The sequence below is a fragment of the Lachnospira hominis (ex Liu et al. 2021) genome, assembly GCF_014287955.1.
Taxonomy (GTDB): domain Bacteria; phylum Bacillota; class Clostridia; order Lachnospirales; family Lachnospiraceae; genus Lachnospira; species Lachnospira hominis.
Map to the genome: position 1 here is coordinate 173015 of NZ_JACOPD010000004.1, position 57671 is coordinate 230685.

Below are 57671 nucleotides of genomic sequence, written 5' to 3' on the forward strand. Positions count from 1 at the left end.
AACAAATGTTAAAAAACTATAAATCAACAGCACGCTATTGACAGCGTGCTGTTATTTTTGTAATATATTAGAAAATCTAGAAGAAACTATTTATCAAATTTTATGAAAAGGAAAGAGCATATGTTTGGAGAAACATTGCATTGTGGTGAACTTATAAAGAGACTTAACGATGCACTTGGAAGAAAGGCTAATAATACGTTGATGTGCGATGATGTCACCCTTTCGCAGATTAAGGTCCTCGCAACTATCAGCGAGGCAGCCGATGAGACGATAACGCTAAAAGAACTTGAAAAGCATTTTGAAGTTAAACAGGCAACGATGGCAGGAATTGCTGCACGTCTGGAAAAAAAGGGGATGATAGAGGGGTTTTATGATTCAAATGATAAAAGAATCAAACATGTAAAGCTCACGGCAAAAGGTGAGGAGATATGCAAGACGGCAAGAGCTTCAATGGATGAAAATGAGAGGGAACTTTTAAAGACACTTAATGATGATGAAAAAGGACAGCTTAGAAATCTTTTGCAGAAAGTATATGACAGTATCAAGTCATGCTGACTGTAGACTTATAAGGTGAATTTAATCGAAGGGAGAATGATAAAAATATGATAAAAACATTAGCAAAATGTATTGGCAAATATAAAAAAGAATCAATTATAACGCCAATATTTACTGCAGTTGAAGTTTTTTTGGAAATTCTTATTCCATTTATAACAGCCTCAATAATTGATAAAGGAATACAGGCCGGAGATATGAGAAAGGTTGGTATTTATGGTGGAATAATGCTTATTATAGCATTTTTGAGCCTTTTTTGTGGTATACAGGCAGGAAAGTATGCGGCGGCAGCATCAACAGGATTTGCGTGTAATCTGAGAGAGAAAATGTATGAAAATATACAGACATTTTCATTTTCTAATATTGATAAATTCAGTACAGCAGGTCTTGTAACACGTATGACAACTGATGTAACTAATGTACAGAATGCTTATCAGATGATAATAAGGATTGCTGTGAGAGCACCTCTCATGATGATTTGCAGTATTACAATGTGTGTAATAATAAGTCCGAGATTAAGTATTATATTTCTTGTTGCACTTATATTTTTGGGATTTGTACTTTTCTTTATTATATATAAAGTAACACCGGTTTTTACATCAGGTTTTGAAAAATATGATGAACTCAATGCGAGCGTTCAGGAGAATATTTCAGGAATCCGTGTTGTTAAGGCATTTGTACGTGAGGACCATGAAAAGAAAAAGTTTAATAAAGCGGCAGATAATCTTTATAAAACATTTGTTAAAGCCGAGTCATTTCTTGCATTTAACAATCCGACTATGATGCTTGTTGTATATGGATGTATTGTTGCATTGTCATGGTTTGCTTCACATTTTATTGTGTCGGGTTCAATTACAACTGGTAATCTTACATCAATGTTCAGTTACGTAATGAGCATGCTTATGGCACTTATGATGCTTTCAATGATATTTGTAATGGTTTCAATGAGTGCGGCAAGTGCAAGGCGTATTTCAGAAGTTCTTAATGAAAAAGCGGACCTTGCCAATCCGGAAAAACCTTATGAAGAAGTGGAAGACGGAAGAATCGATTTTAATCATGTTAATTTTTCATACAGAAAAAACAGTACAGAGGATACTTTACATGATATTGATATTCATATTAATGCAGGTGAGACAATTGGTATTATTGGTGGTACAGGATGCGGAAAATCAAGTTTTGTGAGCCTTATAAGCCGTCTTTATGATGTTACTGAAGGTTCTGTATGTGTTGGCGGAAAAGATGTAAGAACTTATGATATGGATGCACTCCGTAATCAGGTGGCTGTAGTATTACAGAAAAATGTCCTTTTTTCAGGAACAATACTTGACAATCTCAGATGGGGTGATGACAATGCTTCATATGAAGATTGTGTTGAGGCATGTAAACAGGCATGTGCTGATGAATTTATCGAGAGAATGCCTAAGAAGTATGATACATGGATAGAACAGGGCGGTACTAATGTTTCAGGTGGTCAGAGACAGAGACTCTGTATTGCGAGAGCATTGCTTAAAAAACCAAAGGTTCTTATTCTTGATGATTCGACAAGTGCTGTAGATACTGCAACAGACGCAAAAATCAAACAGGCATTTGCCCAGAAAATTCCGGGAACAACAAAGCTTATAGTTTCGCAGAGAATTTCAAGTATTCAGGATGCCGACAGAATTATTGTTCTTGAAGATGGAAAAGTCAGTGGCTTTGATACACATGAAAATCTTATGGAAAATAACAAAGTTTACCGCGAAATCTGTGAAGTCCAGATGCAGGGCGGCGGTGATTTCGATGAATCGGCAGAATAGTGAGAATAGGAGGAAGACATGAAAAATAAAAATGAGAACAAAGAGAAGAATCCGCTTTTATTATTAAAAAGACTTCTTTCTTATATAATAAAAAATTACAAATTGGCATGTTTCATGGTGGTCGTTTGCATATTGGTTTCGGCACTTACGACATTGTGTGGAACTTTATTTATACAGAAACTTATTGATAATTATATTGTGCCGCTTACACAGATGGCAGTTCCTGATTATTCACCGCTTGCACAGGCTCTTTTAAAACTTGTAGCAATATTTGCAGTGGGTGTTTTATGTTCCTACGGATATAACAGAATTATGGTAAATGTTGGTCAGGGTACTATGAAAAAGCTCCGTACAGAGATGTTTACTAACATGGAATCACTTCCAATCAGATACTTTGATACACATGCACATGGAGATATCATGTCGGTATACACAAATGATATTGATACATTAAGACAGCTTATAAGCCAGAGTATTCCACAGGTTCTTAATTCACTTATAACACTTGTATCAACATTTGTAAGTATGATAGTTCTTGATATACCACTTACAATTGTATCTGTTATTATGGTTGCAATTATGCTTTTTGTGACATCAAAGCTTTCCGCTGCATCCGGCAGATATTTCGTTGAACAGCAGAAAGATATCGGTAAAGTAAATGCTTATATTGAGGAAATGATGGAAGGGCAGAAGGTTGTTAAGGTATTCTGTCATGAGCAGGAAAGTCTTGAACAGTTTAAGCAGATTAATAACAAGTTAAGAGAAAGTGCCAACAATGCTAATAGGATTGCAAATATTACAATGCCTATCAATGGAAATATAGGAAATATAAGTTATGTTTTGTGTGCACTTGTAGGTGGTGTGCTTGCATTAAGCGGCTTTTCAGGACTTACAATTGGTACACTTGTAGCATTTCTTTCATTAAACAAGAGTTTCACACAGCCTGTAACACAGATAAGCCAGCAGGTAAGCAGTATTGTAATGGCTATGGCAGGTGCCGGCAGGGTATTTGACCTTTGTGATGAAGTACCGGAGACAGATGAAGGTGATGTTGAACTTGTAAATATATGTTATGATTCAAATGGTGAAATCCATGAAACTGAAGAACAGACAGAGATGTGGGCATGGAAAAAACCAAATGCTGCAAGTAAAGATGAAATGTATACAAGACTTCAGGGTGATGTTACATTTGATGGAGTTGATTTTGGATATAATCCTGATAAAATCGTGCTTCACGATATAAAAATGTTCGCAAAACCGGGTCAGAAGCTTGCGTTTGTAGGTTCTACCGGTGCCGGAAAGACAACAATTACCAACCTTATTAACAGGTTTTATGATATACAGGATGGTAAAATCCGTTATGATGGAATTAATATTAATCATATTAAAAAAGACGATTTACGCCGAAGCCTGGGCATTGTTTTGCAGGATACTAACCTTTTTACAGGCACGATTATGGACAATATCAGATATGGAAGACTTAATGCAACTGATGAAGAATGTATGGCTGCCGCAAAGCTTGCTAATGCTGACGGATTTATAAAAAGACTTCCTGATGGTTATAACACAGTGCTTACCGGCGGTGGTGCGAACCTTAGTCAGGGACAGCGTCAGCTTCTTGCAATAGCGAGAGCAGCAGTTGCAGATCCTCCTGTTCTTATTCTTGATGAGGCGACTTCTTCTATTGATACACGTACAGAAAAACTTGTACAGCGTGGTATGGATGCACTTATGACAGGAAGAACTTCATTTGTTATCGCTCATCGTCTTTCTACGGTACGGAATGCAGACTGTATTATGGTTATGGAACAGGGAAGAATTATTGAGCGTGGTACACATGACCAGCTTATGGAAGAAAAAGGCAGATATTATCAGCTTTACACAGGAAAGTCAATCAGTGCGTAAGATTTTGCTTAATTGGTATTAAATAAAAATCTCAAAAACAGGGAGTATAAAAATATGAAATATGCTTATATTAACGGAAAAATACTTGACGGAACCAAAGATATGCAGGTAAAAGAGGGCTTCGTCATACTTACGGACAATGATAAAATTGAGGATATTGTCAAGGCAGGCACGGACTTGAATGGATATGAAAAAGTTGATTTAAAAGGCAGATATATTATGCCTGGTCTTATAAATATGCATGTTCACCTTGCAGGTAATGGCAAGCCGCAGAAAAAACAGCGTGATAATGAGAAACTTGTAAAAATACTTATGGGAAATGCACTTATGCGTTCAATTGCATACGGTATGGTTGCCGGATTTGCAAAAACAGAGCTTATGAGCGGTGTGACAACAATAAGAACGGTTGGCGGACTTGGAAGTTTTGATACAAAATTAAGAGATGAGATTAATGCGGGAACAAAGATGGGACCGAGAATACTTGCCGCTAATGAAGGGATTTCCGTGCCTGGCGGACATATGGCTGGCTCTGTTGCTGTTGCAGCGGACAGTATAGATACAGCATTAAAACATCTGGAGCAATCGGAAAAAGAAAAGGTTGATTTGATAAAGCTTATGATTACAGGCGGCGTAATGGACGCAAAAGAAAAAGGTGTTCCGGGTGAACTGAAAATGTCTCCGGAAATGGTAAAGGCAGTCTGTGACAAGGCACATGAAAATGGATATTTAGTTTCTGCACATGTCGAATCTCCGCAGGGGGTGCGTGTTGCTCTTGAAAATGGAGTTGACTCAATTGAACACGGTGCAAAAATTGATGATGATACAATTAAGTTATTCAAGGAAAGAAAAGCATTTCTTTGCACAACAATTTCGCCTGCACTTCCGTATGCATTGTTTGATCGTTCGATTACCAACGCAACTGAAGTTGAACAGTTTAACGGAAATGTTGTGTTTGAGGGAATAATTGCATGTGCGAAAGCGGCACTTGAAAATGATATACCTGTCGTTCTTGGCAATGATGTCGGATGTCCATGGATTACACAGTATGATTTTTGGAGAGAATTGTATTATTTCCACAAATATACGGGCGTTTCCAATGCGTTTGCACTGCATACGGCAACTGCAAGAGCCGCCGAAATGGTGGGAATCGGTGATATTACCGGTACGCTCGAAAAAGATAAATGTGCAGATATGATTGTAACCGAGGAAAATCCGCTCGATGACCTCAGAGCATTACGCCATGTAAAAATGGTTGTCGCAAGAGGAACGATTACGGAAAATCCTAAGGTTAAAATCAATAAGCGTGTTGAGACTGAACTTGATAAATTCTTATAAAATAGTGTGTTTTTTTACAAATGAAATAAATTTATCGGTACTGTCGGTTGTGTAACTGCCTTTTTTCCATACGAGACCGATGCTTTGGTGTATTGTGGGAGTAATTGGAATTCCGACAACACCGGGAAGCTTTTTTAAAAGCGACGAATACAAAAATGCTCCGGCACATTCCTCGCAGATAAAGCTTTTTATTGTGTAGAGCTGGCTTGCGTGCAGTATGACATTTGGCTTTATCGCCGAATTTTTAAATATTGCATCAAGAGTTTCGTTCTGTACAGAATCGGTGTTATACATAATAAGTGGCATGTCTTTAATCATGTCAAAAGTCACCTCTTTCTTTTTGGCAAAGGGGTGATTTTTTGATACACAAAAAACGATTTTATCCTGCATAATCTGTATGGAATTAAGCTTATCTATTTCATAAAAGTGCATATTTACCAATGCTGCGTCAAGTATGCCTTCATGCACGAGATTGGCAGCACGGATTGAACCATATTCAAATAATTCAAAAGGAATGTCGGGATATTCCCTGTGAAAATCATTAATCATTTCAGGAAAAAATATTGTGCTCAAAAGAGGTGGGATTCCTATTTTTACCGCTGAAATAGTTCTGCCTATGTCGTGAAGCTGGTTAAGCGTTTGTTTGTACTCGGCGAGAAGCTTTTGAGCTTTCTGGTAAAATAATTCACCCTCTTTTGTAAGCGTCAGATGATTTTTTGAACGGTTAAACAGACTGACGTTAAATTCTTTTTCAAGTTCCTTAATTGCACTTGAAACAGCGGGCTGTGTAACATAAAGCTCGGCTGCAGCCTGCGTTATGCTGTGCAGTCTTGCAACCGCACAAAAATATTCTAATTGTACAATCTTCATAAAAACCTCATTTTGTAAAAATCCGTAGGAGTGCTTTATTGCACTGTTCAGCGGATAATGTTTTTTAATATTGTATTCAGTATACCATATTTTTGGTGAAAATGAATAAATTTATATAAAAGGCATAAAAAAAACTTATAAAACCATTAGTTTTTATAAATTTACAACAACATAAGTTATTAATATAATGCAATCAAGCAAAGGGAAATAAACAAACGGCCGTGTTATTTCACTAAAGATATGATGTAAATAATAAGGAGGGTTGCTAATGAGTCATGCAGCAATAACATTAGTATTTTTGCTGTTTGCAATCATAATGTTCATATGGGAAAAACTTCCGCTTGGTGTTACATCAATGATTGTCTGTATCGGACTTATCATAACGGGAGTGCTTGATTGGAAAACAGCTTTTTCAGGATTTATTGACAGCAATGTAATTTTATTCGTAGCCATGTTCATTGTCGGAGGAGCATTGTTTGAGACAGGAATGGCAAACAAAATCGGAGGAGTGGTTACACATTTTGCTAAGTCGGAAAGACAGCTTATCATCGCAATTATGGTGATTGTGGGATTGATGAGTGGGGTGCTTTCAAATACGGGAACAGCGGCGGTTCTTATTCCGGTTGTTATAGGAATTGCGGCAAAATCAGGATATTCAAGGTCAAAACTTCTTATGCCGCTTGTATTTGCGGCGGCTATGGGCGGAAATCTTTCGCTTATAGGTGCACCGGGAAATCTGATTGCCCAATCGGCAATGCAGGAAATCGGAAAATCGTTCGGATTTTTTGAATATACAAAAATCGGTTTACCGATTCTTATAACGGGAATTTTATTTTTCGCATTGATAGGATACAAGCTTCTGCCTGACACAAAGCCGTCGGGAGATTCGGTGTACGGCGAACAGAAAGATTATTCAGATGTTCCTAAGTGGAAACAGTGGCTGTCTCTTATAATTTTGATTTTAACTCTTATCGGAATGATTTTTGAAGAAAAAATCGGAATTAAGCTTTGCGTTGTGGGCTGTATCGGAGCACTGCTTCTCGTAGTTACGGGTGTAATTTCTGAAAAGCAGGCATTAAAATCAATAGATTTAAAAACAATATTTTTGTTTGGCGGTACACTTTCGCTTGCGTCAGCACTTCAGAAATCAGGTGCGGGAGAGCTTCTTGCAAATAAAGTCATCAGCTTTCTTGGAGATAACCCGTCACCGTATTTACTTACATTTGTAGTATTTATTCTTTGTTGTGTGCTCACTAATTTTATGAGTAACACAGCAACGACAGCACTTATGGTTCCGATATGCTTGTCAATATCGGAAGCAATCGGGGCTGACCCGAGTGCCGTACTTATGGCTTGCGTAATTGGTGGCTCATGTGCTTATGCTACACCGATAGGAATGCCTGCAAACACAATGGTAATAGGAGCGGGCGGATATACATTTAAGGATTATGCAAAATCGGGAATTCCGTTGATTATAGTTTCAACGATAGTGAGTATGATACTTTTACCGATTTTATATCCGTTTTTTCCGTAAAAACAAATGCTTTTTGCGGATTAAGTAAAAAAGTATCAATATAAAAGTCGAAAATGTAACTTTTACTTCGTAAAAACAAGGAGGTTAAAATCCTCTCCTCACATTGGAGCTCGGATTTTTACTTCATAAAAACAAGGAGGATTTATTATGTCAAAGGAAGAACAGGTAAAACAGCTTACAGATTACATGGCTAAGTTTATTGCTTATACGGCAAAGAAACTGCCTGATGATGTAATCGCAAAACTTCAGGAGTTGAGAGATAAGGAGGACAGTCCTTTATCAAAGACAATTTATAACACAATGTTTGAAAATCAGAAACTTGCGGTTGAACTTAACAGACCTAGCTGTCAGGATACAGGTGTGCTTCAGTTCTGGGTAAAATGCGGAACAAAATTTCCATTGATTGGAGAACTTGAGACACTTCTTAAAGAAGCGGTTGTGCAGGCAACATTTGAAGCACCTTTAAGACACAACAGCGTTGAAACATTTGACGAGTATAATACCGGAAAAAATGTCGGAAAAGGAACTCCTACAGTATTCTGGGATATTGTACCAGATAGTGATTCATGCGAAATATATACATATATGGCAGGTGGCGGATGTACGCTTCCAGGAAAAGCAATGGTTCTTATGCCGGGCGAAGGCTACGAGGGCGTAACAAAATTTGTCCTTGATGTAATGACAAGCTACGGTCTTAACGCATGTCCTCCGCTTCTTGTGGGCGTCGGCGTTGCAACATCTGTGGAGACAGCGGCACTTCTTTCAAAGAAGGCACTCATGAGACCTATCGGTTCACATAATGAAAATGAAAGAGCCGCAAAAATGGAGAGACTTCTTGAAGATGGTATTAATTCAATCGGTTTAGGACCACAGGGCATGGGCGGTAAATATTCGGTAATGGGCGTAAACATTGAAAATACGGCACGTCATCCTTCTGCAATCGGTGTGGCTGTAAATGTCGGATGCTGGAGCCACAGAAGAGGACACATTATTTTTGATAAAGACCTTAATTATACAATTACAACACATTCGGAGGTGACTTTATAATGGTAGAAATCAGAGACGGAAAAAAGGTACTTATAACACCTGTTACGGCACAGGATTTGGAAGATATTAAAGTCGGAGATATTATTTATCTTGACGGAAGCATGACAACATGCCGTGACGTTGCCCACAGAAGACTTGTTGAAGAGGGAAGAGAACTTCCGGTAGATGTAAGAAATAATGCGATTTTCCATGCGGGTCCTATTATCAGACCTCTTGAAAACGATAAATTCCAAATGGTATCGGTTGGTCCGACAACAAGCATGCGTATGGAAAAATTTGAGTATGAATTCGTAAAGCTCACAGGTGTACGCGTTATCATCGGAAAAGGCGGAATGAAAGAAAATACAGAGCGTGCATGTAAAGAATTCGGTGCCATTCACTGTGTATTTCCTGCCGGAAATGCTGTAGTTGCAGCAACAGAGGTTGAGGAAATCGTAAGAGCCGAGTGGAGAGATTTGGGGATGCCTGAGACACTTTGGAACTGCCGCGTTAAGGAGTTCGGTCCTCTTATCGTATCAATCGACACAAAGGGAAATAACATGTTTGAGGAAAATAAAGTTATTTTCAATGAACGCAAAGATGCCGCGTATGAAAAAATTGCAAAAGAAGTCGGTTTCATAAAATAAAAATATTGCATATAAGATTCATAGATAGTATTAAAACAGGTTGCATTCATAAAAATTTCCTAATAAAAAAAAGCCCCGCCGCAGCGGCGGGGCTTTTTTATTCATATACTTCTCAATATTCAAATTTTTACTTAATCCGGATATTTGCTTGTGATTCCAAAATATTCTTCAAGTGAAATCCAATTGCCATTGTTGTAAAGCTTTTCAGCAAGATCTTTGCCGACATATCTTAAATGCCATGATTCATACTGATAGCCTGTGTATGCATCCTTACCCTTAGGAAAACGTATGCAGAAGCCGTATTTATAACAGTTGTCATTGACCCATCTGCCCTCTGCGGTATCGCCGAAGCTGTCATCTATAGAATTGAGGTCAAAACAGAGCCCTGTCTGATGTTCTGAATTACCGGGTCTTGATGAATATGTATCTGCGGCAGCTTTTCCATCTCTTGCTACATAGGAATTATATAGATTTACCTGATAACTGTATGAACGGTAAGCACTTGCAATATAGATATTAAGTCCCTGTGAAGAAGCGTCAGCCTGCATCGTACGCCATGCACTCATAAGTGTTCTGTCAAGACTTGTTGTGCTTCGCTGGCTTGTTACAGGAACCTCAGGGTCCTGAGGAATAAAATCACTTGGAAGAGAGTAAGTTTTATTGGCGATAAGCACACCATCAACATATGTTATTCCATTGATAGTCTGGATTGAAAATCCTTTGGATGAGACAGACTGCGAATCAGCATACTGGCTTCCTGAATAATCAGAGCTGTTATTATCATTACCTGAATTGTTATCAGAGCCTCCATCAGAATTATTATCAGCATTGTTATCTGATGATGTGGAAGCATCATGGGCCTCCTCAGATTTTATGTTTTCGCTGTTGTTTTCTGTTGTTGTTTTATTGTCATCAGTAGTAGTCTCAGTATTAGCCGGGACTGTTTTGTCGTTATTCTTTTTTTTACTGTTACAGCCTTTAAATGCTAGTACGAATATAATTACTAAAATTAAAACCGCAATGCCTGCGGCAAGTGTGATTTTTTGTCGTCTGACTACAGCTGCACGCTGTTTTCTTGTTAATTGGTTGTTTGTCATAGTTAATCTCCATTCTGATTTTGCCGTTGTAGTGTGGCAGTTCATAAAACAAACCCATTATTGCATTTACAAAAGAAAATATCAAGTGTTGACGTTTCAATTAAAATAAATATATTGAAATGTTATGTTTTGAGTGGTATATTATTAATACATTTAAAAGAGCGAAAAATTACAATTATTTTAAATATGAATGGAGAAATATAATGCATATATCAAAAAATGCTGCGATGCAGATAGTTGATGAAATATCGCAGCTTGTAAAACAAAATATTAATCTTATGGATGAGACGGGGCATATAATTGCAAGCTGTGATAAATCAAGAATAGGCGATTTTCACTATGGAGCATACAAAATCATTACGGAATGTCTTGATGAATATTATCTTAAGAAAGATGATAAGGAAAGGGGAATGAAACAGGGAATTAACCTTCCGCTTGAACTTGATGGTGAAATCGTTGGTGTTGTTGGAATTACCGGAAGTCACGATGAGGTAATAACAGCCGGACGTCTGATAAAAAAGATGACCGAAATTCTGCTTATGGAACGCCGTGTCAGTTATCATCAGCTCATGGATAAGCGTGTAAAAAATGCTTTTTTTGAAGAATGGCTCATAAATGACGGATATAAAAACTTTGATGACCTGAGAGAACGAGGGAAATCTCTTGGGATAGATATAGACAAGCCGGGAAGAATTATTATTGTAAGTATTGATGAACTTGATGAGTATAAAGATAATCAGGAAGGTCAGTCTGTAATTGCCAAATTTGAAAATAATGTTGCAGCATTTCTTAACAGAAATGGTTACAAGGCACATTTCAGAAATGCGTCAAGACAGATAATTCTTATAGATGATATGACAACAGAAAAGGTAATAGAATTTTCAAATGAACTTGCAGATTACATATATGAAAAGCAGAAACTGAATCTTAATATAGGGATTGCAGGGAAAAGTGATGATATGCATGAGGCATACATCCAGGCACATAGGGCGTGGAATGCAGCAGCAGCTGAACATGAAAAGATTATCTGCTATGAGGATATGAGTCTGGAACTGCTTGTTAACTGTATTCCTGCCAAAATTAAGCTTGAATATATTACCAAGCTTTTCAAGAATTCATCTGTTGATGAAGTAAAAGAATATATGTCACTCCTGAAGGCTTATTATAAAGAGCAGGGCTCTATTCAGGCGGTATCTGATAGTCTTTATATACATAAGAATACATTGCAGTACAGGATTGGCAAATTGAAGGAACTGACCGGATATGATGTCAGAAAACCATCCGAAAATCCGGCATTATATATGGCATATCTTATTATGCAGGATATAGAAATGGAAAAAAGTGAAACATATGCTTTGTTACATGAAACAAAATAATTTTAATAATTATGTTACGTGTAACATGTGAAAAGATTTGCTTCCGTGATATGATTGCACCATAGACAGTACGAGCTATTGTACAAATCGTATAAAAAATAACGAAAAGGGGTGTTTATTATGTCAGGAATAGCATTAATTATTGTCTTTATTTTAGCTATCATAGTCATGATAGTAGCAATTTCAAAGTTTAAGGTTCATCCTTTCCTTGCTATCATGGCTGTATCACTTATTCTTGCTATAATTGCAGGAATTCCATTTGTTGATACAGTCACGGCAGACGGAAAGAAGATTTCCGGAATTCCAACAGTAATCGGAGCAGGATTTTCGGGAACATTCAGCAGCATCGGTATTGTAATTATTCTTGGTGCACTTATCGGTTCAGTTCTCGAAAAAACAGGTGCAGCATTAAAGCTTGCCGATATGGTAATTAAAGTTGTTGGTAAGAAGAGACCTGAACTTGCTATTGAACTTATGGGATGGGTTGTTTCAATCCCTGTTTTCTGTGATAGCGGTTTTGTTATTTTGAATCCAATCAGAAAGGCTCTTGTAAAGAGAACAGCAGTATCAAGTGTAGCTATGACAGTTGCTTTGTCAGCAGGTCTTTATATTTCACATGTATTTATTCCACCAACACCTGGTCCGATTGCAGCAGCAAGTACACTTGGTGTAGGTGATAATCTTTTACTTGTAATGGGACTTGGTGTTGTATGTTCTATATTCCCTCTTATTGCAGGTCTTATTTATGCAAAGTTTATCGGCAAGAAAGTAAAGAGTGCAGACGAGACAGGCGATAATGCAGAAGCAGCAAAAACATATGAAGAACTTGTTGCAGAATATGGCAAACTTCCTAATGGATTTAATGCACTTGCTCCAATTCTTGTTCCAATTATACTTATGGCACTTGGCTCAATTTCATCTATGGCCGGCTGGACAGGAGCACTTGATATCGCCTGCCAGTTCTTAGGAAAGCCAATTATTGCCCTTGCAGTTGGTACAATATTTGCAGTAATCCAGCTTGCAACTGCTCATAAGATGAGTGATTTTTATAACATTACTAATGAGACATTAAAAACTGTTGGTCCTATTCTTTTTGTAACAGCAGCAGGTGGTGTTCTTGGTAAAGTTATTTCTTCAACATCAATGGTAAGCTACATAACACAGCATGCAGAAGTGCTTTCGGCAGTAGGTATATTCTTCCCGTTCATACTTGCAGCAATATTAAAGAGTGCACAGGGTTCATCAACAGTTGCTATTACAACAACAGCAGGTATACTTGCTCCGCTTCTTCCTGTACTCGGACTTGCAACACCTGTAAAGTCAGTACTTTGTGTAATGGCTATTGGTGCCGGTGCCATGACAGTATCACATGCTAACGATTCATATTTCTGGGTTGTTACTAACTTTGGTGATATGACACCTGAACAGGGATATAAGACGCAGACAGTATGTACATTAATCATGGGTATTGCATCTATGGTTGAGATATTCATACTTTCATTATTCTTATAATTAAAATGCTGTTAAAATGATATAAAATCAGGAGGATTTATATGGTTATTGGGTTTATCGGACTTGGAATAATGGGGAAACCAATGGCGAAGAATCTTTGTAAAGCAGGATATTCATTAATTGTTAATGACCATCATATAGAAAATATTAATGAACTTGAAAAATGTGGTGCAGAAAGCGGAACATTAGAATATATTGCGAAAAACAGTGATGTTGTTATTACAATGCTTCCAAACAGCCCTCAGGTAAAAGAAGTAATTCTTGGTGAAAATGGTGTAGCCCGGTATATGAAATCAGGTACATGTTTTATAGATATGAGTTCAATAAATCCGGTTGACAGCAGATATATTGGAAAAATTTTGAAAGAGAAAGAAATTGAAATGCTTGATGCTCCCGTATCCGGTGGAGAACCAAAAGCCATAGATGGAACAGTTGCATTTATGGTTGGCGGAGATGAGAATACATTTGAAAAATATAAAGAAATACTTTTTAAAATGGGTTCATCTGTAACCAGATGCGGTGAGCTTGGAGCAGGAAATACAACTAAACTTGCTAATCAGATAATTGTAGCAGGTAATATACAGGCAGTGTCAGAAGCATTTATTCTGGCAAAAAAGGCCGGTGTTAATCCTGAGTGTGTCTTTGAGGCAATAAAAGGCGGACTTGCTGGTTCTACAGTAATGAATGCAAAAGTGCCTATGATGATTAATGATGATGTAAAGCCGGGATTCAGGGTTGATTTACACATCAAAGATTTGAATAATGCTTTGGAATGTGCACACAGTGTTGGTGCTGTTGTTCCAATGACATCACAGATTCAGGAGATAATGCAATATCTTCATAATAATGGAGACGGAAGCAGTGACCACAGTGCAATAATTCATTATTATGAGAAACTGGCAGATATCAAACTTTAATATTTGTATTTCGATAAAAACCAGAAAAGTCTGGTATATAATAGAAGATCAGACGGAAAGGGGAAACATATGAATTATGAATTAAAAAAGGTTGCAGATAATATAATAGATGCAGCTATAAAAGCTGTTCTGCCGGATAAAGCAGTAATAAGAGCACTTGAGAATAAAGAATTTCCCGGCAGGGTAGTTCTTGTTTCAGTAGGAAAAGCAGCATGGCAGATGGCAAATGCTGCATCAGAATATTTGGGCGATAGAATAGATAAAGGTATTGTTATAACAAAATATGGACATGTCAAAGGTGAGATAGAAAATGTGACATGTTTTGAAGCAGGACATCCTGTGCCTGATGACAATTCCTTTAAGGCAACACAGAAAGTCCTTGATATGGTTTCTGATTTAAAAAGTAATGATACAGTTCTTTTTCTCCTTTCAGGAGGTGGAAGTGCATTGTTTGAAAAACCACAGATTTCAGGTGATGAGCTCTCAGACATAACTAACCAGCTTCTTTCCTGTGGTGCAGACATTGTGGAGATAAATACTATAAGAAAACGTTTATCTATGGTAAAAGGCGGAAGATTTGCAAAAATATGCGAACCGGCACATGTATATTCAATTGTGCTTTCAGACATACTTGGAGATCCTCTTGATATGATTGCTTCCGGACCGGCTTGTCCTGATTCTACTACATGTGAGGATGCAAAAAAAATTGTAAATAAATATAACCTGAAGCTTTCACCGGATGCTGAAAAGCTTATGGAGGTTGAAACACCAAAAAAACTGGATAATGTTACGACATTGATTAATGGTAGTGTAAGAGAACTTTGCAATGCAGCGGCAAAAGAATGTGAAAAACATGGTTTTGAGTCAGTAATTCTTACAGACCAGCTTTGCTGTCAGGCGAAGGAAGCAGGAAGTTTTCTTGCCTCTATAGCAAAAACACATTGCCATGGTAATAAAAAGACAGCCTATATTGCCGGTGGCGAGACAGTTGTTAATCTCACCGGACATGGCAAAGGCGGAAGAAATCAGGAGATTGCACTGTCAGCAGCCAGTGGAATTGATGGTATTAAAAATGCTGCCATATTCAGTATCGGAAGCGACGGAACTGATGGTCCGACAGATGCCGCTGGAGGATATGCTGATGCTGATACTGCGGGAGAACTCAGAAAGAAAGGCATTAATATATTTGATGTTCTCAGACAAAATGATGCATATAATGCGTTAAAAGAAACAGGCGGACTTATTATAACTGGTCCGACCGGAACAAATGTTAATGATGTTGCTGTGCTTCTTATTGATTGCGATTGATAGTTAATAAGAAGAAGCCGGTAATATTCATATAAAAGTACCTTCCATCCTATTTGCAGGACTGCCACACTAAGTGATTGGTTTGGCAGTCCTTTTTATTTACGCGTGTAACGAGCCAAAGTCCGTGCTTGCACGAGACCTTGGCGAGTGCCGCGATAACTTGAGAAACCCGCGGAGCGTGTTTCTCATAGTTTATTAGGACTGAAGTATATAATTGAATTTAATATGTGTAAAAATGCCAACATGATTTGCTTTTAAAAAATAATCGGGATATAATTAAATAAAATTAACGTGAATATAAATATTGATTTATAGAGGAGGTACAATTTTATGGTGAAAAATTTTGGACAGTTATCATCAGGGGAAACAGCACATCTTTACAGTTTAATGACAGATATGTTAAGGATTTGTGTCACTGATTTTGGCGGAACACTTGTGAGTGTGGAAGTTAAGGATAAATCAGGCGAATTTGTTGACATAACGCTTGGTTATGATGATGTTGCAGGTTATGAAAATGACAATGACTGTTTTGGGTTTAATATCGGAAGAAATGCAAACAGAATTTCCAATGCACAATTTACCTTAAATAATATTAAATATGTACTTGCAAAAAATGATGGGGAAAATAATCTGCATAGCGGACCACATCTTTTTTCAAAAAGAATGTGGCATGTAACAGAATACAGGGATGATTCAATTGTATTTGAAATTGAGAGCCTGCATCTTGACCAGGGATTTCCCGGAAATGCAAAGTTTTATATTATATACAGAATAACAGGTAGTAATTCATTTGAGATTGAGTATAATGCAGTTTCTGATATGGATACAGTAATTAATATGACAAATCACAGTTATTTTAATCTTAATGGAGAGGGAAGTGGAAGTATTGTTAATCATAAGACCGTTATACATGCAGTTTCTTTTACACCATTAAGAGCCGGTGCAATTCCTACAGGAGAAGTTCGTGCAGTTGAGAAAACACCTATGGATTTTAGAAAAATAAAAAGAATAGGTAATGATATTAATTCAGAATATGAGCAGATTAAGATTGCAGGAGGTTACGACCATAACTGGGTGATTGACCACCATGATTCACAGAATCTGGCTGAATGTGTGGAAGTTTACGGAGACAAAACCGGTATTGCTATGAAGATAAGCTCGGATTATCCGGGAATTCAGATGTATACAGGCAATTATATTGGAAATGTAAAAGGAAAACACGGACATATATACGCACCCCGTGATGGGGTATGTTTTGAGCCGCAGTATTTTCCGGATGCAGTCAACAGACCAGAGTTTGAAAGTTCTGTATGTAAGGCGGGTCAGAAATTTGATAAAAAAATAAAGTATGTTTTTTTTAATGATAAATATTGCTAATATTTGTATTTTGAATTATATTGTTCATTGAAAGATTTATTAATAAATGGAGGATTTATGAAAAAAATTAGCGAACTTATGCCGGAGGCATATGATTTTAATGGAAAGCTTCCATTGAAACAGGCAATACCACTTGGACTTCAGCATGTTATGGCGATGTTTGTTGGTAATCTTACACCGCTTCTTATTATAACCGGTGCATGCGGGATTGGTGCAGGAAGTGAATATGCATCTGTTCAGGTTGCACTTTTACAGAATGCGATGATTATAGCCGGTATTGTAACACTTATTCAGTTATTTGCAATTGGACCAATAGGTGGAAAAGTACCTATTATTATGGGTACAAGTTCCGGATTTATAGGAGTATTCAGCAGTGTGACTAAAATTATGGGCGGTGGAGTATTAGCTTATGGAGCACTGATGGGGGCATCTATTATAGGAGGCTTGTTTGAGACTGTACTTGGAGCATTTATTAAACCTTTGAGAAGATTTTTTCCATCAGTAGTGACAGGAACTGTAGTTTTATCTATAGGTTTGTCACTTATATCAGTTGGTATTAATTCTTTTGGAGGTGGAAATTCAGCTAAAGATTTTGGCTCTTTGGAAAATCTTTTTCTGGCTTTTGTTGTCCTTGTAGTGATATTGTTTTTTAAACATTGGACGAAAGGATATATTAGTTCATCAGCTATACTTATTGGAATTATAGTTGGTTATATTGTTGCATTTATTATGGGATTAGTTCTTCCACATACAGCAGTTTCTGCTGATGGAGTAGAATATACAAAGTCATGGGTGCTTAACTGGAACAAAGTTGCAGAGGCAAAATGGATTGCAATTCCAAAGTTTATGCCGATAAAACCTGTATTTGACCTGAGAGCAATTTTGCCGGTGCTTGTTATGTTTGTTGTTACAGCGGTAGAAACAGTTGGTGATATTTCGGGTGTTATGGAAGGTGGAATGCAAAGAGAAGCAACAGACAAGGAACTTTCAGGCGGTGTTATGTGTGATGGTATCGGTTCAACATTGGCAGCATTGTTTGGCGTTCTTCCTAATACATCATTTAGCCAGAATGTTGGTCTTGTTGCAATGACAAAGGTTGTTAACAGAATAGCACTTGCTTCAGGAGCTGTTTTTCTTATACTCTGTGGACTTATTCCAAAACTAGGTGCATTAATTTCAATTATGCCTCAGTCTGTACTTGGAGGTGCTGCAGTTATGATGTTCTCATCAATTATAGTAAGCGGTATTCAGCTTATAACTAAAGAACCTCTAAATGCAAGAAGACTTTCTATAGTTTCAGTTGCACTTGGAGTAGGTTATGGTATGGGAGTCAGTCCGGCAATTCTTTCACATACACCACAGGCAGTCCAGCTTATATTTGGTGAATCTGGTATTGTTCCGGCAGCAGTTGTTGCAATAATACTTAATGTGATATTGCCGAAAGACGAATAATATCATCCGGTGTGTCAATATCATATAATTCATATTTATCCTGTGCAGGAACAGCAATGACCTGTGCAGGATATTTTTTAATAAGAAATCCGCCACCTTTGTGTTCTGGGAGATTTAAAAGTTCGTTAAAATAATGAGATGGAAATATACATGGAGAGCCGGCATTTCCGTTAAAACTAAGTCTGCATATTTTATTATTATGGTAAACAAATAAAAGACAAAGAAGTTGTAGGGTTGTTCTTTTTATTAATGGTTGATCTGCTGGCAGAAATAAAATTCCATCAGAGTATGAATTATTAATAATATGTGTCACGCCGATACGTATCATATCGTTTCTGTATGGCATATCATGTTTTATAAAATGTATATTTTCATGTCTGCATATTTCGGCTACATCGTTGTGGCGTGTTACAACAATACGGTCTTTAAAATTTACAAAGCGGCTTTCTGATATAGCATTTTCAATAAGCGTTTTTCCATTAAAGTCAGCAGTCAGCTTATTATGACCAAATCTTTTTGACATGCCTGAGGCCATGATAATGCATGAGAGGTTATTGAATATAGTGTCTATATCTATAAGAAGTACATCTTTTCGTGAACGTATTTTGTCAAGAAAAGATGTTGACTGTTTCCTTATTACAGCTAATACATGTGAACTGTTCAGAAGTTCAAATATAGAAGTCTGGAATTGAATGCAGGAACTTTCAAGATATCCGAGTTCATCAATAACAAAAAATCTATTATTTGAATTGTCAATGTGTGAACGGATAGCCGGTATGGCACATTTAAGAAAACCTTCTTGTACGGCTTTCATGTTATTGCCTTTTGATAAAGAATCAGGGTTTGTGGTTAGTGGAGTGCCTATTGTATATTCACGTGCATTTTCAATAAGATTAGATTTTATAACTACTTCAGGTTTCATGGTTTTGTAACTTCGCAAAAAATCAAAATTTTCATTTAAAAGTACGCATAAATTATTTAAAAGAGTTGATTTGCCACTGCCCTTGCAACCTGTAATAAAAAGATGTTTCTTGCCGGTTATATTGTAAAAATTAAGGACCGCTGAAGCATCCATATAAAAATTATTCATAATAATCCCATCCTTTATAATGAAAGAACTGTTTTGTGTAATCTACCGTTAGCATCGGCACATTCAACTACATTAATATTACTATACAAAAATGACATTTTTTCATTGATTTCTGTAATATCTGCTGTATGTACATCGATATCGGATATGATTTTTCCGTTTTTCATAAGAAATATTACATCGCTGTACTCAAGTGCCAGTTCAGGACTGTGGATACACATTATTACACATTTATTATTTCTTGAAATATGAGTTATATGCTTCATAAGCATATGTCGATTTGCAAAATCAAGAGCACTGTCGGGTTCATCAAGAAGCAGAAGAGGAGTATCTTCTATAAGCGTTCTTGCAAGTATGCATAACTGTTTCTGCCCTTCACTTAAAGTTAAAAAATCAGTGTTGTATAAACCGGCAAGCCCTACAGAATCGATAGCTTTATCAACCTGCTGTCTCATATTACTGCTGTATGATTCAAATATACGAAGATGTGGATTAAATCCTAAAAGACATACTTCTCTTACTGTCATACTTATATTTATTCCGGTTTTCTGCGGTATATAGCTTATTAACCGGGCTCTTTTTTTTACTGACATTTTTTCCAGTGTTTTTCCGTTAAGTCTGCATATGCCATTGTGACCGGTAAGATTCATAACAGCTTTCATAAGGGAAGTTTTGCCACATCCATTATTTCCGATAATAGCATAAATATGTCCGGAATGTGCATTAAAGCTTACATTTTTAACAGCACATTTATGACCATAGTATACAGATACATCTGATATATCAAGTGTTGGAACGATTAAATCAGGCATTACAAATCCTCCTTTTTGTTTGATTTTATAAGAAGAATTATAAGCAGTGGTGCCCCAATAACAGATGTAAATATACTTACAGGAAGTTCGGATGATGATAAACTTCTTGCAAAAATATCTGAAAGAGTCATTATAATAGTGCCGGCAAAACCGCTTGAAATGTATGTGAAACGGTCATTTCTTCCAGTGAGCAGTCTGGCAATATGTGGGGCTATAAGACCGATAAAACTTATGAGACCGGTTACACATATTATTGATGAAACTATTAACGTCGCTGTAATCAGTATAATGAATCTGAATATTGTGACATTTACACCTAAAGAAGCTGCTTCATCTTCATTGATAGATAGTATTAGAATTTGCCTGTATAGTAAAAGTATAATAAAGAAACCAATAAATGTTATAAAAAAGGGAATAGCAATACTGTCGATGGATATACCATTGAGACTTCCCATAATCCAGTATTCTATGGATGCAAGCTGTTTTTCCGGGTCAGCAGCAAGTTTTAAAAACATAAGAATTGTCTGTGCAACAGAGTGGATTGCAATACCTGTAAGTATTATGGTGTATTTGTTTTTTCCCGGAACTGCATATGCTGTAAGAAGTGTAATTGAAAGTGCAATTAGACCTCCTGCAAATGCACATATTGAAATAAATGGTGCTGAAGCTGAAACTGCAACGATAGCAAATGCTGCACCGGCACTTGCCCCGGATGAAACACCTGCAATATCAGGCGATGCAAGAGGATTTTTAAATACCAGCTGGTAAACATAACCGGCAATTGAGAGACCAAATCCACCAATAATTCCCATAATTACACGTGGTAAGCGGAGACGGAAAAACACCATAAGCATCATTTTATCGCCGTCCAGTAATCCTTTTATTGTAAGTGGATATTGTCCTGTAAAAACTGACCATATGGATACTGCAATAAGAAGCAGTATCCATATAACAGATAAAAATATAATTTTGTTTTTGTAGTTAGTGATTTTTAACATAAATCATTCCCATATTATTTTGAAGGTGTAAATCCATAGAAATTTTTATAAAATTCTGTTACGCATGATTCGTAGAAATCTTTTGTTATTTTATCAGGATGAAGGATATGTGCAATATAAATACTGCCGAGAAAACTTCCTGGTACCGGAGAGTCCCATGCTTCAGTATCATTTGGAAGCTTTACAACATTTTTATTTTTAATTGCTGTGCAGTTTGCAAGATTGGCATCATTTAATACATCGTCAACAGAGTATGATGCATCAGCAGCTATAATAATATATTCAGGATTCCATGTAAGAATCTGTTCGTAAGAAACATTTGCCCAATAAGTATCTGTAAGTTCAGATGCAACATTCTTCCCGCCGGCATTTGTAAGAAGCGTATCCTGATACATATGACTGCCTGCTGTTGACAGAACAGAGCTGTTACCGGCAAGATATACAGATGGAGCTTTTTCATCTGCAACATCGTTTTTTGTACTTGTTAAAAATGTATCTATTGAATTATTAAGAGCAGTAGCTCTTCCATATGTGTTAGTTATTTTTCCTGCTAAAGTTATGCATTCCTTTAAAAGCGACTGATCTTCAGGATTTACAACAACTGCTTTTATACCAAGTTCATCAAGTGTATCGGCAGCTTTTTTTAATTTCATCGGAAGAAATACTACATCAGGAGCAGCTGCAACGCATGCTTCTGTATTAAATTCTTTTGCAGTTCCCATATTAGGCAGATTTACTGCTGAAGGAGCAGCAAGTTTATATATATTTCGTGTGTTTGCTTTTGCTTCAATACCAACGAGCTTATCTGTTAATCCCAGTGCGATAAGAAGACTTGTTGAAATATAGTATGAAGAAGCAATTTTTTCAGGAGCTTTATCAAATGTTACAGTTCTTCCAGCCTGGTCAGTAACAGTGAGTGGGTAACTTACGCCGATTTCGTTGAAATAAGACATGATTTCAAAAGCAGATGTAGTGTTTTCTGTTGTGTTTTTATTATTGCTGTCAGAATGTGAAGAGTTGCACGCAGTGACAGAGATGAGCATAATCATCGATAAGGCGACAGCTGATATTTTTTTGAAAAGTTTCATTATCAAAATCCTTTCATTAATTTAATTTAGCAAATAGAGTTTATCAGATTGACAATATTTTTACAAGCCGTTATATTTATAGCAGTTAGATGCAGAGTTTTGCAAAATTAAAAGATTGGAGTTTTTATGCTTAATATACAGAATTATATTAAAGTTGAAAGTCTTGATGAAGCTTATGAGCTTAACCAGAAAAAGAATAACAAAATTATTGGCGGTATGATGTGGATGCGTATGGGCGATAGCAGAATAAATACAGCAATTGATTTGTCAGGACTTGGACTTGATAAAATTGAAGAAAATGATGATGAATTTAGAATTGGATGTATGGTAACATTAAGACAGTTGGAAGTTCATGATGGATTTAATCAATATACCGGTGGGTGTGTAAAAGAAGCTTTAAGACATATTGTCGGGGTTCAGTTCAGGAATCTTGCGACAGTTGGGGGAAGCATATTTGGAAGATATGGTTTCTCTGATGTGCTTACACTTCTGATTGGGCTAGATTCTTATGTTGAATTATATAAGGAAGGTATTGTCAGGCTTGAAGACTATGCAGGTCGAAGCTATGACAATGATATTATTGTAAATATTATTGTAAAGAAAAGACCGGTGCATATGTTTTATGAAGCGGTGAGAATTACTGAAACTGATCTGCCTGTATTGACGTGTGCAGGAGTAAAGTTTGCAGATACAGGTTTATGCAATATTTGTATAGGTGCACGACCTGGGAAGGCTGTTATTGTTAAAGATACTTATGACATACTTTCATCTGGAATTAGTGAAGAATCAATAGAAAAATTTGCTGATTTTGTTGAAAAAAATCTGCCAACACAGGGAAATATGCGTGGAAGTGCCGGTTATAGAAGCCATCTTGCAGGTGTTCTTACAAAAAGAGCTTTAATAAATATTAATAAATAATTGAGATTCAGATGGGAGAATATATGTTAGTTAACATTAAATTAAATGGAAAATCTGTCGTGTCTGATATAGCCGCTGATATGACACTTTATGATTTTGTGAGAAAACACGGATGCTATAGTGTAAAATGCGGCTGTGAAACTTCTAATTGTGGTCTGTGCACAGTGTTTCTTGATGAAAAGCCTGTTCTTTCATGTTCAGTTCTTGCAGTAAGAGCGGATAAATGCAGTGTAACAACGCTCGAAGGTATTCAGGAAGAGGCTTCTGAATTTGTAACTTTTATAGCAGACCAGGGAGCTGAACAGTGTGGTTTTTGCAATCCGGGATTTGTTATGAATGCAATTGCACTTTTCAGAGAAAATCCATATCCGGATGAAAATGAAATTAGAGAATTTCTGTCAGGAAATCTCTGCAGGTGTTCAGGTTACGAAGGGCAGCTCAGAGGAATTCTTAATTATATTAAAGCTAAAAAAGAAAAGGAGTTACAGTAATGAAAGCAGTTAATAAAGCTATACGAAAAAAAGATGCGATGCAGCTTCTGCTTGGAAAGCCTGTGTATACAGATGATATTGCACCAGATGACTGTCTTATTGTGAAGTTGTTGCGTTCTCCTTATGCTAATGCTGTCATTAAGGATATTAATGCGGATATAGCAATGAAAGTACCAGGAATAGAGGCAGTTTTTACATATAAAGATATTGACCAGAATATGAAACGTTTTACATGTGCCGGACAGACATATCCTGAGCCAAGTCCGTATGACAGGCTCATACTTGACAGACATGTAAGATTTATAGGGGATCCTGTTGCTATTGTTGCCGGGGTTGATGAAAAGTGTGTTGATAAGGCAATGAAGCTTATAAAAGTAGAATATGAAGTACTTGAACCTGTACTTGATTTTACTAAAGCGAAAGATAATAAAATTCTCGTTCATCCTGAAGATACCTGGGAATCACTTTGTCCTGTCGGAGCTGACAACAAAAGAAATCTTTGTGCACATGATGAGAGTGGTAATGGAGATATAGATAAAGTCCTGAATGAGTGTGATGTTGTTATTGACAGAACATATCATACAAAAGCATGCCAGCAGAGTATGATGGAGACTTTCAGGACGTTTTGCACAATAGATACATATGGCAGACTTCATGTTGTAAGCTCAACACAGATTGTATTCCACTGCAGAAGAATCATATCTCACGCACTTGGAATTTCGCCATCAATGATAAGGGTTACAAAGCCTAGGATTGGTGGTGGCTTTGGAGCAAAGCAGACGTCTGTTTCAGAGATATATCCTGCATTTGTAACTTGGATGACAAAAAAGCCTTCAAAGATTATTTTTTCTAGAAAAGAATCATTGTCAGCATCATCACCAAGACATGAAATGCAGATGCATGTAAGACTTGGTGCAACAAAAGATGGCATAGTAAAAGGGATAGATTTGTACACATTGTCAAATACTGGGGCATATGGTGAGCATGGACCAACTACAGTCGGACTTTCAGGGCATAAATCAATTCCACTTTATGGAAAGGCAGAAGCATTCCGTTTTGTAAGTGATGTTGTATATACTAATGTTATGTCAGCTGGTGCATATAGAGGGTATGGTGCAACGCAGGGACTTTTTGCTGTAGAATCTGCAGTAAATGAACTGGCAGATATTCTTCATATGGATCCATTTGAAATAAGATTTAAGAATATAGTAAAAGAGGGGGATGTAATGCCAGCTTATTATGGACAGGTAAATACAAGCTGTGCATTGGATAAATGTCTTTTAAAAGTTAAAGAAATGATAAAGTGGGATGAAAAATACCCTATGCGTAAAATTTCCGATACAAAAGCCCGTTATGTTGGAATGGGAATGGCAATGCAGGGTTCTGGTATTTCCGGCGTAGATGTAGGAAGTGCAACTTTAAAGCTGAATGATGAAGGCGTCTATACAATGAACATAGGTGCAGCTGATATGGGTACAGGTTGTGATACCATACTTGCACAGATTGCAGCAGAAGTTCTTGAATGTAATACCGATGATATAAGCGTATTTGGTGCAGATACTGATATTTCACCTTATGATTCCGGTTCATATGCATCAAGTACAACTTATATAACCGGTAAGGCTGTTGAAAAATGTGCATTAGAATTACGTGACAGAATTGAAACGCTCGGTGCAAAAATACTTGGATGCAATAAATGTGATGTTAAATTCGATGGCAGCAAAGTGATATGTGAATCAGGCAATAATAAAGATAAGAGTGTAACACTTGCAGATATTGCCACAGCATCAATGTGCGGAAATGATATATCACTTTCTGTTACTAATACTCATTCATCACCAATCTCGCCGCCACCATTTATGGTTGGTGCAGCGGAAGTTGAAGTTGATCTGCTTACAGGTGAGAGCCATATTGTTGAATATGATGCATGTGTAGATTGTGGAACTCCGGTCAATCCAAATCTTGCAAGAGTACAGGCAGAAGGTGGCATTTTGCAGGGAATTGGAATGGCAATGTCAGAAAATATCACATATTCAGATAAAGGAAAACTATATGAAAACTCTTTCTTACAATATAAAATACCATCTAGAATGGATATTGGACATATTAATGTTGAGTTTGAGAGCAGTTATGAAAACGCAGGTCCATTTGGTGCAAAATCGATAGGTGAAGTAGTAATTAATACACCGCTTCCTGCAATTACAGATGCGTTAAGCCATGCAGCAGGGAAACGTTTTTATGAACTGCCTATAACTCCTGAGCAGATTGCAATGTCTAATTCATTGTAAGCATTTTTTTATAACTGCTTGGCGACATTCCCATATTTTTCTTAAAGACATCACCGAAAAAGTTGCTGCTGTTGTAACCACACAGCACAGCGATTTCTGTGATGTTTTTTTCTGAAGAAATAAGCAGGGATTTGGCGGCTTCAATCCTTGTTTTTGTCAGATATTCCTTAAATGTCATGTTTGTGAATGCTTTTATTTTCTTTGACAGCCCTGATTCACTGAGTCCGAATTTCTTTGCAAGTCCAGGAAGGGTCAGGTCATTTCCGTAATTGTCATCTATATAATGAAGAATCTCGCCGGTAGTGATATTGGACAGGTCAGTTTTCTTAATGATTTCATCATTGTATCGGTGGCATCTTATAATGTAAATAATCATTTCAAAAAAATAAGCCTTTGTGAGAGGGGCAGAAAGATTATCAATATTATACTTTTCAAACTGGATTTTTTCAAATAATGAAGAAAGATTAGAAAAACTCTTTCTTGACAACTTTATATGGCGGTTTATGAAAAGATTGTCGATTTCTTCATTAAAATTATCGTCAAAATACCAATTGAGCTGTTCTGTTGATATGTATAAGACTGTTCTTTTTACATCCACTGTATCATAATATACAAATGTATGCTCTTTAAAAGCAGGAATAAACAGAACACTTCCGTCTTCAAGGGTATATTTTTCATTTTCTATATAAACATGGCATTTACCTGACTGCAAAAAGTATATTTCATTAAACTGATGTGAATGTGAAAGAGGAGGCAATCCTTCAACATGTCGGGTTCTATGGTCAATTACAAAGTCTTTACTGATTTTTTCTAACATATATATAATCCTCACTTTTTAATCTTTAGAATTTTTAATCAGGACTTATAATGGTATTTTTTATAAAAGTCCTTATTTTATGTAAATTATAATTTATTTTGCAGATAATTGGTAGTCTGTTTTTGGTCACAAATTTATAATAAAGCCATAAAATATTCACAAAAAACTCATAAGGAGGCAGTAAAAAATGCGAAAAGTTACTAAGTCATTGGTTACGCTTGGATTATGCACAACAATGCTGGCGGGAGCGTTTATTAGTGTTCCTACAGCTGGTGCACTTTCAGGTCTTTCCAAAGTTGATACTGTATATGCAGCAGACGGTGAACAGGTTGAATTAGGAGATCTTGTTTTGCGATTCCTTGCCATAGGAGAGTACGAGCCTAACCGTTATACAAAAAAGGATGGCAATAAGTGGGGACCAGAGGAGATTGAAAAAGGACTTCTTATCAAGGCTGATATGGTTCTCGGAGAAGGCAATGCCGAGGGAATGATGGCACCTATGAAGTGTTCGCTCGAAGATATTACAGGTCATGTTGATGCAGATGTTTCCACGGGAAATATTGTTATTACATATAACGGACTTACACTTACAATGAAAGCAGGCAGTACAACTGCTGAGCTTAAAAACGGAACAGATACGAAGACACTTAATATGAGAAGCGAAGTTGCTCCTTATTTTAAAAAGATTGATGGAGAGAAAAATGCAGACGGAAGCGATTACTACGCATGCTATCTTCCTGTAAAATTTACTGCTGAAGCACTTGGTGGCAATGTTGTATGGAATGATGCAATGCACAGGCTTGAAATGGCATTTGCTTTTTACGCATCGGATGCAGCAGCATCTCCTGTAGTTAATTCAAAATCTGATTACACAACAAGGAAGATGGAGTTAAATTCTAATACATACAGCAAGATGAAAGAAAGACTTGATACTACAAAGCTTACTTCTGAGCAGGTTAAGACCAATGTTGCCAATATGATTAAGGCAGGTCTTAATGTTGTAGACCCTGTATATCAGAATGATGACGGTGGATGGGCAAAGACAAATACAGAATATGATTTGCTTGAAGATTCATTTGCAAGATTGTATACAAAGGGATATTCGACAGTTGATAATGGTGCAACACATGGACACATGAAATTCTTATCAAGAATTATACGTCTTTCAAAAGAAAATCCTACATTATTTGCGGGATATTCGACAGAGCTTTCAACTATTGAAAAAGGTTTCTGGAAAGCTGCAAAATATATGTGTGACGCACAGAATGACAACGGAGGATGGCCACAGTATTATCCTTATGGTGTAGGATATTTCAAGAATATCACATTTAATGATAATGCGATGCCTGACCTCATGGAATCAATATATGCACTTTCAAATGACAGCGGTCTTACAGACAGTGAACTGTGTGAAGATTACGCATGGGCAAGAGAAGAGATTAAGAACCAGACAAATCCTTATGTTCTCGAACTCGGCATCAAGCACGATACATTGAAGTCAGTATGGGATAAAGGTCTTGATTTTGTAATCAGGGCACAGGTTGTAATCGACGGAACTAAGACAGGATGGGCACAGCAGTATGAACCTGATGCGGTTGACCCGGTTCCTGCGGGCGGACGAGCATTCGAGCTTCCTTCAGTATCTCCTGACGAGAGCCTTACAATGGTAAAAGTTCTTGCAAATATTGTAAATCCAAGTGATGCGGTAAAAGAGGCAATCACAAGTTATGTAAACTGGATTAATTCGGTAGGTATTACAGGCTATGGTATATACAACATTTCCGACAGAACAAGAGAACTCGGTACAGACAGACTTTTCTTAAAAGACGGAAGTACAACAAAGCAGTTCGGACGATTCTACGGACTTGATACAACTGGTAAATATTACGGTTTCACTGAGGAACAGATGAAGAATAAGCTCACAAGCAATAAGTTCTACGAGATATTCGCAGGAAGAGATTCAGTGGCACAGCTTAGCATGAATTATGGCATGTGTGAGAGAAGAATCGGTTATTCATATGTAAGAACTGGTGCTGATACAAAAGCAAAGACCATATATGATGCTTGGAAAAAGGCACTTGGCGAGTAATTGGTGCATTTAATATGTGATTAGTATTTACATAAATGGAGGCTAAAATGAAACGAAATATAAAAAAGACTATAAAAAAAGCGGTTGTCGCAGTTGCCGCTGCGTCTATGCTTACGGTTCTTACAGCACCGCTTGCTGTTATGCCTGTAAGTGCCGCAACTGTAACAAGAGGAAGCTATGATTTCTCAAACATGGTTGTAAGAAGAGTATGGTTTAATACAAATGATCCTGTATTTTTAATTGATGATTATCAGAGAGTATGGCTTGATTCCAATGTCAATGTTCTTGCGACAGGTAATGCCACAAATCCAAAACCTGATACAAGCAATCTTATGGCACCGATGAAAAATATGTTTGCTTATATCGGAGCCGATTATAAAGAGGATGGCGATAAAATTACAGTAAGCATGAATAATACAACTGTAAAATTAACAATCGGTTCAACAGATGTTGAAATTAACGGAAATGTTAAAACAGGTGCATTAACAGATGAGCAGAAACCTGTAAAAGTAAATGCAAAAGATACATATGCTGATATGAATACATATTTAACAGAAGATTATAATGTTGTATATCTTCCTGTTGCATATGTACTTGATATATTCGGTGCTGATATGTATAAAGACACAAAAATGGCAAACAGCTTTTATGCAGCAGTTCCTGTTATGAAAACAGATGTTGTACCTTCATATGAGACATCTTCAAAGTGTTATGGAATACGTTATGATGCGTTGCTTGCAGGTACAGCATCACTTGATACGACAGCAGCAGACACAATCGTAGCTTTGCAGAATGAAGACGGCGGATTTGCTGTACTTCCTGATAATTTTGAAATGGCACAGACAGGAGCATCTCTCGGAAGCCTTAAAGGTGCTTCAAGTATTGAAAACGGTGCAACTACAGCGGAGTTAAAATATCTTGCAAAGTATATTACGGAAAATAAGCCTGAAGATTCAAAATATCAGGACGCATTTATAAAAGGTATTAAATTCCTTCTTTCAACACAGCTTGATAACGGCGGATGGACAATGCAGCCAAACGGCGGAAGCGGATTTAACGGAAATATTGAAGTCGGAAATAGTGCAATGACAGAAGTTCTCACACTTTTAAGCGACATTGCCGTATTAAATAATCAAAATTATGTATTTGCAAGAAAAGCAATGAATGTTGACGCAATCAAGTCAGCTGTAGAAAAAGGAAATGATTTTATCGTTGCTTCACAAATAAGCAATAATAACAAAAAAGCGGGCTGGGCATCACAGTATGACAAAGCTGGCAAAGTCACAATGGGACGTACATATGAAAGAGCGTCTGTAAGTTCATACACAACAAAAGCCGTGGTTGATTATCTTATGACAATCCATAATCCGTCACAGGCAGTAAAGGATGCCGTAGAGAGTGCTTACAGCTGGCTTAAAGATGTTAAGATTGCCGATAAAGAGCAGGAAGTTGTAAAAGATACATCTATGAACAACGGATTTGATGTATATTTTGTAGATGGAAACGGAACATGGGCATCAAACTATGTTTATGATGAAGCAAATGATTCATATCGTCCGTTATATTCAGATGTTGACCCGACAAGAGCAGATCAGAAATATGTAAATGTATATGATTTATTCAATCTTGACGGTAATAAGGTTGGCCAGTCAAAAATTAACAATAAAGATTTAATTCTTTATTCAACACGTACAACAATTTCTTACTATGATAACGAGCTTTGTGATGAACTTATCGCAACAGGATATGACACATGGAAGAGTTACCTTGCTAACGGATTCCCAGAAATTCCTACAGACCCTGCCGATACACCTGACAACGGCGGTACAGACCAGGGCGGTGACAATTCAAACACAGGTGATACAGGAAACGGCGGCAGTGCTGATACAGCTGGCAATCAGACAAATACAGGTGATACAACACCATTTGGTTTATATGCCGCACTTCTTGCAATATCAGGCGGACTTGCAGGAGCTTGTGTTTATGGAATTAAAAAAACAGGAAAAAACGGACTTGTAAGAAAGTAAGATAAATTCATATAAATAATTCTTTCCTAATTTTACTTTATTTAAGAAAAATCCGGCAGAGGGCTGTATGGCTTGTCTGTCGGATTTTTTGCCTGATGCGGTCGTTTTAGTTAATGAGTATATGGACATTTTGAAAATCGGTGTTATAATAGGCGTGCGAAAAATGTGAAGAAAAACAGATATAAGTTAGGAGAAACGAGTGAAAAAGAATAAATATGAAATTGATATGTGTAACGGAACGATAATGGATAAGCTGATTTCGTTTGCCCTGCCGTTAATGCTGTCGGGCATGTTACAGCTCATGTTTAATGCGGTTGATATTATAGTTGTGGGACGATTTAGCGGAAGCCGGGCGTTGGCTGCGGTTGGTTCAACGACGGCACTTATTAACGTATTCACGAATCTTTTTATAGGAATTTCACTTGGGGCAAATGTTCTTGCTGCAAGATTTTATGCGGCGGGAAAAGAAAAAGAGATGTCAGATACGGTTCATACGGCAATAGCCATTGCAATTATAAGCGGATTAATCATGGCTTTTGTAGGACTTGTATTTTCAAAAGGGGCATTGGAACTTATGGATACGCCTGAAGATGTAATAGGTCAGGCAGCATTGTATATGAGAATATATTTTATCGGCATGCCTTTTTTCATGCTTTATAACTATGGTGCGGCTGTGCTTAGAGCCGTTGGCGATACAAAAAGACCGCTTATGTTTCTTATTGTATCGGGATGCATTAATGCGGTGCTAAACCTTATTCTTGTAATAGGTTTCAGTCTGTCCGTGGTCGGTGTTGCTGTGGCAACTGTAATATCACAGATGATTTCATGTATTCTTGTATTGCGTTGCCTTTATAAATCAGAGGGAAGCTATCAGCTTAGATTTTCAAAATTAAAAATAAACAAAAAGTATATGATTCAGATATTTCAGGTAGGAGTTCCTGCGGGAATACAGAGTACGGTAATTAATTTCTCAAATGTACTGTTGCAGTCATCAGTTAATTCGTTCGGTTCTGTTGCGATGGCGGGATATACGGCGGCGAACAATATTCTGGGTTTCCTTTATCAGTCAATCAATTCAGTCACACAGGCATGTATGAGCTTTACGAGCCAGAATTACGGTGTCGGTAAATACAAAAGAATGGACAGGGTTCTTGCTGACTGCATGATTCTCACCGTGGCGGTATCGCTTATAATCGGTTGTAGTGCATATTTTTTTGGAAATTATATATTAAGAATTTATACGTCCGATGCCGAGGTTATAAAATGTGGGCTTGAAATATTGTCAATAACTACAGTTCCGTATTTTCTGTGCGGAATAATGGATTTGTTCCCTGGAGCACTGCGAGGCATGGGCTATTCGGCCGTACCGATGATTTTGTCTGTAATCGGAACAGTAGGAATGAGAGTTTTATGGATATATGTGGTATTTCCGTTAAACCGTTCGCTGTATGTGCTGTTTATTTCATATCCGGCGTCATGGGGGATTACGATAGTCATGCAGGTTATATGTTACATATTTGTGAGAAAGAAAGTGCATGGGAAAATAAAAAATATATTAAAAGGTGAGCCTTTCTAGGGGCTCACCTTTTTGTGCAATATTAATTAAACAGCTCTTTTACCATATCCGCATTGTATACAACTTCCGTTTTGTGCTCTACTTCGATTAAGTAAAGTGCATGTGCGGCGATGTGCTCTGCAGCCTGCTCAAGGTCACGGATACCTGTTGTGTCTTTGAATATGTCAAGCACAGTATCAAGTGCGCCATCTTGCACACGGCACTCGTTTTCTTTAAGACCGATTCGTTTTAATACCTTAGGAAGAGAGTATTCGACAAATATAGTTTTCTTTTCTTCCCTTGTATAGTCGGGTATGTCAATAATCGCAAAACGTGAAAGAAGCGGGGCACTAATCTGGTCTTTGTAGTTTGCTGTGGCAATCGGATATACACCTGATGTAGGAATGAGACATTCCATGTAATTATCTGTAAATCCGAGATTATCAAGGAGTGTGAGAAGCACGTCGGCAGGGTTGCCGTTTCCGTTGCCTGATGTGGCTTTATCAAGCTCATTGATAATAAATACAAGGTTAGATTCGCCTGCCATATTAAATGCTTCCATTATAATACCCGGTTTTGCGTTAGAGTAGATTCTTGAACTTCCCGTAAGCTGTTCGGCATCGTTGATTGAACTCATGTCAAGTGTAGACCACGGAAGCTTTAAAATCTTGGCGATAAGGTAGGCAATCTGTGATTTACCTGTTCCTGCAGGACCAACAAGAAGTATTCCGTATGCAGGAAGCGTATGTGTACGGTTAATCTGAATGATTGTTTCAATAATACGTTGTTTTACACGTTCCATTCCGAATAATTCTTCATCAAGAATACGACGTGCTTCATCAGGGTCGATTGCTTCAAAATAATTGCTTTTCCATTTGATGTTAAGCATTATTGACAAAGCTCTCTGAGCATGGCGTTTTTCTTCGGGAGTAACTTCGTTGGAACGTGCAACCGCAAGATTTCTTCTCGCCCACAGCCTGATATTTTCAGGGAGGGTAATTCCCGCACAGTTAAGGAAATCAGATATGCTTGTAAGGCTTGTAACTTTCATGCTGTCGCCTGATTCATCAAGCTCGTCATCTGAAATATTTTCTGATAAAGCACTGCTTTCAAGAAGTCTTTCAATCATAAACTGTAAAAATCCGTCTTCAGACGAAAGTTTCTGGCTGTTGTTATATGCAATTTCACGTATTTTGTATACAGCATATCCGCGTGCAGTATTTTCACCTGTAAGTTTCACTTTTATCTTATTTTCCCCAAGCCATCTTATAAGGCTTTCAAAACGTGAGTCGATAAGAAGAATATTACTGAATATATCTCCGTCAGGTGTCTGTATGGTGAACGCAGTTTTTCGGTAAGGATTCGTAAATGTTCCTACACAGTCATTTGTAAATGCTACGGACAGGTTATCGAGAACAAGGATTGGTGCATCAGGTGTGGCTGTCTGGTTGTTGGAAGTAAATGTTTTATATGTACATTCAAATTTTGATTTTGAATTTGCTATACTTTCTGAATCATAAACAGGCATTGTTTTTCTCCTAAATATAAATTTTTTGTTTTCATTATAATAACACAATAATAATATTAATCAAACGGGTATTTTTCGCAGTTTGAAAAAAATTCTTGTTACATCGGCAATATAAGTGTAAAATTGAAAACAAGGGTTTTGTTAAAAATTGGGGAATACAGGTAATTAAATTATGTTAAAATGGCTGATGCTTTTTGTCTACTTTATCGTAGGCGTGTATGTTTTACACAGAATTATTTATTGGTTTAAAATTGTTACGCCGCTTTTTAAGCACAGAGGTGTACAGGGAATCTGTGTTGCATTATACTGTATTGCAGCATCAACGATATTTTTCGGTGCATTTCTTCCGTCGGGAAGAATACAGACCTCAGTTCATCGTGCGGGAAATGTGTGGCTGGGATTTCTTATTTATCTTCTTACTTATATAGCTGCTTCAGATATAATAGTTTTAATATTAAAGCTTATAAATAAAAAGAAAGAAATTCCCATACTGAAAAAAAGATACGGTGCATTGATAATAGGTGCGGCGGTGACGGTTTCAAGTTTTGGATTTACAATATACGGAACAATTCATGCAAGAAATATGACGACAAAAGAGTATGATGTCAGTATTGAAAAGCATGTTGACGGATTGGACGGTCTTAATGTTGTTCTTGTTGCCGATTTACATCTCGGATACAGCATAGGCTGTAAAGACATGGAAAAAATGGTAAAACGAATAAATGCTTTAAATCCCGATGTGGTAATATATGCAGGAGATATATTTGACAACGATTATGATGCACTCGATGACCCTGACAGGCTTTCACAGATTATAAGCGGGGTAAATGCAAAATACGGTTCGTATGCGGTATTCGGAAACCATGATGTGACAGAAACGCTTGTCGGAGGATTTTCGGTATCGTCTGCATACAGGGCATTTCGAGATGACAGAATGGAGCCGTTTCTGGAATCGGCGGGAATTAATGTATTGCTTGACGATGTCATTCAGATTGCGGACGGAAAAATAAATCTTGTCGGCAGACTTGACGAAGAAAAGCCGGGAGACGGTACAAAGAACAGAAAACCGTTAGATGAACTGTTATCCGAATGTGATATGAATAAGCCTGTTATAGTGATAAATCATGAACCCGACAAGCTCCGTCAAAATGCACAGTCAGGTGTTGATGTGCTTCTTAGCGGGCACACTCATGCGGGGCAGTTTTTTCCTCTTACGATTGTTCAGCCGTTTGCTTGGGAGAATTATTACGGAGTAAAAAAGATTGATAATATGTATAGTGTTGTGACGTCGGGAATAGGAGTGTATGGTCCTGCAATAAGGGTCGGAACCGACAGCGAAGTTACTAAGATAAATATATATTTCAAATAAATAATACAAATAAATACAACTAATCCGGAGGATATTATGGAGGAAAAAGTAAAAAATATTATTGAACTTAAAAATATATGTAAAGTATATGATGACAATGGTTTTAAGGCGGTTGATGATTTTAACCTAGAGGTAAAAAGAGGTGAATTTGTAACATTTTTGGGACCATCAGGATGTGGAAAAACGACAACACTCAGGATGATTGCAGGTTTTGAGATGCCGTCAAGCGGAAAGATTCTTCTCAATGGTGAAGACATATCACAGCTTCCGGCAAATAAGAGACCGATAAATACAGTGTTTCAGCGTTATGCGTTGTTTCCGCATATGAATATTTATGACAATATTGCATTTGGTCTGAAGTTAAAAAAATTATCTAAAGACGAAATAAAGAAAAAAGTGAAGCGTGTTCTTTCAATAGTTGACCTTGAAGGATTTGAAAACAGAAAGATTTCCACACTTTCAGGCGGACAGCAGCAGCGAATTGCAATTGCAAGAGCACTGGTAAATGAACCGGAGATATTAATGCTTGATGAGCCTCTCGGTGCACTTGATTTAAAAATGCGTAAAGAGATGCAGCTTGAACTTAAAAATATGCATGACAGGCTTGGCATTACATTTATTTATGTTACACACGACCAGGAAGAAGCACTTACTATGTCAGATAAAATAGTTGTTTTATCAGAAGGTAAAATCCAGCAGATAGGAACGCCGGAGGATATATATAATGAGCCACAGAATGCGTTCGTTGCTGACTTTATCGGTGAGAGCAATATTTTCAAGGGAATTATGACTAAGAATATGAAAGTACGTTTCTGCGGTGGTGAATTTGCCGGAATGGATGATTTGCCTGAAGGAACACTTGTCGATGTCGTTGTCAGACCTGAAGATGTAATAATAACAAAACCTGAGGAAGGAGCAATATCAGGTGAGGTTGTATCTGTAATATTTAAGGGCATGCACTATGAGATTACTATTGAATCAGGAAAATATGAGATGGTAATAAGGACGACTAAGTGTTATAAGGTTGGAGATAAAGTAGGCATGCAGCTTGAACCTGACGGAATTCATGTAATGATGGCAGAGGATCATACAACAAGTTTTGTTACAACGGTCAACAGCGATTATACACTTGATTTTAACGGAAAAGTCATTAATTGCAATCTGGCTGATATTGTTCCTAAGTCTCATATGAAAGACGGCAATCTTGTTGATGAAAATGGTGAGACAGTTGATGTGTCAAAGATAAAAGTAATCGTTTCGTTGCAGCCTTATGATATAAAGATGAGTGATGAGACGGATGCCGGTCTTGTTTCGGGAAAAATTATTGATCTTATATATAAAGGTGACCATTACAGTTATGTTATTCGTGATGAATATGGGCATGACCTTATCGTAGATGATGAATATCTGTGGAATATGGATGACCAGGTTGGGCTTATAATGCCTGAGGATAAGATGAAATTCCAGATAAAGAAGTAAAACAGGAGGATTTACGGAGATGAAAAATATGTTTTCACGTAAACAGCTGGGTATTCCATATGGTTTATTTTTAGTCCTTTTTGTAGCAGCACCGTTATTAGTGCTTGTATATTATGCGTTTACGGATGGTTCGGGAAAGTTCAGCATTACAAATCTGCTGAATTTTTTCACAGACCCTAATACGCTTGGAACACTGTGTTACAGCTTTGTTCTTGCAATAGTGACAACGCTGGTGTGCCTTTTAATTGCATATCCGGTTGCCTATATACTTGCACATAGCAAAATTAAGCGTAAAGCAGTTATTCTACTTCTTTTTGTTATGCCGATGTGGATTAATTTTACATTAAGAATTACAGCTTTAAAAGAGATACTTTCACTTATAGAAGGAAATCTTGCTTTTTATCCGTTTTTAAATACTGTAATCGGAATGACTTATGATTTTCTTCCGTTTATGATTCTGCCATTGTATACAACATTGTCAAAGCTCGATAAGAGCCTTATTGAAGCGGCTGCAGACCTTGGTGCTGATAATTTTCAGACATTTATAAAAGTTATATTCCCATTGTCGGTGCCGGGAATTGTGAGCGGAGTTTCAATGGTATTTCTTCCGGCAATGACTAACTATGTAGTTCTTGATATGCTTTATAACAGCACATATATCATGGGCAGTCTGATTGGAAGCTATTTCAGTGCATATGACTGGCATAATGGTTCAATGATTGCATTGATTCTTTTAATTATTATCTGTATCGTCTCGCTTATTTCAGGTGATAGTGATTCAGAAGAAAGCGGCAGAGGAGGTGCATTATTGTGATTAAAAAAATATTAAAATATGCAGTTATCAGCCTTGTGCTTCTGTTTATGTATGTGCCGATACTTGTGCTTGCAGTGTACAGTTTTACTGATGCATCAAACATTGGAGCAATACATGCATTCTCATTTCAGAATTATGTGACACTTTTTACAACACCGGAATTGCAGCATATGATATTCGGCTCAATACTTCTTGCATTTGGCAGTGCGGCAATTGCAACAATACTTGGAACTACAGGTGCTGTTGGTGCTTTTTATTCAAAAAAGAGAGTGAGAAATACATTGTCGGTTCTTAATCAGGTGCCTGTTGTAAATGCAGATGTGGTAACGGGATTTTCAATATGTATCCTTATAGTTGTTGTGTTCGGAGTGAGCAAAGATACGTATATACCTCTGGTTGCAGGACACGTTGTGTTAAGTGCACCATTTGTATATCTTGCAGTAGTACCTAAATTAAAACAGATGGACCCGAGCCTGTATGAGGCAGCTCTTGACCTTGGAGCAACTCCTGCATATGCGTTGTTTAAAGTTATAATTCCACAGATTGCTTCAGGAATTTTATCAGGTTTTGTTATGGCTGTTACACTGTCGCTTGACGATTATTTTGTTGCAACATATACAAAACCTGCTACATTCGATACTATAAGCACCTATGTCGTAAATGCAACAAAAGGTTCACAGACACAGATAAAGACTGCGTTGTGGGCATTGTCAACAATAATTTTTATTATTGTAATTGCGGTGGAACTTTTTATTAATATTGTTCCATCAAGAAAAGAAAAAAAGGAGGGCTGATATAATGAAATATTTTTTAAGAAAAATTGTATCAGTCAGTCTTGCATCACTTATAGTAATAGGAAGTGCATGTGCATTTCTTCCGTCATATGCACATGCGGCCACTTCTTCTGATACAATCACGCTGCGTGTCTGCAACTGGGAAGAGTATATTGATGAAGGTGACTGGGATGAGACAATAGACCTTGAAAGCGGCGATATAAAGGGCGAGAATTCAATGGTTGCTGATTTTGAGGACTGGTATTACAAAACATATGGTAAAAAAGTAAAAGTTGAATACAGCTGTCTGGGGACAAATGAGGAACTTTATAATATGCTTACGCTTGGCGATGAATATGACCTTGTGTGTCCGTCTGAATATATGATAATGAAACTTATGTCAGAAGACAGGCTTGAGCCATTTTCAAATGATTTTTATGATAAAAATATCAAAGAAAATTATTACAGCCGCGGAGTATCGCCGTTTATTAAAAATATGTTTGACAGTAATGAAATAAATGGTGAGGCGTGGAGCAGATATGCTGCGGGATATATGTGGGGAATCACAGGAATTATATATAATCCGGATGCAGTCTCAAAGGAAGAGGCATCGACCTGGACTATTATAAATAACAGCAGGTTTAAACGTCAGATTACTATAAAAGATAACGTAAGGGATTCAATTTTTGCAGCGATAGGTGCTATAAAGTCTGACAAACTTACATCAAAATCATTTCTGGCTTCAAAGGATTATAAAGAAAAACTTGCACAGGAGATGAATGATACTTCAGATGATACAATAAAAGAAGTACAGGAGTATCTGCAGGAAGTTAAAGATAATGCATACTCATTTGAGACAGATAGTGCAAAGGCAGATATGATTACCGGAAAAGTTGTTGCAGGTTATCAGTGGTCGGGTGATGCCGTGTATACAATGGATCAGGCTGATAAAGATGATTTTACACTTAATTTTGCAGTGCCAAAGGAAAGTACCAATATTTATTTTGATGGATGGGTAATGCTGAAATCAGGAATTGGCGGAAATGATGAGAAAAAGCAGGCAGCACAGAGCTTTATTAATTTCCTCTCAATGCCGGAAAATGCTGTCAGAAACATGTATTACATCGGTTATACTTCTGTTATATCAGGAGGGAACAGTGATGTGGTTTTTGATTATTTAAGGTGGAATTACGAGGCTGATGACGATGAAGCAGATACTGTAGAATATCCGCTTGGCTATTTCTTTTCAGGTGATTCAGATGATGAAAAATATATACTTACAATTCCAAGAGACCAGATGGATAGACAGATTCTTGCCCAGTATCCAAGTGAGGATGTCATGGAAAGAAGTGCTGTAATGCAATATTTTGATAATGATAAAAATGCAAAAATTAATCAGATGTGGATTAATGTAAGATGTTACAATATTGCAAATGTTCCGCCATGGGTATGGATAATGGTAGATGTGGTCATAATAATATTGGCCGCTGCATATATTTATAACAGGACAAAAAAATAGATTGTTAAAAAACAGACAATGTTCAGGCAGTGCATAAATTTTAGGCACTGCCTGTTTTTTGCCTGTTTAATAAAATCATTAAACGGGTTATATTATAGAAAACAACTCAGAAAGGATGATTTGTATGGGTAAAAAATCAACAAAATTAGGCGTGGCATCTTTGATAGTAGCAGGAGCAGGAATTGCAGCAGTTGCAGCAAAGAGCAAAAAAACTGAGGAGAAAAAAAGAGTAAAAGAAATTCAGAAAGAAGAACATGATACATTCAGGAACACAGAGCGTGGCAAATATACAAAGAACAGTAAAGGTATTTACTATTCAAACGGTAATTATGAAGCATTTGCAAGACCTGAAAAACCTGAAGGTGTTGATAACAAGAGTGCATATCTTGTAGGAAGTGGACTTGCTTCACTTGCAGCTGCATGTTTTCTTGTAAGAGATGGACAGATGAAGGGCGAAAATATTCATATTCTTGAAGCTATGGATATCGCCGGTGGTGCGTGCGACGGAATTAATGACCCAACAAGAGGTTATGTAATGCGTGGCGGACGTGAGATGGAAAACCACTTTGAATGTCTCTGGGATTTGTTCAGAAGTATTCCTTCAATTGAAATACCGGGAGCATCTGTACTTGATGAATATTACTGGCTTAACAAGCATGATCCTAACTATTCACTCTGCCGTGCAACTGTAAACAGAGGCGAAGATGCCCATACTGACGGCAAGTTCAATCTTAGCCAGAAGGGCTGTATGGAGATAATGAAACTTTTCTTCACAAAAGATGAAGATTTGTATGATAAGAAAATAGAAGATTTCTTTGATGAAGAAGTTTTTGATTCTGATTTCTGGCTTTACTGGAGAACAATGTTTGCATTTGAAAACTGGCACAGTGCACTTGAAATGAAGCTTTATATCCAGAGATTCATTCATCATATCGGTGGACTTCCTGACTTTTCTGCTTTGAAGTTTACAAAATACAACCAGTATGAATCACTTATTCTTCCTATGCAGAAATATCTTGAGGCAGCAGGTGTCAAATTCCAGTTCAATACAAGAGTTGATAATGTTGAATTTGAATTTAAAGATGGCAAAAAGATTGCTAAAAAGATTGTTTGCACTGTAGATGGTAAAGAAAAATCAATAGATTTAACGGAAAATGACCTTGTGTTTGTAACAAACGGAAGCTGTACAGAAGGTACAATTTACGGTGACCACACACATGCACCTGTTGGCGATGCAGAAGTAAGGACAAGCGGATGCTGGAGTCTCTGGAAAAATATTGCAAAACAGGACAAATCATTTGGACATCCGGAAAAATTCTGCAGTGATATTGAAAAGACAAACTGGGAGTCAGCAACAGTTACAACTAGCGATGAAAAGATTATTTCTTATATCAAAAATATATGTAAGAGAGACCCAAGAACAGGAAAAGTTGTTACAGGCGGTATCGTAAGCTGTAAAGATTCAAGATGGCTTTTGAGCTGGACTATTAACAGACAGGGACAGTTTAAGGAGCAGAAGAAAGATGAAGTCTGCGTATGGGTATACAGTCTCTTTACAGATGTAGCAGGTGATTATATCAAGAAGCCTATGAAAGAATGTACAGGTGAAGAAATCACAGCTGAATGGCTGTATCATCTCGGCGTTCCTGTAGATGAGATAGACGAGCTTGCAAAGAATCATTGCAATACAACACCTACAATGATGCCATTTATCACAGCATTCTTCATGCCAAGAAGAAAGGGAGACAGACCTGACGTAATTCCGGATGGCTGTGTAAACTTTGCATTTTTAGGACAGTTTGCCGAAACACCTAGAGATACAATATTTACAACAGAATATTCAGTAAGAACAGCTATGGAAGCTGTATATGGACTTCTTGGTGTAGACAGAGGTGTTCCGGAAGTCTGGGGCAGTGTATATGATGTAAGAGATCTTCTTGATTCATCGGTAAAACTTATGGATGGCAAATCACCTCTTGAAATTGAACTTCCCGGACCACTTAACGCATTAAAGAAGCCACTTCTTAAAATGATTAAGGGTACAGTCATTGAAAAGGTATTAAAAGACCACAATGTAATTAAAGATTATATGAAATATTAATGTATTTGATATAATGTATCTGCGATAATGTATCTGCGATACAATAAAAAATGGTAAAGTCAGGATATTTATCACTGATGGGGTTAGCAGAATAGAATAGATATGGTATTTTGTAAAAACAGATGGAATGTATGTTTGACACAATTATAAATGTGCACAAATAAACATACGGACCATCTGTTTTTATATTATTATTTATGGTATTATAAAAAATAATAGCTTTTATATTACAATGAAATAATTGATACTTTTACAAATTTAAGCATAGAAAGAAGATGCGAGGGAGATTTTGTGCTAATGAAAATGACAACGCTTTGTTATATAGAAAATAATGACTGTTATCTTATGCTTCACAGAACAAAGAAGAAAAAAGATGTCAATAAAGACAAATGGATTGGCGTAGGCGGCCATGCCGAAGGCAATGAGACACCGCAGGAGTGCCTGCTTCGTGAAGTAAAAGAGGAGACTGGGCTTTTGCTTACATCATACAAGTTCCGCGGACTTATCACATTTATAAGTGATGAATATGAGGCTGAGATGATGTGTCTTTTTACAGCTGACGGATATACAGGAGAACTTATTACGTGTGATGAGGGCGAGCTTGAGTGGGTAAAAAAGTCTGACGTGCCACAGCTTCCGACATGGGAAGGAGATGCACAGTTCTTAAAGCTTCTCCTTGAAGATGAAAAGCGTTTTTTTGCGATGAAGCTAAGATATGAGGGTGAGAGGCTTGTTGAAAAAAGCGTTGAGTTTTGCGGGGCATGATGTTATCGTTAGAATTAGAATTTGCTGAGGTGACTACATTGGTGGAAAAAATGAAAAAGTACTATAAGTTATATAGTTTAATGGAAAATAAACTATTTAGTAAATTTGGTGATAGAAAATATATTGAGTTAAATAAAGAATATTATGCACAAGACCCACACTATAAACTTTGTTTTGCCGATATAAATCATATACTGGATTATATAGATGAGCATGGAGTAGTTGTTTGTGATGTTAAACCTGTGGGTAAGGTTATAGACAGTATACTTCCTTCAAAAGTAGAATCGGAATGTGAGTGTATAATTCCTAGTAATCCTAGATCCATTTATTCGCCTGAATTCATACAAGAACTAATTAACTATGGAAATAATGATGCTTGGTCATATGTCTCAGATGAGTCATATGTAATAGGAACAATAGAGCACTCTAAAGGAGAAATGTGTTATGACGTAAATCTGAGTTATGAATTAAGTAAAGCATTACATCTATTATTATTAGACATTTATGATAATGACATGTTAAATAAATGGTTTGAGTATAGAAGAGCAAGATTTAATTACAATAATATCTTAAAAAAGATAAAAAGTGATCGAATTAGTCGGAGGATAGTAATTGATGCATGGAATGTGTATGCTCCGTGTAAAAAAAGTAAATTATTGAAAATGATAAGCTTTTTTTCTTGTTAATATATTTAGTAGAATCATTTTTCATCAATATCATTTGGCAGAACAGATGGACGATGAATCGTCTATGTGACAAAGTTGAGAAATAATAGTTATAGAATAAAAACATGATTGACATATAAAAACAGCGGTGATAATATAATTACGTAAAGGGCGTTGCCGATATACGGTTAGTCCTCAGATTAGTTATTGTTGAATAACCGCTCTGTCTTGCAGGACGTTGGAGCGGTTATTTTTGTGTCTTGGAATCATGGGAACCAAATGAATAACCAAGACTAAAGAAAGCCACACAGAGGCTTATAATGCCAATAAAGTTATCAATGGTTAGCATGAGCAAGTCCTCCTTTCATAAAATTTCCAAAAGGATATCTATGTAAACAGAGGTCACAGTCCTCTGGAATGAGGACTAACCGCACACCGATAGGCAACGCCTTAGGTTCAAAGAACCTATAGTTAGTATAGTAAAAATATATAGAAATGTCAAGTGAAAGAAATATAAGAAATGTTTTAGTATAAAAATTTAAAGAACTATGTATGATTTGAGGAAATGATTATATGAATATAATTTATGTAGAAGATTGTTGTGAAATACTTGATTCTAAGAGAGATCCTATTACGGCATCCGAGAGGAAAAAATTCTCAGTCGCATAAATCAAATTAAAAATATTAAAAAGGCAACTACAAGAATACAACAAATATGGAGGCATTAAAATGTTTATAAAAGAAGATAATACATACAACGATATAAGAGAAAAATCATTGCTGCAGTGGCTTAATGAGATGGAAAAACATGAAGATGTTGCAGTAAGAGGTGGAGTTAAGCTTGCCAAAGAATATATACAACATCTAAAAGATGAGAATAAAAGGCTTGATTCAGAAAATAAGTTGAAAAATGAATATTTGAAGAAAGTTGTGAAGAAGTAATTGGACATACAGGTTATTAAATCAAAACGTAAAACAATAGGATTGGAAGTCCATACTGATGGCAGAGTTATATTGAGAGCACCGATGAGGATAACCAATCGTGAACTGAATAAATTTATAGATAATCATATGTCATGGATTGAAAGTAAGCTGAGTCTGATAGAAAAGAAAAATGCTGATAAAATCAGCGTTGCACCACCTAAAGAAACTATTTCAAAAAAAGAACTTAATGCAATTAAAGAAAAGTTCACAACAAGGGTACAATATTATTGCAATATTATGGGAGTCAGTGTCAACAGAATATCAATAAAAGATCAGAAGACACGCTGGGGAAGTTGTAGTTCAAAAGGAAATGTGAATTTTAATTATAAGCTGTATTACATGCCTCAGGAGCTTATGGACTATGTAATAGTACATGAACTTTCTCATAGAAAATATATGAATCATTCAGATTTGTTCTGGAATGAGGTCGGAAAATATTGTCCCGAGTACAGAATGTATAGAAAAGAACTGATGAAATATTTGTAAACTTTATCATTTTACGATAAAATTATATATAGAATATGTTGGAAAAGCATAAAATACGAAAGGCAGCATTGCTTGTTATGAAAAAAATATTACTTTTAACGACTGGAGGTACAATAGCATCATCCGATACAGGTTCAGGACTTATGCCGGTTGCAGGTGCTGACAGACTTTTAAACTATGTGCCGGATATCAATAAAATATGTAATTTGTATACAATGTCAGTTATGAATATCGACAGTACAAACATGACACCAGAACTTATAATGAAGCTTGCACAGGCAGTAAGTGACAATTACGATAAATATGATGGTTTTGTAATAACGCATGGCACAGATACGATGGCATACAGTGCAGCAGCTTTAAGCTATATGCTTCAAAATCTTGGTAAGCCGGTTGTTTTTACTGGTTCACAGCTTCCAATCGAAGCAGAAGGAACGGACGCAATAAACAATCTTTCTGACGCAATATATTTTGCATGTGAAAATATCTGCGGAGTTTATGTTGTATTTAATGGGATTGCGATAATTGGAACACATGCAATGAAGATAAAGACAAGAAGTTTCGATGCATTTGAAAGTGTCAATTGTCCTGATATTGCAACGATAAAAAAGGATATTATAGAATATACTGCAAAGGGAAAAAGTATAGCGAAAAAAGAAGCTGCACAAAATCTATATGGCAGTAAAGGATTCATTGCGAAGATTAACCTTTGTACGGATGTTATGCCATTGAAAATGTATCCAGGAATTGATGGGAGAGTATTTGATTTTATTAAAAATAATTATCGCGGAGTTGTAATCGAAAGTTTTGGAATTGGCGGAGTTCCTGATAATTATAATGATATATCAACAAAGTTGCGTGAACTGACAGAAGCAGGAACTGCGGTTGCAATCACAACGCAGTGTATGTATGAGGGAATAGATCTTTCAGTCTATGAAGTCGGACAAACACTTGCTAAACAGGGGATAATAAACTGTGCCGATATGACATTTGAAGCATCAGTTATGAAATTAATGTGGGCTCTGGCTGAATTTGATAATATAAAAGATATAAAAGCGTTTATGGAAAAACCATATTTTTATGATAAAAGTTATTAAATAAAAGCTGGATTATTTTATAAAAATAAAAAATATAATGTATATAGTGCATTATGCACAGAAATGGAGGACATATGTTAAAAGACTGGAGTAATGTAATAATTCCTGAAGAAGAAGAAATTAATGAAAGACTCGAAAAAGCAAGAAACAAACTTGTACAGCAGCAGATTCTGATTATGCAGAAAAAACTGCCTGTTCTTGTGTCTTTTGACGGATGGGGTGCCGCTGGAAAAGGCAGTATTCTTGGTAAGATAATAAAGAATATTGATCCAAGATTTTTTAAAGTTGCTGTTATGGATAAACCAACAGAAGATGAAAAAAGAAGACCATTTCTTTACAGATATGTGATTAATATTCCGGAGGCTGGCAAGTTTACATTTATGGATGGCGGCTGTCTAGATGAAGTTACAAAACAAAAATTATCAGGTAAAATCACGGACGAAGAATATAAAAGAAAGATTGAGAGCGTAAAACGATTTGAAAGACAGTTGTCAGATAATGGCTATCTCGTTATAAAATTCTTTTTCCATATCGGAGAGCAGGAGCAGAGAAAACGTCTTACAAGACTGCTTGATGATAAGAATACAAGGTGGCGTGTAAGCGAATATGATTTGTGGCAGAATCAGCATTATAAGAAGTCATTGAAAGCATTTGACCAGTTCATTGATGATACAAGCCAGTCAATTGCACCATGGTATATTGTTGATGCTACAGACAAAAAATGGGTACAGCTCCAGATATTAGAGACGTTGGTGCAGGCAATTGATACGGCGTTGAAGAATAGTACACTTTCAGTTCCTCTTTTGCAGAATGCTTTTCCTCTTAATAAAATGGAAAAATTATCTGATATAAACCTTAATAAATCATTGTCAGATGAAGAATATGAGTACATGTTAAAGAATTACCAGAAAAAGCTGAATAATCTTCATAATATAATTTACAAGAAAAAAATTCCTGTTATTATTGCCTATGAAGGATGGGACGCGGCAGGAAAAGGCGGAAATATAAGACGAATAACCGAAGCACTTGACCCAAGAGGATATGAAGTGCAGCCGATTGCAAGTCCTGAGCCACATGAAAAGGCAAGGCATTATCTCTGGAGATTCTGGAACAGGCTTCCAAAATCAGGTCATGTTACGGTATTTGACAGAACATGGTATGGACGTGTGATGGTCGAAAGGCTCGAGGGATTCTGCAGTGAAAATGACTGGCAGAGAGCATATGTTGAGATTAATGAATTTGAAAAAGAATTGTCAGACTGGGGAGCGGTAATTGTAAAATTCTGGGTTCAGATTGATAAAGATACGCAGCTTGCAAGATTTAAGGAGCGTGAGAATACACCGGAAAAACGCTGGAAAATTACAGATGAAGACTGGCGTAACAGGGAAAAATGGGATTTGTACGAAAACGCTGTTAATGAGATGTTTGCAAAGACCAATACAACATATGCACCGTGGCATATTTTGGAATCTAATGATAAAAAATATGCAAGAATAAAGGCACTTAAAATATTAATTGATGCGATTGAAGAAAAAATCAAAGAAACTGACTAATTATTTTATGATTATTGACGATATACAAAATATAGGAAAGCATTCCTATAAATGTACATGCAGGGTAGAAACGGAGTTTAACCTTACAGCAATATTATTAAGTTTCAAGGAGGAACAATTATGAGTAGTATTGATTCGGGAAGCATGGGAGCATATGTCAGCAGTGTTGCATCATACAATAGCCAGAATATGGGCAAGACAGGAAAGGCAGATGCAGCGTCGTCTTCAGAAAAAACATCTGATATACAGAAAACTTCAGAGGCAGGCAAAAAGTCAAGTGTAAGCGGCAAAACAATAGGAAGTCCGAAGCTTAGCGAAAAAGCTGCCAGGTATTATGAACAGCTTAAAAGCAAATATTCTAATATGGACTTTATACTTGTAAGTGCTGACCAGAAAGAACAGGCTAAGTCTCAGGCAGGAAGTTATGCTAACGCAAATAAAATGGTCGTTTTAATTGATGAAGAAAAAATCGAGAAAATGGCTGAAGATGAAAATTATCGTAAGCAGTATGAAGGCATTATCGCAAATGCTGCAACAGGGCTTTCATCAATGAGAAGTAAGATATCTGCAACAGGTGCGTCTGTTAAAGGTTTTGGCATGCAGGTTAATGATGATGGAACAGCATCATATTTTGCTGTACTTAAAAAGTCAAGTGCCGCACAGAAGCAGAGAATAGAAAAAAATGCTGAAAAAAAGAAAGAGGCAAAGAAGGCAGAAGCAAAGAAAGCTCAGAAAGAAGCCCAAAAAGAGCGTCTGGAAAAGAGCAAGGATAAGACCGGAAATGTCTCAGATGACGATGATGATACAGTAACTATAACAGCATCATCAATTGATGAACTGCTTGATAAGATTCAGGCACAGAATCAATTGTTTATGAGTGATAATGTTCAGACTGAAGATGAAAAAAAGGTAGGACAGAAATTTGATTTCAGTGTATAAAAGAGACAGTGATGCTAATAGCAATGCACTCAGTCAGGATACCGCATTTAATGGAATTAAAGTATCTACTGATAAGAGAGTAAAAAGTTCCGCAAAAAAAAATTCCGTGTTTGCCGGAGATTTGAATTTGTCGGACAGTACAGCAAGCAGAATCGAACAGAAGAGAAACGGTGCAAGAAAGCAGGCTAAAAAGCTGATTCAGGATGCATGGGATAAAGATACAAAAGCACTTGGTTCAATTCAGGATATGGAGAAAGACAAGGCAGACAAGGTCAATGAGATTACCGATTTAAAAGCAAAAGCTGCATATCTTGAAAAAGATAAAAAGGCTGCTGTCGAGGAGTACGGAATTGACCCTGATTCGCAGGAACAGAAAGATCTTGAGCTTCTTGAGAAATATCAGAATAATAAAGCCGGTGTAGAAAATTCCCATTTCAGCGAAGATGAGGTTAATCGTTTGAAAGAACTACAGAATGAACCGCTTACCGATTATCAGAAACAGGTTTTAAAATTTAATGCATCAAAAAATGCAATTTTGCAGGATGCCGGCATGAAAGAAGAAAAAGTTATTTCCATGCATGAATCAATAAATCTTGCAAAATTAGACATGTTAAAGTCCCAGACTATGATTAAAGCTGATGATGCAGCTGATGCAGTTATTGATGCGGCAGAGGATGAGATATTTGGCATGCTTATAGCTGATGGCAAAGAAAAGCTTGACGAAGATGCAAAAGAGACGCAGGAAAAAGCTGATGATGCGTCCCAAAAACGTGAAGAACGTGAAGAAAAGATTGAAGAAAACAGGCAGGAACGCAAAGAACAGGAAGAGATTCTTAGCAAAGATGCTGATGCTGACAAGCTTGAACAAAATCTTTCTTTACAGAAACAGACAGATAATAATATCACCGATGTTCAGAAGAATATCCAGCGAATGATAAAAGAAAAAGGTCTGGTCAATGAAGATATTAAAGGAATCGAGATTGATTTGAACTTTTAAGAAGATTGATAATTATTTTACACGGATGTAAGAAACTTGCTACGGATGGCACATTTATTTGTGCTGTCCGTTTTTTTGGTTTACATATATTGGGGAAGGAGATTTTTATGAGTGATATACAGAGTGCGGTAAACAGCTTTAAACTTAGTTTTTTCAAAAATAATAAGACACAAAATAATAATAAAGTGACTGAAAAGCTGTTTGCCAAATATAAGCTAAAATCCGAAGATGAACAACAAAAGGAATCACAGGTAGACACAAGTACGATAGGACTTACGTTAAAAGATGCAGTGGATTCAATATTTGACCCGACAACCGGCATGTCAGATGAAGAAAAAAAGAAATTTATAGAAAAACTTTATAAAAAAATAAAATCAGGCAAGAAACTTTCGGCTGACGAAATGCAATATTTGAGAATGAATGACCCGGTCACATATGCAAAAATGGCAAAAGTACAGATTCAGAGAAAGGCACTTGAAAGCAGGCTTAAACAGGCAAAGTCCAAAGAAGAGGCATTAGAAATATATACCAGTGCAAAATCAAGGATAAGTGATGACGACCCGGCAAGAGAAGAATTGAATGCAGCATATGATGATGCATATGGTGAATTTAAAAAATCAGAGCAGTATAAAAAACTGCCTGCAACAGAAAAAGAAGCAAAGGAGAAAGAAAAAAATGGCACAAGTAGGAGCAGTTGGAACAAAGACATCACAGGAGACACAAAATTCCCAGAAAACGAAGAAGAAACATACGAATTCGGAATTTCTGGAGATTTTGCGGGAGAGGAATGAGAAACTGAAAGAAAAAATCCTCAATGGTGAAACAGAAGAATCGGTTGCAATCGGAGCAGGTTCGTATACGAAATCAGAATGGAGCAAGTTTTTGAAGGATTTTGATGATGCACAGGATATGATAAAACAGCAGATTCGAGAAGAAATAACAAAGCGTGTAGAAAAGCAGGAAAAAATTGAAGAAATTGAAGATGAAAAATTTGAGAAAGATATAGATAAAGATATACAGGATAAAAAAGAATTAGAAAAAGAATATGAATATGCACAAAAATTTTAATATATAAAACAATTTCCGCATAAGTTAAGAAACCCCGGCAGGCAAGAAGAAAAGGTCTGCCGGGATTTTTATGCCAAATATGGTATTAAAAAATTATTTTGAAATTCAAAATAACTGTTGACAGCACATATAGAGTTGTGATATAAAAATAATTGTTTGATAATCAAAGTAAGATAATCAAAATATAAGATTATCAAACTAAAAAGCAGTAATTGTTCTGCGGAAAGTGACAGATATGTATTTATGAAAGCTACGATTATTGGAACGGGAAGTTATATTCCTGAGTACATACTTACGAATCAGGAACTTTCAACAATGGTTGAAACTGATGATGAGTGGATTGTAACGAGAACGGGTATCAGTGAGAGAAGAATACAAAAATCGGGTGATGTTGCTGATATGGCAGTCAATGCCGCATTAAAGGCACTTGATAATGCAGGGATTAATTCAGAGGATATTGACTTGATAATAGCAGCTACTTCAACACCTGATTATCTGTTTCCTAATTGCTCATCAATAATCCAGAAGAATACATGTGCAATAAATGCAGTGTGCTTTGATATAAGTGCGGCGTGTTCGGGATTTATTATGGCATTATCTGCCGCAAAAGCTTACATTGAGGCAGGAATGTATAAGAAAGTTCTCATTGTATGCAGTGAAAAAATGTCTGGAATAACAGACTGGAAGGACAGAAGTACATGTATCCTTTTTGGCGACGGTGCAGGAGCATGTGTTGTTGAAAGCAGTGAGCAAGAAGGTGTGAAATCAGTCGATTTACACAATGAAGGAATGCTAGGAGAAGTTCTTACCGCAAAAAGAAATGAAAATATAGTAATGAATGGGCAGGAAGTATTTAAGTTTGCGGTAAAAAAAGTTCCTGAAACAATTAATACATTGTTAAAAAAAGAAAATACAGATGCAGAAGATATAAAATATTTTATTTTACATCAGGCAAACGTAAGGATTATTGAGAGTGTAGCAAAAAGATTGGGTATAGATATGAACAGATTTCCGGTGAACCTGTCCAGATACGGAAATACATCATCAGCCAGTATACCGATTCTGCTTGATGAGCTGAATCGTGAAAATAAACTGCAAAATGAAGACCTGCTTGTATTTGCGGGATTTGGTGCAGGATTAAACTGGGGCAGTATTCTTGTAAAATGGAACTGCCATAAATCTTGACGATAACGTCATTACTAAAAATTGCAGTATTCACTGTAAGAATGTAAAAAGAAAGGATTTTTATTATGTTTGAAAAGATTAGAGATTTAGTAGCAGAGCAGCTTGGAGTAAATAAGGATGACATTAAGCCGGAAAGCAGATTCAAAGAAGATCTTAATGCAGATTCACTTGATTTATTTGAGCTTATCATGAGCCTTGAGGAAGAATATTCAACAGAAATTCCTACAGACGAACTTGAAAATCTCACAACAATACAGTCAGTAATCGATTATCTTGGAGCAAAAGGAATAGCATAATGGAAACAAGAGTAACAAAGCTTCTTGGCATAGAATATCCGATAATTCAAGGCGGAATGGCATGGGTTGCCAATGCAAATCTTGCGGCTAATGTGAGTAAGGCTGGCGGAATCGGATTCATCGGTGCTGCCAATGCACCGGGAGAATGGGTGAGAAGTGAAATAAGAAAAGCAAGAGAAATAACAGATAAACCAGTCGGAGTAAATATTATGCTTTTAAGCGAGCATATAGATGAAGTTGCACAGGTTGTTGTTGAAGAGAAAGTATCTGTTGTATCAACAGGAGCAGGAAATCCCGGAAAATACATGAAAATGTGGAAAGATGCAGGAATTAAAGTTATGCCGGTTGTAGCATCAGTTGCACTTGCAAAACTTATGGAGAGAGCAGGTGCTGATATGGTTATAGCTGAAGGAATGGAATCAGGTGGGCATATCGGTGAGCAGACTACAATGACACTTGTTCCACAGGTGGCTGATGCAGTTTCAATTCCTGTAGTAGCAGCTGGTGGAATTGCAGATGCAAGAGGATTTTGTGCAGCATTTATGCTTGGTGCCGAGGCTGTACAGATGGGAACACGTTTTGTTGTTGCCAAAGAATCAGATGTTCATCAGCTTTACAAAGACAGAATAATAGCAGCAAGGGATATAGATTCTGTTGTTACAGGAAGAAGTACGGGACATCCGGTCAGGTCTTTAAGAAATGAAATGACCAGGCAGTATCTTAATATGGAAAAAGAAAATGTATCATTTGAAGAACTTGAACATCTTACACTAGGTGCTTTACGTAAAGCAGTTGTCGATGGTGATGTAAAAATGGGAACTGTAATGGCCGGTCAGATTGCGGGAATGGTAAAAAAAGAACAGACGTGCAAAGAGATAATTACAGAAATAATGGATGATGCACATAAAGTGTTTAACAGTGTAAAATTTTAGAGGAGTTTCGTATGGGAAAGACAGTCATTATGTTTCCGGGACAGGGAGCACAAAAGATTGGAATGTCACAGGAATTTTATGAAAAATATAAAGTGAGCCGTGATTGCTTTGAAAAGGCTGAAAATGTAACGGGATTAGACATGACTAATCTGATTTTTAAAGAAAATGAAAATCTTGATAAGACAGAATATACGCAGATAGCATTGTATACAGCTGAAATGGCAGCTTTTTATGCAGGCGTGGAGGAAGGTCTGACATTTGACTGTGCAATCGGGCTTTCCCTTGGGGAGTACAGTGCAATGACAGCCTGTGGTGCAATAGATTTTGAAGATTGTGCGTCTCTTGTGAGAAACCGTGGAATTTATATGGAAACAGCGGTTCCTGACGGACATGGAGCTATGGCAGCCGTTATCGGACTGGACTCTGGTAAAATAGAAGAAGTTATATGTCACAGCGGATTAGATAATGTAGGGATTGCAAACTATAACTGTCCGGGACAGATTGTTATTTCAGGTGAGGTTGAAAATATAACAAAAATTATGGAAGACTTAAAAAATGTTGGAGCAAAAAGAGTCCTAAAGCTTAATGTAAGCGGACCGTTTCATTCACCTATGCTTGCACAGGCAGGAGAAAAATTAAAAAAGGATTTGGAAAAGGTAAATATTACAAGTCCACATATTCCATATTATGCCAATTATACGGCGGAACTTATTGATAAAAATACATCTACTGAATATATAAAGAGCATTCTTTCAAAACAGGTCAGCGGTTCTGTCAGATTCGAGCAGTCGGTAAGAAAGCTGATTGAATCGGGATTTGACAGATTTATAGAAATCGGTCCGGGTGATACACTCACAGGATTTGTTAAAAGAATTGCAAAGGACATGAAAGTTGAAGGATTGGTATATGAAAAGATTTGAAAATAAAATTGTGCTGGTAACAGGGGCAGGACGTGGAATCGGTGCGTCAATAGCCAAGCGTTTTGCATCAGAAGGTGCAGAAGTAATAGTTAATTACAGCGGAAATGACGAGGCAGCACAAAAGACTGTTGATGAGATAACAGCGATAGGCGGACAGGCACAAAAATATAAGTGCAGTGTGAATGACAGTGAAAGTGTCAAAGTCATGATAGATGAAATAATTAAAAAATTTGGAAGAATTGATATTCTTGTTAATAATGCCGGAATAACAAAAGACGGACTTATGCTCAGAATGACTGATGAAGATTTTGACAGAGTAATAGATGTCAATCTGAAAGGAACATTTAACTGCACTAAATATGTATCAAAATACATGTTAAAACAAAAGTCAGGAAAAATTATCAATATTTCTTCTGTGGTGGGACTTTCCGGAAATGCTGGGCAGATAAATTACAGTGCCTCAAAGGCTGGAATTATTGGTATTACGAAATCAGCGGCAAAAGAACTTTCAAGCAGGGGAATTACTGTAAATGCAGTTGCACCCGGATATGTTGACACTGACATGACAAAAGTGCTTTCAGACAATATCAGAAATGAAATTCTTAAAAATATACCATTACAAAGAATGGGCAATGTGGAAGACATAAGTAATTGCGTTGCATTTCTTGCATCTGAAGATGCTTCATATATAACAGGACAGGTAATATCTGTAGACGGAGGTATGCATATATAATGAGAAGAGTAGTAGTTACAGGACTTGGTGCAGTCACACCAATTGGACTTAATACAGATGATTTCTGGGATGCGATAAAGAAAAATACAGTTGGTATAGACACAATAACTTCTTTTGATTCATCAGAATATAAAGCACATCTTGCAGCTGAAGTAAAAGGATTTAATGCAGCTGACTGTATGGATTTCAAGGCTTCAAGGAGAATGGAAAAGTTCAGCCAGTATGCAGTAGCAGCTGCATTTGAAGCTTTAAAGGATTCAGGACTTAATATTGAAAATGAAGATGCATATATGGCAGGTGTTTCAGTAGGTTCAGGAATTGGCAGTTTATCAGCAATGGAAAACAGCCACAAAAAACTTCTCGAAAAGGGACCTTCAAGAATCAACCCGCTTCTTGTTCCTATGATGATAACTAATATGGCAGCAGGAAATGTATCAATACAGCTTGGGTTGAAAGGTAAAAGCATAAATGTTGTAACTGCTTGTGCAACAGGTACTAATTCAATAGGTGAGGCGTACAGAAGCATACAGCATGGGGAAGCCGATATTATGTTCGCAGGAGGTACAGAAAGTGCGGTTACACCTATTGGCATAGGCGGATTTGCAGCACTTACGGCATTGTCTGAATCAACAGACCCATTAAAAGCATCTCTTCCGTTTGACAAAAATAGAAATGGATTTGTTATGGGAGAGGGAGCCGGCGTAGTTGTTCTTGAAGAACTTGAGCATGCATTGAAGAGAAACGCACATATCTATGCAGAAGTAGCAGGATATGGATGTACATCTGATGCTTATCATATCACTTCGCCGATGGAAGACGGAAGTGCTGCTGCCCACGCAATGGAACTTGCAATGAAAGAGGCAGGGCTTGCACCGGAGGATATAGATTATATTAATGCACATGGAACAGGCACACATCACAATGATTTATTTGAGACAAGAGCGATAAAATCAGCATTTAAGGAAGATGCAAAAAGAGTTCCGATAAGTTCAACAAAATCTATGATAGGCCATCTTCTTGGTGCGGCAGGTGCAGTTGAGTTTATCACATGTGTAAAATCAATACAGGATGGGTATATACATCCGAATGTCGGACTGACTGAAACAGAAGAAGAGATGAACCTTAATTATGTCAGGGATAAAGGAATTAATTGCGATGTAAATGCAGTGATATCCAATTCACTCGGATTCGGAGGACATAATGCCTCAATACTTATAAAAAAATATATTGCTTAAAGGAGGGCTTATATCATGGAATTAGACAGTGTGCTTAAACTTATTAATGCCGTGTCGGATTCATCGCTTACAAGCTTTACGCTCGATGACGGCAATACTAAACTATCTTTTGCGGCAGACAGGGCCGAGGTTATAAAGAATAATGAATTTTCAATTGTAAGAAATACAAAAGAAGAACAAAACAGTTCTTATGAACATCATGAGAATGATAATATTGCGGTAGACAGTACAAATGTAGTTTCATCACCGCTTGTAGGAATTTTTTACAGTGCCGCATCACCTGATGAAAAAGATTTTGTCAGTGTCGGTGATACAGTGAAAAAAGGGCAGGTTTTAGGAATTGTTGAGGCAATGAAGCTTATGAATGAAATAGAAAGTGAGTATGACGGAGTTGTCAAAGAAATACTTGTAGATAATGAACAGATGGTTGAGTACGGTCAGCCGATGTTTGTTATTGAATAAAATGTAATAGGCAGTCAGTTTATAAAAATATTTAAGGAGTCAGAAATGTTACTTAATACAAAACAGATTATGGAAATCATTCCACATCGTCATCCTTTTCTGCTTGTCGATACAATTGAAAGCATGATTCCGGGAAAAAGTGCTGTTGGATATAAATGCGTCACGTATGACGAGCCGTTTTTCAGCGGACATTTTCCTGATGAACCTGTAATGCCTGGAGTTTTACAGATTGAGGCATGTGCACAGGTAGGGGCAGTTGCGATACTTTCGCTTGAAGAAAACAGGGGAAAGACAGCATATTTTGGTGCAATAAACAATGCAAGATTTAAAAGAAAGGTAGTTCCGGGAGACCGTCTTCGCATGGAATGTGAAATCATAAAACAGAAAGGACCTCTCGGTATAGGAAAGGCAGTTGCAACAGTTGATGGGGAAACAGCACTTACAGCTGAACTTACATTTATGATTCAATAAGTGACGTGCAGAATTTCCGTAAAAGCCTGCAGCATTGTGTTGTTGTTTTACAGAATTTACAAAAATGGAGATATATTATGTTTAGTAAGGTTTTAATTGCAAACAGAGGCGAAATTGCAGTAAGAATAATCCGTGCATGCAGGGAAATGGGAATAAGAACAGTGGCAGTTTATTCTGAAGCAGATAAAGATGCACTGCATACACAGCTGGCGGATGAAAGTGTCTGCATAGGAAAGGCACAGGCTCTTGACAGTTACCTTAACATGGAAAGGATACTCAGTGCGACAGTTGCTTCGGGAGCTGAGGCAATTCACCCCGGATTCGGATTTTTGTCTGAAAACAGTAAATTTGCAGAGCTTTGTGATAAATGTAATATAACATTTATCGGACCGTCAGCTGAAGTAATTGAAAAAACAGGTAATA

52 protein-coding genes (1 of these 52 cut by a window edge) are annotated in these 57671 nt (G+C 36.9%); 44 read left to right on the forward strand and 8 right to left on the reverse strand.

Features of this window, described 5'->3' with window-relative positions:
• Nucleotides 1–120: 120 nt before the first annotated feature.
• The 4 genes from H8S01_RS06900 to H8S01_RS06915 are packed head-to-tail and all read left to right on the forward strand — an operon-like array spanning nt 121 to nt 5588.
• Complete coding sequence (locus H8S01_RS06900) at nt 121–555, forward strand: MarR family winged helix-turn-helix transcriptional regulator (RefSeq protein ID WP_186836669.1); 435 nt, start codon at nt 121–123, stop codon at nt 553–555.
• Between the two features lie 47 nt (nt 556–602).
• A complete protein-coding gene (locus H8S01_RS06905) occupies nt 603–2348 on the forward strand; it encodes an ABC transporter ATP-binding protein (protein WP_186836670.1) in 1746 nt (581 codons plus the stop codon).
• An 18-nt stretch (nt 2349–2366) separates the two neighbouring features.
• Entirely contained in the window at nt 2367–4253 is a 1887-nt protein-coding gene (locus H8S01_RS06910; protein WP_186836671.1) for an ABC transporter ATP-binding protein, read from the forward strand.
• A 54-nt stretch (nt 4254–4307) separates the two neighbouring features.
• Nucleotides 4308–5588, forward strand: a complete 1281-nt coding sequence (locus H8S01_RS06915; RefSeq protein ID WP_186836672.1) for an amidohydrolase family protein — start codon at nt 4308–4310, stop codon at nt 5586–5588.
• Here H8S01_RS06915 and H8S01_RS06920 read toward each other — a convergent pair.
• On the reverse strand, nt 5583–6458 hold the full coding sequence (locus tag H8S01_RS06920) for a LysR family transcriptional regulator (RefSeq protein ID WP_021865730.1): 876 nt from the start codon (nt 6456–6458) through the stop codon (nt 5583–5585). The two genes, H8S01_RS06915 and H8S01_RS06920, sit on opposite strands and share 6 nt — an antisense overlap.
• A 268-nt stretch (nt 6459–6726) precedes the next feature.
• Between H8S01_RS06920 and H8S01_RS06925 the strand changes: the two genes are divergently transcribed.
• The 3 genes from H8S01_RS06925 (at nt 6727) to ttdB (ending at nt 9665) form a co-directional block, all read left to right on the forward strand.
• The gene (locus H8S01_RS06925) at nt 6727–7992 is read left to right on the forward strand and encodes an SLC13 family permease (RefSeq protein WP_021865729.1); all 1266 of its coding nucleotides are present in this window, start codon (nt 6727–6729) and stop codon (nt 7990–7992) included.
• Between the two features lie 147 nt (nt 7993–8139).
• Nucleotides 8140–9039: a L(+)-tartrate dehydratase subunit alpha gene (gene ttdA / locus H8S01_RS06930; protein ID WP_021865728.1), complete on the forward strand. Its 900-nt coding sequence runs from the start codon at nt 8140–8142 to the stop codon at nt 9037–9039.
• Nucleotides 9039–9665, forward strand: coding sequence for a L(+)-tartrate dehydratase subunit beta (ttdB, locus tag H8S01_RS06935; protein ID WP_021865727.1), 627 nt, complete (start codon nt 9039–9041; stop codon nt 9663–9665). The genes ttdA and ttdB overlap by 1 nt, the downstream gene beginning before the upstream one ends.
• A 131-nt stretch (nt 9666–9796) precedes the next feature.
• On the opposite strand, the gene H8S01_RS06940 is transcribed toward ttdB, so the two are convergent.
• Nucleotides 9797–10762, reverse strand: a complete 966-nt coding sequence (locus H8S01_RS06940) for a M15 family metallopeptidase (protein WP_186836673.1) — start codon at nt 10760–10762, stop codon at nt 9797–9799.
• A 203-nt stretch (nt 10763–10965) separates the two neighbouring features.
• Here H8S01_RS06940 and H8S01_RS06945 point away from each other — a divergent pair, with 203 nt between their 5' ends.
• The 6 genes from H8S01_RS06945 to H8S01_RS06970 all read left to right on the forward strand — a co-directional run bounded on the left by H8S01_RS06945 (nt 10966) and on the right by H8S01_RS06970 (nt 18704).
• Complete coding sequence (locus tag H8S01_RS06945; RefSeq protein ID WP_021865725.1) at nt 10966–12138, forward strand: CdaR family transcriptional regulator; 1173 nt, start codon at nt 10966–10968, stop codon at nt 12136–12138.
• Nucleotides 12139–12258: 120 nt separating this feature from the next.
• On the forward strand, nt 12259–13650 hold the full coding sequence (locus H8S01_RS06950) for a GntP family permease (protein ID WP_021865724.1): 1392 nt from the start codon (nt 12259–12261) through the stop codon (nt 13648–13650).
• A 41-nt stretch (nt 13651–13691) separates the two neighbouring features.
• Complete coding sequence (gene garR, locus H8S01_RS06955; RefSeq protein ID WP_021865723.1) at nt 13692–14567, forward strand: 2-hydroxy-3-oxopropionate reductase; 876 nt, start codon at nt 13692–13694, stop codon at nt 14565–14567.
• Nucleotides 14568–14636: 69 nt separating this feature from the next.
• Complete coding sequence (locus H8S01_RS06960; RefSeq protein ID WP_186836674.1) at nt 14637–15875, forward strand: glycerate kinase type-2 family protein; 1239 nt, start codon at nt 14637–14639, stop codon at nt 15873–15875.
• A 330-nt stretch (nt 15876–16205) separates the two neighbouring features.
• Nucleotides 16206–17252: an aldose epimerase family protein gene (locus H8S01_RS06965; protein WP_186836675.1), complete on the forward strand. Its 1047-nt coding sequence runs from the start codon at nt 16206–16208 to the stop codon at nt 17250–17252.
• Nucleotides 17253–17309: 57 nt separating this feature from the next.
• A complete protein-coding gene (locus tag H8S01_RS06970) occupies nt 17310–18704 on the forward strand; it encodes a uracil-xanthine permease family protein (RefSeq protein WP_186836676.1) in 1395 nt (464 codons plus the stop codon).
• Here the strand turns inward: H8S01_RS06970 and H8S01_RS06975 are convergent.
• From H8S01_RS06975 to H8S01_RS06990, 4 genes are read right to left on the reverse strand one after another with little or no spacing between them, the layout of a single operon-like run.
• Nucleotides 18676–19794, reverse strand: coding sequence for an NTP transferase domain-containing protein (locus H8S01_RS06975; RefSeq protein WP_186836677.1), 1119 nt, complete (start codon nt 19792–19794; stop codon nt 18676–18678). The two genes, H8S01_RS06970 and H8S01_RS06975, sit on opposite strands and share 29 nt — an antisense overlap.
• A gap of 14 nt (nt 19795–19808) precedes the next feature.
• Complete coding sequence (locus H8S01_RS06980) at nt 19809–20606, reverse strand: ABC transporter ATP-binding protein (protein ID WP_186836678.1); 798 nt, start codon at nt 20604–20606, stop codon at nt 19809–19811.
• On the reverse strand, nt 20606–21604 hold the full coding sequence (locus H8S01_RS06985; protein WP_186836679.1) for a FecCD family ABC transporter permease: 999 nt from the start codon (nt 21602–21604) through the stop codon (nt 20606–20608). The genes H8S01_RS06980 and H8S01_RS06985 overlap by 1 nt, the downstream gene beginning before the upstream one ends.
• A gap of 14 nt (nt 21605–21618) precedes the next feature.
• Nucleotides 21619–22692 carry an ABC transporter substrate-binding protein gene (locus H8S01_RS06990; RefSeq protein WP_186836680.1) on the reverse strand — a complete coding sequence of 358 codons (1074 nt, stop codon included), beginning with the start codon at nt 22690–22692 and terminating at the stop codon, nt 21619–21621.
• Between the two features lie 126 nt (nt 22693–22818).
• Between H8S01_RS06990 and H8S01_RS06995 the strand changes: the two genes are divergently transcribed.
• From H8S01_RS06995 to H8S01_RS07005, 3 genes are read left to right on the forward strand one after another with little or no spacing between them, the layout of a single operon-like run.
• Nucleotides 22819–23610, forward strand: coding sequence for an FAD binding domain-containing protein (locus H8S01_RS06995; protein WP_186836681.1), 792 nt, complete (start codon nt 22819–22821; stop codon nt 23608–23610).
• Between the two features lie 23 nt (nt 23611–23633).
• Nucleotides 23634–24101 (forward strand): (2Fe-2S)-binding protein, encoded by a 468-nt coding sequence (locus H8S01_RS07000; protein WP_186836682.1) that lies wholly within the window; start codon nt 23634–23636, stop codon nt 24099–24101.
• On the forward strand, nt 24101–26389 hold the full coding sequence (locus H8S01_RS07005) for a xanthine dehydrogenase family protein molybdopterin-binding subunit (RefSeq protein ID WP_186836683.1): 2289 nt from the start codon (nt 24101–24103) through the stop codon (nt 26387–26389). The genes H8S01_RS07000 and H8S01_RS07005 overlap by 1 nt, the downstream gene beginning before the upstream one ends.
• Here H8S01_RS07005 and H8S01_RS07010 read toward each other — a convergent pair.
• Nucleotides 26376–27206 carry an AraC family transcriptional regulator gene (locus H8S01_RS07010; RefSeq protein ID WP_186836684.1) on the reverse strand — a complete coding sequence of 277 codons (831 nt, stop codon included), beginning with the start codon at nt 27204–27206 and terminating at the stop codon, nt 26376–26378. The two genes, H8S01_RS07005 and H8S01_RS07010, sit on opposite strands and share 14 nt — an antisense overlap.
• 187 nt (nt 27207–27393) lie before the next feature.
• Here H8S01_RS07010 and H8S01_RS07015 point away from each other — a divergent pair, with 187 nt between their 5' ends.
• From H8S01_RS07015 to H8S01_RS07025, 3 genes are all read left to right on the forward strand, one after another.
• Entirely contained in the window at nt 27394–29295 is a 1902-nt protein-coding gene (locus H8S01_RS07015) for a pectate lyase (RefSeq protein ID WP_186836685.1), read from the forward strand.
• A gap of 47 nt (nt 29296–29342) precedes the next feature.
• Complete coding sequence (locus H8S01_RS07020; RefSeq protein WP_186836686.1) at nt 29343–31322, forward strand: pectate lyase; 1980 nt, start codon at nt 29343–29345, stop codon at nt 31320–31322.
• Nucleotides 31323–31548: 226 nt separating this feature from the next.
• On the forward strand, nt 31549–32898 hold the full coding sequence (locus tag H8S01_RS07025; protein ID WP_186836762.1) for an MATE family efflux transporter: 1350 nt from the start codon (nt 31549–31551) through the stop codon (nt 32896–32898).
• 22 nt (nt 32899–32920) lie between these two features.
• Here H8S01_RS07025 and H8S01_RS07030 read toward each other — a convergent pair whose 3' ends face one another.
• Nucleotides 32921–34405, reverse strand: coding sequence for an AAA family ATPase (locus H8S01_RS07030; RefSeq protein ID WP_186836687.1), 1485 nt, complete (start codon nt 34403–34405; stop codon nt 32921–32923).
• Nucleotides 34406–34577: 172 nt separating this feature from the next.
• Here H8S01_RS07030 and H8S01_RS07035 point away from each other — a divergent pair, with 172 nt between their 5' ends.
• The 25 genes from H8S01_RS07035 to H8S01_RS07155 all read left to right on the forward strand — a co-directional run.
• Complete coding sequence (locus tag H8S01_RS07035; RefSeq protein WP_186836688.1) at nt 34578–35774, forward strand: metallophosphoesterase; 1197 nt, start codon at nt 34578–34580, stop codon at nt 35772–35774.
• A gap of 36 nt (nt 35775–35810) precedes the next feature.
• The gene (locus H8S01_RS07040; RefSeq protein WP_186836689.1) at nt 35811–37253 is read left to right on the forward strand and encodes an ABC transporter ATP-binding protein; all 1443 of its coding nucleotides are present in this window, start codon (nt 35811–35813) and stop codon (nt 37251–37253) included.
• 19 nt (nt 37254–37272) lie between these two features.
• Complete coding sequence (locus H8S01_RS07045; RefSeq protein ID WP_186836690.1) at nt 37273–38067, forward strand: ABC transporter permease; 795 nt, start codon at nt 37273–37275, stop codon at nt 38065–38067.
• A complete protein-coding gene (locus H8S01_RS07050) occupies nt 38067–38861 on the forward strand; it encodes an ABC transporter permease (RefSeq protein ID WP_420323500.1) in 795 nt (264 codons plus the stop codon). The genes H8S01_RS07045 and H8S01_RS07050 overlap by 1 nt, the downstream gene beginning before the upstream one ends.
• Nucleotides 38862–38865: 4 nt before the next feature.
• On the forward strand, nt 38866–40359 hold the full coding sequence (locus tag H8S01_RS07055; RefSeq protein ID WP_186836692.1) for an extracellular solute-binding protein: 1494 nt from the start codon (nt 38866–38868) through the stop codon (nt 40357–40359).
• A 124-nt stretch (nt 40360–40483) separates the two neighbouring features.
• Complete coding sequence (locus tag H8S01_RS07060) at nt 40484–42460, forward strand: oleate hydratase (protein WP_186836693.1); 1977 nt, start codon at nt 40484–40486, stop codon at nt 42458–42460.
• 297 nt (nt 42461–42757) lie between these two features.
• A complete protein-coding gene (locus H8S01_RS07065; RefSeq protein WP_021865700.1) occupies nt 42758–43225 on the forward strand; it encodes an NUDIX hydrolase in 468 nt (155 codons plus the stop codon).
• Between the two features lie 50 nt (nt 43226–43275).
• Nucleotides 43276–43911: a hypothetical protein gene (locus tag H8S01_RS07070; protein WP_186836694.1), complete on the forward strand. Its 636-nt coding sequence runs from the start codon at nt 43276–43278 to the stop codon at nt 43909–43911.
• A gap of 708 nt (nt 43912–44619) precedes the next feature.
• A complete protein-coding gene (locus H8S01_RS07075; RefSeq protein ID WP_186836695.1) occupies nt 44620–44832 on the forward strand; it encodes a hypothetical protein in 213 nt (70 codons plus the stop codon).
• Entirely contained in the window at nt 44833–45360 is a 528-nt protein-coding gene (locus H8S01_RS07080; protein ID WP_186836696.1) for a M48 family metallopeptidase, read from the forward strand.
• 77 nt (nt 45361–45437) lie between these two features.
• Complete coding sequence (locus H8S01_RS07085; RefSeq protein ID WP_186836697.1) at nt 45438–46457, forward strand: asparaginase; 1020 nt, start codon at nt 45438–45440, stop codon at nt 46455–46457.
• A gap of 74 nt (nt 46458–46531) precedes the next feature.
• Nucleotides 46532–48010 carry a polyphosphate:AMP phosphotransferase gene (pap, locus tag H8S01_RS07090; RefSeq protein ID WP_186836698.1) on the forward strand — a complete coding sequence of 493 codons (1479 nt, stop codon included), beginning with the start codon at nt 46532–46534 and terminating at the stop codon, nt 48008–48010.
• Nucleotides 48011–48130: 120 nt separating this feature from the next.
• Nucleotides 48131–48949, forward strand: coding sequence for a DUF6033 family protein (locus H8S01_RS07095; RefSeq protein WP_243204270.1), 819 nt, complete (start codon nt 48131–48133; stop codon nt 48947–48949).
• Nucleotides 48933–49946, forward strand: coding sequence for a hypothetical protein (locus H8S01_RS07100; protein WP_186836699.1), 1014 nt, complete (start codon nt 48933–48935; stop codon nt 49944–49946). The genes H8S01_RS07095 and H8S01_RS07100 overlap by 17 nt, the downstream gene beginning before the upstream one ends.
• Before the next feature lie 107 nt (nt 49947–50053).
• Nucleotides 50054–50737 carry a hypothetical protein gene (locus H8S01_RS07105; protein ID WP_186836700.1) on the forward strand — a complete coding sequence of 228 codons (684 nt, stop codon included), beginning with the start codon at nt 50054–50056 and terminating at the stop codon, nt 50735–50737.
• Nucleotides 50721–51014 carry a hypothetical protein gene (locus H8S01_RS07110; protein WP_186836701.1) on the forward strand — a complete coding sequence of 98 codons (294 nt, stop codon included), beginning with the start codon at nt 50721–50723 and terminating at the stop codon, nt 51012–51014. The genes H8S01_RS07105 and H8S01_RS07110 overlap by 17 nt, the downstream gene beginning before the upstream one ends.
• Nucleotides 51015–51257: 243 nt before the next feature.
• The gene (locus H8S01_RS07115) at nt 51258–52199 is read left to right on the forward strand and encodes a beta-ketoacyl-ACP synthase III (protein ID WP_186836702.1); all 942 of its coding nucleotides are present in this window, start codon (nt 51258–51260) and stop codon (nt 52197–52199) included.
• A gap of 65 nt (nt 52200–52264) precedes the next feature.
• The gene (gene acpP / locus H8S01_RS07120) at nt 52265–52495 is read left to right on the forward strand and encodes an acyl carrier protein (protein ID WP_021865688.1); all 231 of its coding nucleotides are present in this window, start codon (nt 52265–52267) and stop codon (nt 52493–52495) included.
• Nucleotides 52495–53427 (forward strand): enoyl-[acyl-carrier-protein] reductase FabK, encoded by a 933-nt coding sequence (gene fabK / locus H8S01_RS07125; protein WP_021865687.1) that lies wholly within the window; start codon nt 52495–52497, stop codon nt 53425–53427. The genes acpP and fabK overlap by 1 nt, the downstream gene beginning before the upstream one ends.
• An 11-nt stretch (nt 53428–53438) precedes the next feature.
• Nucleotides 53439–54347, forward strand: coding sequence for an ACP S-malonyltransferase (gene fabD, locus H8S01_RS07130; protein WP_186836703.1), 909 nt, complete (start codon nt 53439–53441; stop codon nt 54345–54347).
• The gene (fabG, locus tag H8S01_RS07135; protein WP_186836704.1) at nt 54334–55080 is read left to right on the forward strand and encodes a 3-oxoacyl-[acyl-carrier-protein] reductase; all 747 of its coding nucleotides are present in this window, start codon (nt 54334–54336) and stop codon (nt 55078–55080) included. Before fabD ends, fabG begins: the two co-directional genes overlap by 14 nt.
• Entirely contained in the window at nt 55080–56315 is a 1236-nt protein-coding gene (gene fabF / locus H8S01_RS07140; RefSeq protein WP_207723034.1) for a beta-ketoacyl-ACP synthase II, read from the forward strand. Before fabG ends, fabF begins: the two co-directional genes overlap by 1 nt.
• A 15-nt stretch (nt 56316–56330) precedes the next feature.
• Nucleotides 56331–56777 (forward strand): acetyl-CoA carboxylase biotin carboxyl carrier protein, encoded by a 447-nt coding sequence (gene accB / locus H8S01_RS07145; protein ID WP_021865683.1) that lies wholly within the window; start codon nt 56331–56333, stop codon nt 56775–56777.
• A 45-nt stretch (nt 56778–56822) separates the two neighbouring features.
• The gene (gene fabZ / locus H8S01_RS07150; RefSeq protein ID WP_021865682.1) at nt 56823–57248 is read left to right on the forward strand and encodes a 3-hydroxyacyl-ACP dehydratase FabZ; all 426 of its coding nucleotides are present in this window, start codon (nt 56823–56825) and stop codon (nt 57246–57248) included.
• Nucleotides 57249–57325: 77 nt separating this feature from the next.
• On the forward strand, nt 57326–57671 hold the start of the coding sequence (locus H8S01_RS07155) for an acetyl-CoA carboxylase biotin carboxylase subunit (protein ID WP_186836705.1). 1004 nt of this gene lie beyond the right edge of the window; only the first 346 of its 1350 coding nucleotides appear in the window; it begins with the start codon at nt 57326–57328; its stop codon lies beyond the right edge, outside the window.

Bases quoted from the DNA above. Each gene is read 5' to 3' on its own strand.
- H8S01_RS06900 (WP_186836669.1), top strand. From the start codon at position 121: ATGTTTGGAGAAACATTGCATTGTGGTGAACTTATAAAGAGACTTAAC.
- H8S01_RS06905 (WP_186836670.1), top strand. From the start codon at position 603: ATGATAAAAACATTAGCAAAATGTATTGGCAAATATAAAAAAGAATCA.
- H8S01_RS06910 (WP_186836671.1), top strand. From the start codon at position 2,367: ATGAAAAATAAAAATGAGAACAAAGAGAAGAATCCGCTTTTATTATTA.
- H8S01_RS06915 (WP_186836672.1), top strand. From the start codon at position 4,308: ATGAAATATGCTTATATTAACGGAAAAATACTTGACGGAACCAAAGAT.
- H8S01_RS06920 (WP_021865730.1), bottom strand. From the start codon at position 6,458: ATGAAGATTGTACAATTAGAATATTTTTGTGCGGTTGCAAGACTGCAC.
- H8S01_RS06925 (WP_021865729.1), top strand. From the start codon at position 6,727: ATGAGTCATGCAGCAATAACATTAGTATTTTTGCTGTTTGCAATCATA.
- ttdA (WP_021865728.1), top strand. From the start codon at position 8,140: ATGTCAAAGGAAGAACAGGTAAAACAGCTTACAGATTACATGGCTAAG.
- ttdB (WP_021865727.1), top strand. From the start codon at position 9,039: ATGGTAGAAATCAGAGACGGAAAAAAGGTACTTATAACACCTGTTACG.
- H8S01_RS06940 (WP_186836673.1), bottom strand. From the start codon at position 10,762: ATGACAAACAACCAATTAACAAGAAAACAGCGTGCAGCTGTAGTCAGA.
- H8S01_RS06945 (WP_021865725.1), top strand. From the start codon at position 10,966: ATGCATATATCAAAAAATGCTGCGATGCAGATAGTTGATGAAATATCG.
- H8S01_RS06950 (WP_021865724.1), top strand. From the start codon at position 12,259: ATGTCAGGAATAGCATTAATTATTGTCTTTATTTTAGCTATCATAGTC.
- garR (WP_021865723.1), top strand. From the start codon at position 13,692: ATGGTTATTGGGTTTATCGGACTTGGAATAATGGGGAAACCAATGGCG.
- H8S01_RS06960 (WP_186836674.1), top strand. From the start codon at position 14,637: ATGAATTATGAATTAAAAAAGGTTGCAGATAATATAATAGATGCAGCT.
- H8S01_RS06965 (WP_186836675.1), top strand. From the start codon at position 16,206: ATGGTGAAAAATTTTGGACAGTTATCATCAGGGGAAACAGCACATCTT.
- H8S01_RS06970 (WP_186836676.1), top strand. From the start codon at position 17,310: ATGAAAAAAATTAGCGAACTTATGCCGGAGGCATATGATTTTAATGGA.
- H8S01_RS06975 (WP_186836677.1), bottom strand. From the start codon at position 19,794: ATGAATAATTTTTATATGGATGCTTCAGCGGTCCTTAATTTTTACAAT.
- H8S01_RS06980 (WP_186836678.1), bottom strand. From the start codon at position 20,606: ATGCCTGATTTAATCGTTCCAACACTTGATATATCAGATGTATCTGTA.
- H8S01_RS06985 (WP_186836679.1), bottom strand. From the start codon at position 21,604: ATGTTAAAAATCACTAACTACAAAAACAAAATTATATTTTTATCTGTT.
- H8S01_RS06990 (WP_186836680.1), bottom strand. From the start codon at position 22,692: ATGAAACTTTTCAAAAAAATATCAGCTGTCGCCTTATCGATGATTATG.
- H8S01_RS06995 (WP_186836681.1), top strand. From the start codon at position 22,819: ATGCTTAATATACAGAATTATATTAAAGTTGAAAGTCTTGATGAAGCT.
- H8S01_RS07000 (WP_186836682.1), top strand. From the start codon at position 23,634: ATGTTAGTTAACATTAAATTAAATGGAAAATCTGTCGTGTCTGATATA.
- H8S01_RS07005 (WP_186836683.1), top strand. From the start codon at position 24,101: ATGAAAGCAGTTAATAAAGCTATACGAAAAAAAGATGCGATGCAGCTT.
- H8S01_RS07010 (WP_186836684.1), bottom strand. From the start codon at position 27,206: ATGTTAGAAAAAATCAGTAAAGACTTTGTAATTGACCATAGAACCCGA.
- H8S01_RS07015 (WP_186836685.1), top strand. From the start codon at position 27,394: ATGCGAAAAGTTACTAAGTCATTGGTTACGCTTGGATTATGCACAACA.
- H8S01_RS07020 (WP_186836686.1), top strand. From the start codon at position 29,343: ATGAAACGAAATATAAAAAAGACTATAAAAAAAGCGGTTGTCGCAGTT.
- H8S01_RS07025 (WP_186836762.1), top strand. From the start codon at position 31,549: ATGTGTAACGGAACGATAATGGATAAGCTGATTTCGTTTGCCCTGCCG.
- H8S01_RS07030 (WP_186836687.1), bottom strand. From the start codon at position 34,405: ATGCCTGTTTATGATTCAGAAAGTATAGCAAATTCAAAATCAAAATTT.
- H8S01_RS07035 (WP_186836688.1), top strand. From the start codon at position 34,578: ATGTTAAAATGGCTGATGCTTTTTGTCTACTTTATCGTAGGCGTGTAT.
- H8S01_RS07040 (WP_186836689.1), top strand. From the start codon at position 35,811: ATGGAGGAAAAAGTAAAAAATATTATTGAACTTAAAAATATATGTAAA.
- H8S01_RS07045 (WP_186836690.1), top strand. From the start codon at position 37,273: ATGAAAAATATGTTTTCACGTAAACAGCTGGGTATTCCATATGGTTTA.
- H8S01_RS07055 (WP_186836692.1), top strand. From the start codon at position 38,866: ATGAAATATTTTTTAAGAAAAATTGTATCAGTCAGTCTTGCATCACTT.
- H8S01_RS07060 (WP_186836693.1), top strand. From the start codon at position 40,484: ATGGGTAAAAAATCAACAAAATTAGGCGTGGCATCTTTGATAGTAGCA.
- H8S01_RS07065 (WP_021865700.1), top strand. From the start codon at position 42,758: ATGAAAATGACAACGCTTTGTTATATAGAAAATAATGACTGTTATCTT.
- H8S01_RS07070 (WP_186836694.1), top strand. From the start codon at position 43,276: ATGAAAAAGTACTATAAGTTATATAGTTTAATGGAAAATAAACTATTT.
- H8S01_RS07075 (WP_186836695.1), top strand. From the start codon at position 44,620: ATGTTTATAAAAGAAGATAATACATACAACGATATAAGAGAAAAATCA.
- H8S01_RS07085 (WP_186836697.1), top strand. From the start codon at position 45,438: ATGAAAAAAATATTACTTTTAACGACTGGAGGTACAATAGCATCATCC.
- pap (WP_186836698.1), top strand. From the start codon at position 46,532: ATGTTAAAAGACTGGAGTAATGTAATAATTCCTGAAGAAGAAGAAATT.
- H8S01_RS07095 (WP_243204270.1), top strand. From the start codon at position 48,131: ATGAGTAGTATTGATTCGGGAAGCATGGGAGCATATGTCAGCAGTGTT.
- H8S01_RS07105 (WP_186836700.1), top strand. From the start codon at position 50,054: ATGAGTGATATACAGAGTGCGGTAAACAGCTTTAAACTTAGTTTTTTC.
- H8S01_RS07115 (WP_186836702.1), top strand. From the start codon at position 51,258: ATGAAAGCTACGATTATTGGAACGGGAAGTTATATTCCTGAGTACATA.
- acpP (WP_021865688.1), top strand. From the start codon at position 52,265: ATGTTTGAAAAGATTAGAGATTTAGTAGCAGAGCAGCTTGGAGTAAAT.
- fabK (WP_021865687.1), top strand. From the start codon at position 52,495: ATGGAAACAAGAGTAACAAAGCTTCTTGGCATAGAATATCCGATAATT.
- fabD (WP_186836703.1), top strand. From the start codon at position 53,439: ATGGGAAAGACAGTCATTATGTTTCCGGGACAGGGAGCACAAAAGATT.
- fabG (WP_186836704.1), top strand. From the start codon at position 54,334: ATGAAAAGATTTGAAAATAAAATTGTGCTGGTAACAGGGGCAGGACGT.
- fabF (WP_207723034.1), top strand. From the start codon at position 55,080: ATGAGAAGAGTAGTAGTTACAGGACTTGGTGCAGTCACACCAATTGGA.
- accB (WP_021865683.1), top strand. From the start codon at position 56,331: ATGGAATTAGACAGTGTGCTTAAACTTATTAATGCCGTGTCGGATTCA.
- fabZ (WP_021865682.1), top strand. From the start codon at position 56,823: ATGTTACTTAATACAAAACAGATTATGGAAATCATTCCACATCGTCAT.